Source organism: Bacillus sp. AFS088145 (genome assembly GCF_002564465.1).
In the GTDB taxonomy this organism is placed as follows: domain Bacteria; phylum Bacillota; class Bacilli; order Bacillales; family Bacillaceae_G; genus Gottfriedia.
Map to the genome: position 1 here is coordinate 1 of NZ_NUUX01000009.1, position 57671 is coordinate 57671.

A 57671-nucleotide genomic window follows, 5' to 3' on the forward strand; every position below is an offset into this window, starting at 1 on the left:
CATGAGTGGCTAAATGGCAGCTTTGTTGCATAAGGAAAAGATAGTATAGGGATATAATCGAATTAATAAATAGTTGAAATGATACATTCTAATGAAACTAATAAATTTCGGTAACTATTTTTCCAAATGTATTTGAATAGGTTATCTTTAAATCTAGCATTAGATTTCATATTTTCGGTCTAATTAGTTCTATTAAAAAAGTTATTTTTACATGTACTCGCTTAGAACAAGAGGTGCTATACTTCTTTTTGGGAGGGGAAGAAATGAAAGATATTAAAAGGATCATCATCGCGTTAATCACTTTGTCATTTTTATTTACTACTTCACATGTATTTGCAATGGATACGGCAACTGGTGAAAAAGGAGTCGTAACGAACTTAAATGCTACTCACAAGGACCATATTGTTACACTTACATGGGATTGGAATGCGAGTGATACATACACGATTGAACGTAACGGTGAAATTCTAGATAATGAAGTATGGGGTAGAGGGGAATATAAGGATTCAAATTCAGTACAAGATGATATTACATATACTTATACGATTTGGGCAAATGGGTTTGATGATAAAAAATCTGTAACAATTACGATTGAAAAGGATACAACGGCACCACCAAATGTTATTTTAGACGATTACCCAAACATTGATAATCATTTTATTCGATTTGCATGGCAAAATCCAACATACACACCAGATTTAGAGTCTGTAGACATTTATCTGAATGGAGAATTGTTAACAAACTTGGTTACTGGTCCATTAAATGGTGGTGTTTATACTGCAAATAATTTAGAAGCAAATACTACTTATTTATTAAAAGTATGTCCAAAAGATAAATTAGGAAATGTAGTTCCATATACAGAATGTTCACAAAAAACGTTTAAAACTACGAATGAGAACAGGCCTCCAGGAGAAATTAAATATGGTAAAATCAATTATGTACAAAAAAATCTCATATATGTTATGGCGACAAGAACATATTCTAGCGATAAGTATTTGGACTTCTCTTGGTATAATCCATCAGATGCAGATTTTGTTGGAACTTATCTAACAGTGCCTAATGGGAAAAAGATTTACGTTCCAGGAAGGCCTAGTTACGATAGTTTTTATGAATACAAACCAGACACGGTATTTAAGGAACAAAAGTTTATACTTCAAACTGTAGACTATAATGGAAACATCTCAAAAGGAACAACATTAATTTGGGATAATCCATTACCACCAGGTCCTGTAACGAATGTAAAAGTTAAAGAAACGAATGGGATCGTTACAGTTTCATTTACACCACCAGTTGATCACGATTACAGCTTTACGAAAATTACTTTACCTAATAACAAGGAAATTTATTTAAATAAAGGAACAAACACTTATAGTTATAAAGGGAATCTTGTAGTTGGCCAATCTTATAATTTTTTCTTCTCTACGTCTGATGTTGATAAGTTTGCAATAGCAAGTCATTACTCACCAGATATTCCAATTACGATTACACCGAAATCTACAGTGGTTAAAAAATACTATTATTTGAAATCAGCAGCTACTCTTAGATCACTTTCGGATGGTAAAGGGAAGGTAGTAAAATCAATTCCAAAAGGAACAAAGATATACGTTATTAGCTCGGGGTATGGCCTGAAACATGACTATGTTTATGTAAAGTATCTAAACAAGTATAATGGATATATTCCAAAAACAACCGTGAAGTTTTAGGCAATGTTAAACATAAATGTTGATATTTGCGTAATGAAAAAAGACTGTTAATTGATATTATCCCTTATAGTAGACACGTAAAAAAGCCTATCTGATAAAATGGATAGGCAGTCTACTATAGGGGATTTATTAATTTAATACTGATTATATTAAAATAAAAGGTGGGGGTAATACATATTGAAATTAACACCGAAGATACTTATTCTGTACACTATACCTTTTTTAGTTACAGTGCTCTTGATTCTGTTCGATGTAGTAAAAGCGATTGAATTTACATTTACTGTCATATTTTTCTCAATTTTTTCTTTTGGTTTGCCAATATTATTACTTAGTTTACCGTATTTTTTATATTTTTATTTGGTTCAGAAATCATTTAAGTTCTCTTTCATGTCTACTTTTATGTCTGTTTAATGACATTAATTTGTATAGCAGTTTTTATTTTTGGAATAAATCATTACTACAAATCTTTTGAAAAACACTTTTATTTCTCAGTAGTAACAACACATTCATTAGAGAAAAAGTCATTAATAGCTTACAAACATGATACAAGTTTAGAAGGGAAAATAAATAGAGTTAAAAGAATAAGTGATATGAATGAAGGAGATATGGAACTGACTCAAAAAAGATTGTACATGATTGAAGTTGTTAATAAAGAGAAACCTGCTGGAAAACCCGATTATTACTTTACAAAAAGTTAGTATTACGAACGTAGTTTTGGAAAGTGGATTCGATTATATAAATAAAACTTAATGCTGTTTTGGTAGCTTTTTCTTATTAAAGTAAATGGCAGGATAGTTTAATTTAGAAGCCGAATATACAATATCAATCTAATTTAAGATAAATAAATCTGAAAAGAGGAATTGTTTAGTGAAAATACGATGGTTCGTCTATATTGTAATTGGGATTGTATTTAGTGTGTTTGATTTTTACTTTCATAGTTTTATTTCAAATGTGCTTGTTCAAGGAGAGTTTTTTTGGAAAGTGCTGACTTATGGTGTTTGGTTAGTACCAATTGTACCCATCGCACTAAATGAAGTACGAACTTCCAAATCAAAATTGATGTCCGCTTTAGCGAGTAGCTCAACGTGGCTTGTTTCAATTATTTTTTATTATTTATCCAATGCTTTTCAGCTTGGGATTATCGGAATTTCAACTAGTCCAGAAATGCATATATCTAATTACAGAGACCGATTCTTCTGGGAAAATTGGAAAAGTGTATTTTGGGATGATATTGTAGGGGGAATTGTTGAATGGAGTGACCTTGCAGTAGTAGGTGGTTTCATTGTGGGTATATCGGTTAGCTATATTTATCTTCGTCTTGAGAAACTCATAAAGTTAAAAAAGTTGACAAATGAGAATTTTTAAAATCAAAAGAGGGCTTTCCAAGTTCCTAAAATGAATCTAAAAGATACTTACATGGTAGTTGAACAAGTACGCCTCGTTTTCACGTGAAAATCTAATACAATCTAATTTTACATAAACACCGTTATCGGCAATAAAAAAAGGACTTTCAACAGGAAAGATCCTTTTTTTGCTGCTTCTTCAACTAACGCACCCTAAATGAGAAATTAGGTTTTTTCATTAATAGAAAAAGACTTATAAGTATTTATCACTAATCACTTTCATATGGTGTAACTCATGCCCGGCAATGCCATATGCAATGATACCTATCGAAACTGGGCTGTTCATTACAGTTCCATTACGATCCCACGCTGCATCATCAATGGTTGAAATAAGACTTAACGTGTTGGAGCGTACCGTGTCTAAACCAGCTAGTAGCTGCTCCCAGGATAATTTGTTGAAGTTTGCCGCAGAAACATATTGATTCTGATCCATTGCTGGGAGTGGTGCACTTTCATTTCGTGCAATGGCAAGCATTCGATACGACATCACACGTTCCGAGTCGGTCATATGCCCAATCACTTCTTTTAAAGTCCATTTCCCTGGTGCGTAAGCCTTCCTTGATGACTCCTCTGATACGCTGCTTAAGAGGGTAATGGTCTTAGTTCGTTGCTTACTAAGTATTTCTTTAATATCTCCATCTGGCACAAGACTAACATACCTAGCATGCTCCGGATTTTCAATAGATAATGGTCGTGGACGCACAAGAATCCTCCTCATCGGAATAGTTTATTATGGTTCTAGGCTAATATTCGACTGTCAAGAGGATATTTCCTTTATTTGATATTTAATTTCATTACCGCAAAATAATTGCAAATTAAACAACTTTATTATCTCTGTACAACTGATTTATGCAGTTAACATAATACAGATAATAATGGATTAATTCACTTTTTATTTCACTAAACTGCCATTTGGTGCATTAATATTTTATCATTTTCTAGTCTTACCCCACCTATTTTAAACATGAATTTCGTCAATAATGCCTGGTATAACAACAATTATTGGAGGGAATTCATTAATGTTATTATCTAAAGCATGGATAAGTTACTATAATGATAAGTTAATTGAAGGATACTCAACAACTACTCTAAAAGCATATAAAATCCAAGCAACACTATTAATAAAACACTTGGGTGATATTGAAATTACTCAAATCACTACTGATGCTTTAAAAGAGTATCTTGTAATTGTTGGAGAAAAGTTAAAACCTGCAAGTCTAGCACATCGAGTTCGTTTTATAAAATCTTTATTCCGTTGGGCTCATGAAGAGGGTGAAATTTATAATAACCCTTCCTCAAAGCTAAAAGAACCAAAAGCCGGATTTAGAATTCCTAAATTTTTAACTGTTAAGGAAATTGAACTCCTTAGTGAAGCCTGTAATACGCCAAGAGAACATGCAATAATTGAGTTTATGTATTCATCAGGATGCCGTATCGGCGAAATTGTCTTAATAAATAAAAATGATATAAATTGGTCGAATCACTCAGTAATAGTAAGAGGAAAAGGTGATAAGGAAAGAGAAGTATACTTCAATACTCGAGCTGAAATTTGGTTAGTTAGATACTTGAAAGAACGAAATGATACAGATCCTGCATTGTTTGTAACCGAAAGAGCACCTTGCCGGTTAAGTATTGCTCAAACGCGCCATATAATTAAGGAGGTTTCTTTACAGGCAGATTTTAACAAAAAGATTTCACGCCACCAACTTAGGCACAGTTACGCAACTCATTTAATGGATAACTGAGCTCCGATTAAAGTAATCCAAGTTTTTTAGGTCACGAAAAGAGTGAGACAACTCGAATATATGCGAAACTAAGTGGAAAGCAACGCCAAGATCAATATTGTAAATACTTTTAAAAGAAACTGCAATGCTCCATTTAATAACTTCTTATAAAACTGAGCATGCTGATAAGGAAAAAGGGTGTCTTATGAAATTTATCTTTTATAAAGAACTAAAAGATGTGAAAGTTAATATAAGGGCATATCCTAAACATCTTAATGGGATTTTTAAAAATTTAATGTGATAAAACTCAGTCATATCAAAGGGTGTATCCTATACAAGTAAACCAATACAACCGACACTCTACTCTAATGTCCGCATATAAAAACAGTAACGATGAAAAATTCCGCTACTACATCCTTAAACAAAAATCAGATGTATTCCATTCAATGAAGAGCTTCTTTAAACAAGAGCATGAGAAGGCAGCGAAATAATCGCTGGACAATAGATTAAAATGAATAGAGCAAATGAAAAACAGAAAAGCCCCTTATAGGGTGTTTCTGTTTTTTTTGTCATAAAGATTTAATGTTTAATCAATAGTGAAGACAGGGTTCTTATTCAATTTAGTTATAGTCATTTGGCATCATATTTGTTCAGTGTGAATGTGGATTTTTACTTCTTTTTCTGGCATTGTTAAGAAAATAACTGCGATGATGATACATATACCACCTAGTAATTGGTATACTCCGAAAGATTCCTTAAGCCAAGTAATAGAAATAATAGTTGCTACAAGTGGTTCAATACTAGATAAAATACTAGTCTCTGTTGCTGATAAATATTTTAGACTACCGATGTAGAGAAGAAAAGAAAGTGTACCGATTAAAATAATTAAAATCAGCATAGAGAATGTTGACATCGTAAAGGTTTGTGAAAATTGTTTCCATTCAAAAGAATGATTGTAAATAAATAATACAATACCTCCAATTAGCATACCCCAGCCGATAATTAGAGTCGTCCCCCATTGTTGAATAAGGGAAGTAGGATGAAGTGTATAGAAGGTAAAACCAATAGCTGTTAACAGTCCGAATAAAATAGTTTCCTTAGACATGACAATATTATGGGCTGATCCATTTGTAATAATAAAGTATGTGCCGATCAGCGCAGAGAAAATTGCTAGCACTTGCATAGTAGAAGGAAGTTTTTTATGCTGTATTGCAATATAAATAGTAATGAGAACTGGCCCTAAAAATTGGAATAGAGTAGCGGTCACAGCGTTGCTAATATGCACAGTTTCAATAAAAGCATATTGTGCGCCAAGCATCCCGAGAATAGAGAAAATGATAAGGTGTAATAGATGACGTGGTTGTTGCCAAATACGAAATATATTTTGTTTTTTTGTAAGTAAGAAACATAAAATAAAGACTCCAGCTAGTAAGAGGCGAATTACTAAATAGTCGATAGATGATATTTTCGTACGTTGAAAAAACCACTGAATTAATGGACCTGATAATCCCCATAAAGTAGCTCCTGTAAGAATCATAAATAGTCCAAGACGTCTGTTGTTTTGCATGACATGATGCTCCTTTCAAATATTGATTTTATTTGATTTACATGATAAAAAGAATTATATAAAACCTCTGGTACTATATAAAGTATCAATAATTTGTTTTATGAAGGGGTCAGATTTTATGTTAGAGTTAACACCAAATTTGAATATTGAGTCAAAAATGCCGTTGTATGTACAGTTATATGGGTATATAAAAGAAGAAATAAGAAGTGGAAAAATTCCTTCTATGACGAAGCTTCCAGCAAAAAGAAAGTTAGCAATGTATTTAGAAGTGAGTAAAAATACAGTTGAATCCGCATATGAACAACTTCTGGCAGAAGGGTATATTGAATCAGTTTCACGTAAGGGGTATTTTGTATGTGAAATTGAGCAAATGGTGCTTACAGAGAAAAAAAGAGAATTCGTTAAGGAAGTATTATACGGGGAACAGATATATAAATATGATTTTACACAGACGGGTGTAGATCCAAAGACATTTCCATTCGCTGTCTATCGGAAAATTTCAAATGAAGTATGGCAACAAGAAAATAAGGAACTTCTATTTCTTGGTCATCCTCAAGGTGAATCCAACTTGCGTGAAGAGATTGCGAAATATTTATATGAATCAAGAGGTGTTAGATGTTCAGCAAGTCAAATTGTAATAGGAGCTGGAACCCAATTTTTAATAAGAATCTTGTTTCAATTACTAAAGGGAAAGCATTTTGCAGTTGAAAATCCAGGGTATCATCGAAAGTTGGTGGTTTTTGAGAAGGGAGAAGAAAATGTTCAAATGATCCCACTTGATGAGGATGGGATTTCTATTGCAGCTATAGAATCTAGCAAAGCGAAAGTTATTTTCGTTACCCCGTCTCACCAATTTCCTTGTGGAATGATTATGCCAATTAAAAGAAGAGGACAGCTATTACAATGGGCACAAGAGGAGCATGGACGTTATATTATTGAAGATGATTATGACAGTGAATTTCGTTATTCTGGAAAACCGATTCCAGCATTGCAGGGGCTTGATACAGAGGGAAACGTAATTTACATGGGTACATTTTCAAAAGCTTTACTCCCATCATTACGAATGAGTTATATGGTGTTGCCAAAACAGCTAATTAGTTTGTATCATTCACAATATTTATTCTTCACACAAAGTGTTTCAAGAATTGATCAAGAAATCATTAGAAGATTTTTAAACGAAGGACATTGGGAAAAACATATTCATAAAATGCGAGTTGTATACAGAAAAAAGAGAGATGTACTTGTTTCGGCGATAGAAAGGTACTTTTCTAATAAAGTGGAAGTGATAGGAGAAGACTCTGGCTTACATATTTTATTAAAAGTTCACAATGGAATGTTAGAAGAAGAGTTAATAAAAAGGGCGGCTGAAAATAGTATTAAAGTATATCCAGTTTCAATGTATTATAGCGAAGGGAATAATCCCAAAAATACAGTGTTACTTGGATTTGCTATTTTATCAGAGGCTGAGATTGAAGAGGCTATTCGATTGTTATACAATTCATGGTTCAAAATATTGAAATAAAAAATGGTTAATAGGGAAAACGGACATTAAATGAACATTTATTTAAAACTTCAGAGTTTTTTGTTTTTGTAAAATAATTTATTCTTTTTTGTGCTATAATTTTAGAGTGAGATTGTAATCTATGCATCTTAGAATTTCTAAAAGGAGCAAAATTTTTAAAATGAAATGGTTAATTGTATTTGGACCAGTAATAGAATTAGTATTATATGCGATAGTTTCTAAGTTTTGGGTAAGTGATTTTAAAGAAATAAAACCAATAATTGTTTTGCAAATAGTACTTTACACTTTTCTTATTACACCATTATTACTTTGGGGATATATGTTAAAGCACTAATAAATATAAGTATGCATACTAACGATAATTAGAGAAGTATGCTTTTTTTATCTTTATTTTTCTTGGCCTATTGGAATGTTATAGAACTAATCATATAAACAGAAAAGCCCTTATAGGGTTTTTCTGTTTTTTATCAAGAATCATTCCTTCCAAAATTGTTCCAGTAGAATAACAATCATAGTACCTACAAGTAATCCATTACTTAAAACATATTTGAAGGTAGATGGTATTCCGCTAAATGCACTTTCTGGAAGAAACATAATACCTAAACTAATTAATAATGAAATTCCTACGATCGTTAATCGATGTTGATTTAATTCTTCACGTAAAATTGATTGAAATGAAATTCCGATCATTTGGACAAATGTTGCTAAGAGAGCGGCATTTGCAATAGGACCTGGTAGTAAGGATATAAAGCCTACAAAAGAGGGAATAAAAGAAATTCCAGCTAATATGAGATTTGCTATAAGGAATGGCTTCACTTTTTTTTGACCTGTTAGTTGAATAAATCCTGCTGATGCAGGCAATGGTACAACACCAATTGTAGAGAACAACGACGTGAAAACATGTGATATACCTCCGACCCATATACCCCGATTCAATGTTTGTCTTTCATTTTCTTTCGATAGTGGAGCCACTTGTTTTACAGCCGAAATAGCAGCAATTGTATTTGCAACTAATAAGAATGTAAATAAAGTGACAGATAGCGTAATCCCAATATCTAACTTAGGCATGCCCCAAGCAAATATCTTTGGAAGCTTAACTAAAGGTGTATGAGAAGGAAGATGGGACGATTTTTCAAATATAGCATATAAAAGCCAACCAATTGAAATTCCAAGTAACACAGCGTAACTTTTCATCCATCCTTTTCCTTTAATTGATAAAAAAGTAATAAAGGCAAAAACAAAGAGCGCAATAGTAGCTAATGTATAATTAGGCTGAGTTACAGTTCCTTGTATTCCCATCATGCCTTTTAGTAACACACCACTAAGCTGAAGAGCTAAGGTTAAAAGAAATGTTCCGGTAACTAAAGGGGTAAATAAATGTAGAATTCGATGCACAAGTCCTGTTATCCCAAGAACGAATAGTAATAGACCTGCGATAATTAATCCACCTTCTAAAAGTTGTAGAACATTTTTTGCACTTTGTCCTTGATGCATAGCTACTTGACCTAATATGACAAATATACTTACCCATGAACCTGCTGGGCCATCCGCAATGGGATAGCGATGCCCTAACCATGCTTGTAAAAATGAACTTACTCCCACAACAAAAAAAGTACGCTGCATTAAAGTTGAGATGTCTTCAATTGATAAATGGAATAAGCCACCAATAATGATTGGCAATGCAATTGCATTGGCTAATAGAAACACAAACCACTGTAAGATACTAAAGCTAGTATCAACATATTTATTATTCATACTAAACTCCCTTGCTTAAAAAAGAACCTCATAGAAAAAATCCATCTTTTCTATAGTGGTAGATTAAAAAGGATGGATTTCTTATTTTTATAAGGCGTAAGCTTATTTTAATAGATATACAATTTTATAATTTACCATTTACGATAAGGTAAGAATTTACCATTAAGCGTTAGGATTACACGGTCACCATTTGGATCTTCTTTTTTCTCCACACCTAGTTCGAAATCAATTGCACTCATGATACCTTCACCAACTTTTTCTTGAATTAATTCTTTAATAGTTGGTCCGTACACTAATAGCATCTCATATAAACGATATAAGATTGGGTCAGTAGGCGGCATTTGCATTGCAGCACCTCTATGTGGAATAATCGTTAATGCTTGAACTACTTCTTCATCTAATTCTAATAGTTTAGCCATTTTTTCTGCTTCTGGACGTGTCATTGTAGCTTGACCTAATAATGCTGTTACAACCCAAGACTCAGAGTTCTCACTTATTTTTGAAATTTCCTCCCATGTTAAACCTTTTGCAATTTTTGCTTCCATAATTTTTTGCGTAGCTGCATTTCTATTCATATCGATTAACTTCCTTCCAATTAATTAATACTAATTAATTTTTAACGTCATTTAATGTTTTATAACCATCAACTAATAAATCTAATTTACCTGTGTGAGGATCAATAGCTAAACCATGGACAGGAAGATCTTTAGGTATAAATGGATGATTTCTTACTAAATCAATATTAGCTTGAATTGAATCGTTGACATGATCAAATCCAAATAACCACTTTTCAAGGTCAATTCCAGCATATTCGATCGCTGAGAAAATTTCTGGTGAAGATACTCCACGGTCCAATATTTTTTGAAGTGTTCCTTTTGGATTACTTTGACTCATTCCACATGCATGGTGTCCAATAATATAAATTTCTTCTGCATTTAATTCATATACAGCTGTTACAACACTTCGCATGATACTACCAAAGGCATCTGTAATCGTACCACCTGCATTTTTGATGATTTTTGCATCACCATTGTGTAAATCCAAAGCTTTTGGAAGTAGCTCAATTAAACGAGCATCCATGCAAGAGATAACAACCATACGCTTTTGGGGTATTTTTGTTGCTTCATAAGGTAGGTATCCCTTGTTTTGTACAAATTGTTCATTGTACGCTAAAATTTCTTGTAATAACATGTTTAAAACCACCTTTAAATTTAGATGTCTTTCTTAGTTGTGACCTCTAAGTAATGTGATGTAAGAGGATAAACTAAGTATAGTGAATTGTATTGATAAGCAGAATAAGTTGACGAAACACTATCTGACTATCTACTTTCATGATGAAAGGATTGATTTATATCATTGATCAAACAGATTTTGAGATACTTAAATTATTAGGAGAACACTCAAGAATTCAATGGAAAGAGCTTGGGCAAAAAATACATATGACAGGGCAGGCTGTAGGAAATCGCATTCGAAGACTAGAGGATTTAGGGATTATTGAACAATATACAATCGCGATAAACCGAATCAAATTAGGACAAATCGTCACTGCATTTGTTACTGTGTTCGTAAAAACAGCTAATCATCAAGCTTTTAAGATTTTCTTTCAAGAAGAAGAGGCAGTTTCTGAGGTGCATCGTACAAGTGGTGAAGGATGCTATTTATTAAAAACGCATTTTTCTTCCAATGAAGAATTGGATACATTTCTAGAAAGATTATTAGAGTACGGGAATTATCGTGTGAACCTATCAATAGGAAAGCTAAAATAAAGCTAATTTTTATTTGTAAACTGTCAAAAATTAATGAACTATGCCATAGATCGAAATGAAGTATGAATAGAACCAAGCAAAACCAAAAAAAGCCCGATAAAAGGCTTTTCTGGTTTTGTAATGTAAATAAATGATTGCTAAACTTTACTTGGTTTAACGGTCATAAAATAATCCCACTTGTATACATAATTACTTTTGTATTGACCTCAAAGGGAACTTTTGAATAGTCCTTTTCCCAATTTAACTTCTTCCAAGTATCCGGATGATAAGCCATTATATATCTACCAATCCCTAATGCATCACAATTTGATTCTTGAAGAATGCTAATTACTTCTTTTAGCTCCTTTTCGATATTTTTAGCAATTTTGTTTTCTACTTCCCTTTTCTTGATATTACTAGCCAGATCCGCGCCAGTATACTCAGTTAAATCAATCTTTAATTTTAAATCAATTTTTACTTTAGGTCGATTTCCACTTTTGATTTGTAGGTTTCTTTTTATACGTTTTATTTTAAAAGAAACAATCCCATTTTTTCTCCCCAATGGTTCCGTTAAACTCATCGTATTACTTTTTTGGTCCTTCAGTAATAACAATAATTTTGACTGTTTATTATTTAGTACTTTGCCAGTAAATAGATGGTTTTCTAAAAGTGCCACACCTTTAATCTTAATTGTTTCGTCTTCTGTTTTTTCTAAATAAGGTAGGACTAAATCAATACCTGGATCATCCATTTTTTTGTAAACAGTTTCTTGCGTTTCTTTTGGAATAACAGAAATATTTTCACCGGCTTCAAGCATTTCTGACAGTGATTCACTAATGAAAATATCTTTATATGTTTTCATTTCAATGATGCTAGAAGCCTGTCCTTTTACAATTGCAACTCTTGAAGTTAGCGTGCTTCGAATAAATCGGAAATAATTATCAAAATAAGGATACAAATTATTTTTTGCAAGATCTTCGCCTAAAAGCATAACTAGTAGTTTGTTAGATGAAAAATTACCAGGTATTTGATAATCAATATTGTTACGTATATCTCTTACAGACATTCCCTGCTCACTGACCATATAATTGATATTTTCAGTTTGGTCACCTTTGGAAATGCTAGTTCTGATGCTTACTGTTCCTTTAACCTTACCTTTTGGAAGTTGGTCAAATCCAGCGCCCAGTACTAGTGCAGAATCTTTTAATGAGTGCTGGTCCCAGCATCCTGTTAATAAAAAGATTAATAAAAAAGGAATGTAATGATATTTTTTCATGACAATTTAACTTCCTTACTTTTAATCTTAAATAAAAGGGAGATTAACAATACAAACGACGGAATCGCAAGTATAAAAATAAAACTTGAAAAAGATATAATTTTAAGTAAAGTTTCGTAAAAACCTTTTACAGTAGGTATAAAATTGCCAATTAAAAAGATTACTATACAAATTGTAAGTACGGATGAAGTATGATTTCGATTTTTTCCTAATAAGTTCGAAATACCAACATTAGCTAAGTTTAGATATGACACATAAGAAGAGGCAATTATGATAAACCAGACTGATAGAAATAATAAATCTAGTCGCTCTAATTCTTTGAAAAAGGATAATGTTTTAAACAAATAGATTGTTGGTTCTGGGATTGACTTCATCTCCTTATCACTAAAGAATACAAAACATAAAATCACAGTGAAAAGATTAATGATCGTAATAAACAATATAGAAAAAATGGTACTTTTTATTTTTTTACTATGAGGTTCTTTTACAAATGGGTAGAGCACTAAAAGGCATTCAAAGCCATGTAAGAAATAATAAGATAGATAACTACCTTTTAAAATATGAGAAAAATTAACATGGGCAATTGGTAATAAATATTTAAAATCCACCTGTTGAAATGCTTCTATACTAAAAAAGAAAATGACTAAAAACGCCCAAAAAGATAACTGGAAAAAACGGGCCTGTGTTCGAATGGTTTCTTTCCCTAAGTAAACTCCAATGATCAATAGGAGGAGCAGGATACCCCAAGCTGGTGAGTTTGGAAAAACCCATTTACTAAAAACAAATAGATAAAATTGATTAATTAAATAAGCTGTAAATAAAAAATACAAAATATAACTAATCTTTACTATTCCGCCAATCCACTTACCAAAAAAAAATGTACAAATATCAAATATGGTTAAATTTGGAAATCGTTTAAGTAAAAATGAGTATAGAAATACAGTACTAATTGAAAATAAACAAGAAAATAAGATAGAAATCCATCCATCATGAGCACTTTCCTTATATAAATAACTTGGTAATGTAAATATTCCTACATTCATTTGTACGATAACCAAATAAAAAAATAATTGAAAGGATGAAATGGTCTCGTTTTTCTTAATTTTCATTTTTTCCATCCCTTCATTCCTTTAGATTGAATAGTATCAATAGGCTGTGCATTTGTCGGTCTTGTTTTCATTTTCCAGCTTGGCACTCTAATTAATGCATCTTTTAGATCTTTTACTCGAATCGGTGCAAGGGGTGAAAAGTATGGAGTACCAAACGACTCGAGCTTTACAATATGAATAAAAATAAGCATTAAACCGAATATAATTCCTACAAATCCATAGATTGATGCCAATATAATCATTGGAAAACTTAATAGTCGAAGTGAAAAGCTCATTTCATGTGTAGGAATAACAAATGAAGCAACTGCTGTAATTGCAAGAACTACAATCATTGTATTTGATACTAAATTTGCTTCAACAATTGCAGTGCCAATAACGAGGCCACCTACAATACCAATAGTTTGTGCAATCGGACTAGGTAGTCGAATTGACGCTTCTCTTAATAATTCCAAGAACAACTGCATAATTAAAGCTTCAACAAATGGAGAAAATGGTACGTATTCAATGCTGTTTTGAATGGTAGATACTAGTTCATATGGGAGAATTTCATAGCTAAATGAAACGATTGCTATATAAACTGCAGGTAAAGTAATGCTGAGAAAAAAACAAAATAGTCTAATGAGTCTTAGAAAAGTACCAATTAAAACTCGACCATTATAGTCATCGGGAGTTTGGAAAAACGTAAAAAAAGAAGCTGGCATAATTGAAACCGTTGGACTTCCTTCAACAATTACGCAAATTTTCCCGTCATATAAATTAGAAATAACTCGGTCAGGACGCTCCGTTTCTAGAATTTGTGGAAATGGTGAAAGTGAACTATCCTCAATAAATTCTTCTAACTTACCAGTTGTTAAGTTATTTTCAAGTTGAATAGAGTTAATACGGATTTTAACAATTTCTAGAATATCTTTATTTACGATATTATCTAAATATAAAATTCCAACATTGGTACCAGGATCTCCAATCGGTAAAACTTCTATTTTTAAATCTGTGCTTCTAATTCTACTTCTTAGAAAATTAATATTTTTATTTAGGCTCTCAACAAAACCGTCATGAGAACCTGAAACAACTTTTTCATTTGTAGGCTCACTTGTCGATCTCACTTCGAATAAAACAGTATCTATGATAAAGGCTTCGTTTGAACCATCAACTAACAATATCGTATTTCCATCCGTAAGAGCCTCTTGTATTTCGTTCAAACAATTAGCTGTCGAAATAGTTGAAACAGGTAGATCGGTCATGATATTTCCATGTTTGATATTTAAAAGTACTTTAATAATTTTTTCATTAATAATATCTTTATTTGAAATAGTATCAATAAAAGCAATACATAGTGGTCTATTATTGAAAGTAATCTTTCTTGTTTTAAAATCAAAAACATTAGAAAACTTATCTTTTAATTTTTCTAAATTACTATTCACGTCTTTAGAAATAGTAATTGTTGGTTGTGTTTTCAATAATATTCCACCTCCTGTCGTATATTGTTTGTAAAATAGAAAAACATATTCATTGGTCAGATTAAGAAATTGAATGATTATAAATAAAGAAAAGGGCTATCTCATAGGTCAGATTAACTGACACGTGAGAGCCCTATTTTTGATTGGAATAATAAAGTAGTGTGCACAAGCACAAGTGGAAGGTATTTTAATAGCCCTTTTTATTTTTATTTGTTATGTTCGATCTTTTTATAGATAATTAGCAGATTTTTATCAAATTTTTATTCAGTATAGAGTTATTTCCAGTTCGGGTTTAATTCACTACGAAAGTGAGAGGAAAACTTCATTCTTCTATATCAACAGGTGAATGAATCTGATCTTTGTACAAATCAAAATATAGTTGACCATTAGTTCCACGAACACAATATGAAACATCATCTAATTTCAAGCCTCGCTTGGCTATTTCAGTAACAATCCAATCCTTTGTTAGGTGGTTTTGAGTGATATTTTTATCAATAATTTGACCATCCATAATGATTTCAATAGGGAAATCTGATTGGGAAGGACTAGAAATCCCCAAATCTTCTCTTGTTACAAAACGATATAAGGGTTTCTTTAATAGAGATAAATGTCCGTCAGGTTCAAAAATAGCGTATTCTACTTCATCAATATCAAATATATCTCTTCTTCTTAGTGCTTGATTTAATGAATCCATTGTAACTTTTAATTTTTCTATGTTTTTTTCAAGTATTTTTCCATCTTGTATGACAACAGTAGGCTGTCCATTGAATAATGCTCTAGCTTTTTTATTTTTTAATGAAACTAAAGTAGCAAGGAATAAAAACGTACTGAAGATTATTAATGCAATGATATAGTTACTGAAATGGATGGAAGTATTAAACGCCAAGTTACCTGCAATAGATCCTAGTGTAATTGAAGTAATATAATCATGATAAGTCATTTTTGAAATAGTTTGCTTACCAAGAATATGGGTAATACAAATAAGTAAAACGAATGCTGAAAGTGTTCGTATTATGACATCAAAAGTTTCCATCACTACCCTCGCCTTTAACCTATTTCTTACTATATTTTTACATAAAAAATTTAGATAATACGTAAAAGTAAATTCTTTTGTAAAGTAATTAAACTTAAAAGACCTTTTTTGCCTCTACATAAATTTACCTCAGTTGGTAAAAATGTTATTAACTTAGGAATGGTATTACAACAGACTGATAAGTAGTTTGAAAAGCAATAACCATTTCCATTTCAAGCATGAAACGCTTGGAAGTGTAATAAATCATTCTTATGGAATAATTCGAATTGAAGGGTTTCAAATCCAATTATTATTTCAAGGTTATTTCTACTAAGGAGAGCTTTAAATGGAACACGGATTGTTAGAAGTTTCAAACGTGATTATAGGAGAATTCTTAATATTACTCTTAATTGGTGTGATATCCTGGTTGGCTGCAAATAAATTTAATAAACCCTACACAATATTCCTAGTCATTATTGGTTTAGTAATTGGTATTTTGAATATTGATTTTTTAGATAAAATTGCTGATTTATTTACGAATAGTGAGAATTTTTCATTGATTGTTCTTAGTATTTTTTTGCCTTCACTTCTTGGAGAGGCATCGATGAAGTTTGAATATAAGGAAATAAAAAAATACAAAAATGAAATTATAAGTTTAGCTCTATTAAGCACATTTATAACATTTGTACTTGTAGCTTTTGCCTTGATTTATATTTGTAAGTTACCAGTAGTAGTATCTTTTACGATAGCTTCTCTTATGTGTGCAACTGATCCTATATCGGTAATGGGAATGTTTAAGATATACAATGTAAAGAAAAGTATTGCGGCTAGTTTAGAAGGAGAAAGTCTGTTTAATGATGGAATAGCAGTTGTGTTTTTTAAAATATCTACAGTATTCCTATTAAGTTATATTAACATGGGATTATCAGGTATTGGTGCTGGTATTTTATTATTCTTCAAAGTTGTTCTTATTGGAACAGTTATCGGGTTAATTTTAGGATTTTTAGCTTCATACACGATTAGTTTTGTAGATAATTACCCTCTTGAAACAATGGTTTCTTTTTTACTTTTTTATGGTAGTTATCTAATTTCAGAGCATTTCCATGGAAGTGGCGTAATCGCAGTTGTAATTGGAGGCATTGTATTTGGAAATTATGGAAAGAAAATTGGAATGAGTGCGGTAACCGAAGATTACATCGCAAGTTTTTGGGACATCGTATCGTTTGTCGGAAATACGATTTTATTCCTACTAATTGGTTTAGTAGTTTATCGATTAGATGTATTTTCAAATTGGAAAGTTTCTTTTTTAACGATATTAATTGTATTAATCGCAAGAACAATTGCAGTAACTATTAGTCTGATAAAAATAAATACTTTTACAAATATTGAAAAGTTTCTTATTAACTGGGGTGGGTTAAAAGGTGCATTGTCAATTGCACTGGCACTAACTTTGCCTGCTGAATTTCCATATAGAGAAAACATCTTGCTAATTGTCTATGCAAATGTAGTCTTTTCATTGTTGATTCAAGGATTGAGTATCCCACGAGTAATAATGTATATAAAAAATAAAGAAAAAGTTAGACAATAGGATTTCTTTTATGTGGCAAGTGGAAACGTTCATGTGATTGGTAAAATTTTCAATGTTAGAAACAGATCAAAGTTCTGATGCTATTGATCGATATAAGAGGCTGTCCCAGTTGCGAACAGACTATTGATAAGGTATATCTTGTAAGTATGTCTTAATGCTATCAGTGAACAAGAAATATTTTCAGTGTTCCAACAAAGTATGAAAAGAAAAGTAGGGAAATAAACCGGAATATCCCGATAGAGGGTTATTCTATTTTTTTGTTTTTATAAATGTTCAGTAGAAAGGACCATATCTAACTACTGGTATCCAAGTTGAAGAAGGTATTTTACAATATATAACGAACTCCCAATAATAACCTATATAAAAATTGGGGGTAATTATAGTAAATCAAAATGAAATTTATAGTAGTGAACAAACTAAGAATAGTATTATCGAGCAACTTAGGAACGCCGGTTGCGTTTTTGCAGAAGAAGAAGCTCAGCTTCTCATTTCTGAAGCTGATACTTTGGAAGAACTTTTAACAATGGTAAATCTTCGAGTAACTGGTTCACCATTAGAATACATCCTAGGCTGGGCGGAGTTTTATGGCAATAGGATTGTAGTAGTCCCAGGTGTCTTCGTTCCTCGCCGTCGGACAGAGTTTCTTGCTCAAAAGGCTATTGAATTGTCTGTACCTGGAGTCAAAGTGGTTGATCTTTGTTGTGGATCTGGTGCAGTGGGTGTAGCTATTTCCATGGCTGTGGGATTGGTTTCGTTGTATGCGGTTGATATTGATCCTACTGCAGTTCAGTGTGCCAAGTGCAATGTTTCTAAACTAGGTGGTCTTGTATATGAAGGTGATCTTTATAATCCATTGCCATCTCAATTACTTGGGAATGTTGATATTATAGTGGCGAACGCACCATATGTTCCAACTGAGGCAATAACGTCTCTCCCTCAGGAGGCACGTCTTTATGAGCCAAAAGTCGCACTTGATGGTGGTATGGATGGAAATGATATTCATCGAAAAGTGGCAGAAAAAGCGTCTTTCTGGTTAGCTTCAGGCGGGCATTTATTAATAGAGACAAGTAAAATTCAGGCTCCTCAAACAGTTAAAATCTTTACTCAATGTGGACTAATAGCCGGGTTAGCACACAATAGTGAATTGGACGCCACAGTTGTAATTGGTACGAAACCGCCATTATAGATTAATTAAAAAACAACCAGTGAAGCCCCGTTATGGGTTACTCTGGTTGTTTTTAGTAGCAAAGCTTATTTTTTGTTCGACTTTTTTGCTAAATTCTGTAGTTGACTTTGAGGCTCAGTTGAAAATTCAACGTCTTTTCCGTATCCTTGTGGATTAACACTTGGAGCTTTTTGTCCTCTTCCAGATGATTTTTTACTCATGTGCTTCACCTCCAAGGTTAGTATTTCCGAAGACAGTAGATTTATGAGTAAAAGCAATCTAGTACATGCTATATAGAAAGATTTTTCTCTTTTTCAAAGTTAGAAGATGTACTATGTTGAGATAATACGCGGTCTAAAAATTTTTTTGTAAGTGGAATAAAGAAATTAAGTATTAACCCACCAAAACAAACGGTTAATATCGTCCCAATGCCGATCGGTCCATTTGAAATGAATGCAGCTATTAAGAAAATGAGATAAATGACTGTTTTCGAAATAAAGATACTTGTTCTTGTTAATTCCTGTAGGATTAATGTTAGTCGGTCCACTGGAATTGGTGCAAAGTTTGTGTGTAAATAGGTTGCGGTTCCAAGTCCTGAAATAATTAATCCGATACCATAACAAGCTATTTTGCTGTACCAAAATTCAGGTGTTATGAAATTGTGTAATAAATAAAGCCACATATCAATACCGATACCCGTAATAAAGGCAGTTACTAATCCTAAAAGTTCTGGTCTTTGTCTTTTTAAAAAAGAATTTATACAGATTAGTAGTAAAGCAATAATTATTTCCCAACTTCCGACTGTCAACCCCATATTTTTGGATAACCCTACTAAAAGCGCATCAAAAGGTGAAGTTCCAAGGTTAGATTGTATATTGATTGAAATACCTAAGGTTAATATTAAAATTCCTAATCCGAAAAAAAGATGTTTCGCTTTAATTAATCGCTTTATCATTTAGTTAGTTCTTTTAGCATTAGAATATGAGGGATACCGTCTTCTATAAAGACATCAGAGGAAGTGCGATAACCAAGTTTTTTATAAAAACCTTCTGCATGTGTTTGCCCATGCAATTTAACTGTCGAAGCTCCTTGTTCTTCCGCAATTTCTTCTAAAGCTTTAATAATGTTTTTGCCAAGACCAAATTTTCGGAAAGACTCAAGAATACAGATTCTTTCTAATTTACCTACTCCATCAACAAACCTAATTCTTCCTGTTCCGACTGGTTGTTCATTGTAATGAACTAATATGTGTTGGCAATCTCCGTTTAATTTGTCATATTGATCAAATTCAACTTCTAGAGGTACACCTTGTTCTTTCACAAATATATCTTTCCTTATTGCAAATGCTATTTTTAGCTCTTCATCATTCATTATTTTTTTTGTATTCTTCATTTTTATCAGTCCCTTTTAATTAAATTTTTTTATTTTATTGCAAATGCAACAAAAATAAGTTAAATTCAACATATATCATTTTTATTGCATTTACAACAAAATTAATACTAAGGAGTTAATTATGAAGGAAATTCTTCGTGAAATTGGAATGATCGCAAGGGCTCTAGATTCGATCAGTAATATTGAATTTAAAGAGCATGACCTTACAAAAGGGCAGTATTTATATCTAGTGCGAATAGCTGAAAATCCAGGAATCATTCAAGAAAAATTGGCTGAGATGATAAAAGTAGATCGAACTACAGCAGCGCGTGCTATAAAAAAACTAGAAATGAATGGATTTATAGAAAAGAAAGAGGATAAAGAGAACAAAAAAATAAAAAAACTCTTTGTGACAGAAAAAGGGGAAAATGTTTATCCATTTATAAAAAGAGAAAACGATTATTCTAATATCGTTGCACTAGAGGGATTGTCCCAAATAGAAGTTGAAACCATTTTTAATCTTCTTCAAAAGGTAAGAAAAAATGTAGAAAAAGACTGGGAATTTGTAAAAAAGGGAAACAAGAGAAATTATTGATTAGATAAGAGGAGAGACGGATTAATATGACGATCAATATAACAAAGTGTAGTTCTAAAGATTCACACAAACTTCAACAAATCGGTTATGAAACGTTTAATGAAACATTTAAGGATCAAAATACACTAGAAAATATGAATGCTTATTTAGAAAGAGCGTTTAATTTAAATCAAATAGAAGAAGAATTGTTAAATCAGTCTTCGCATTTCTTTTTCATTTATTTTAATCAAACCGTCGCTGGATATTTAAAGGTCAATACAGCTGATGCCCAGTCTGAAGTAATGGGTGATGAATCACTTGAAATCGAGAGGATTTATATAAAGAAGGAATTTCAAAAACACGGACTTGGTAAAGTTCTGTTAAATAAAGCCATAGAAATTGCGGAGGAACTTAATAAAAAGAAAATCTGGCTAGGCGTATGGGAAAAAAATGAAAATGCGATCGCATTTTATAAAAAAATGGGATTTGTTCACAATGGGTCACACTCATTCTATATGGGGGATGAAGAACAAATAGACTTGATCATGACTAAAACACTCGTGTAATTTTTTTATTTGATACCCGGTATTGCCTTATGTATAATTCCCCACCCCTTTTTTGGTATTTATTTGGTGATTTTTATTAGGAGAATGAAAAGAGCGGTCAATTTGGATAGTTAATAGTAATTTGTAAAGAATAAAATTAACATAATTCGATAATAAAATGGAGTAAGTAACCACTTGAAAACTTTAATCTTTTGTTCAATTATTTTTTTTCCTATTATTATGAATGGATTGGCTAGATTTAATCGAATGTTTAACTCAATCTTTAATTTGATCGCAATCATCTCTTATGTAGTTTTTGGGGGAATTTCAGCAATATCAATTTATGAGATTATAAAACATGATGTTGTTTTTATGACCAATATTCATGCTGTATTCCTTAATATTTATTTTTTAATTGCTGGCTCTTACTTAGGTTTATATGGCTTATATCAATTGATTAATCTGATGGTGAAACAGCTTAATCAAACTAATAAGTAATGAAAAACACCACAACGCATCATTTCTCTATATCATGCATTGTGGTGTCTTTTTATCGTTATTTTTCTATTTGCATTTCTGGTTTTGAATCATACTCTTTTTTCGAAAGTTCACCTGGCCAATATGCAAATCTACCTAATACTGTAGTAATGGCTGGAACTAAAAGTGGACGAACAATGAATGTATCAATTAATACTCCAACACAAGTAACAATACCAAATTGAACTAATACTTGAATAGGTAGTGTTGCTAACACTAGGAATGTACCGGCCAAGATTAATCCAGCAGATGAAATAACAGCCCCGGTTTTTGCGACTCCATTTGATACTGCTTCGCGATGAGTTTGTTTCTTTTTATTTTTCCAAATTTCGGAAACCATGAATATATTGTAATCTTCACCTAATGCTACTAAAAATACAAAGGAATATAATGGAATCGAACCTTGTATCGCGCTAGCCCCAAATCCGTAGTGAAGAATTAGCCAGCCAGCACCTAATGCTGAAAGATATGATAATATGACGGTTAGAATTAAGTAAATCATCGCTGTGAAGGAACGTAAATAAGTTAACAGTAATAATGCAATTAATCCAATCATTACCGGAATGATCACGGATTCATCACGTTCAGTTATATTTTTTGTATCTAAATTCGTTACTGTTTCTCCACCAATCCAGTAATGCTTATCTACTTTTTGTATATCATATTCGTTCAATAGTTTCTTAATTTTCTTTTCTAGTTGAGGTATTCTTTCTAATCCTTTAATAGAATATGGATTATCGACTAAAGAAATTTCATATAATTGTAAGTTTTTATTATTTTTACCTGTAATAGGTTCAGACACATCTTTTACGAATGAAAGTGATTCGAATTCTTTTTTTACAGGGATATTTTTATTTTCTGTATCGATTATAACTTTAACGGGTGCTAATAAACCTGATGAATAATGGTCAGATATTAAATCAAAACCTTCTCTTGAAGGCATATCTTTAGGAAATGATTGAAGTAAATCATATGTGTATTGTACTCGAGGTACAAATAGAGCTAGCCCTCCTAAAAGAATGATCGAGACTAGAATAATTGTCCAAGGTTTATGAGTAACTAGTTTTCCTATTTTTTGATTAAATGTTACTTTGATTTTTGATTTTTTAATTGGTTTTCCTTTTTTCTTAGCTCTTAATGCTTCCATCTCCTCTGTTCTTGGGATAAAAGGAAAAAATGAAACTCTACCAAATATAGAAAGTAGGGCAGGGAGGATTGTGATCGCAGCAATACCCATAATCAGGACTGCCAAACTAAATGGTACTGCGAAACGATGGAAAGCACCATATTGAGCTAATAAGAGTGTACCTAATCCAATAACGACCGTTAAAGCACTCATTGAGATAGCTCCACTAGATTCTCTGATTGCGAGCTGAAGTGCTTTATATTTGTTTTCTTCCAAAAGTAAAAATTCACGATATCTAGATATTAAAAATAAACAATAATCAGTACCTGCACCAAATAATAAAACTGTCATAATCGAAACGGCTTGAGAATCCACCGTTATAATACCTTTATCACCTAAAAAACCTAATAATGGATTGACGATTCCATATGCGAAACCAACGACTATTAACGGGACAATCGCCATAATTGGCGAACGATATAGAAGGATTAAGAAAACTAATACAAGTGATACTGTTGATAATAAAAGTTTAACATCGGCTTGTGAAAATAAACTTACAGCGTCAGTTTGAATACCAACCGGGCCAGAGAAGCGGACTTTTAAACCAGATTCTGTTAATTTGCGTTTTACTGGGTCATCACCAGTATTATTTTTAATTTGTTTTTCTAATAAGTTGATATTTTTTTGTAGTACTTTATCATCTGCTTTTTTGTCAAAAAGAACAGCAGTAATGATTGTAGAACCATCCTCTGAAGAACTTCTTTTAATTGCCTGGATTGGCATTAAATCATATGACGGTGATGTTAATTGATTTTTTAATGGATTATTTCGAAGTTCTTTATAAACAGTTTGAATGATTTTGTAATCGTCCTCATTTAGTCCGTCTTTACGGTTCCAAACAATTAATAAAGGATTTCCAGAATCAGTTGGAAATTCTTTTTTTATTAGCTGATCCGCTTTTTGAGACATGGATTGCTTAGGTAAGTTATCTGCAGTATTGTTTTCTACTTCGTTTACAGATGGAAAAGTAAATGATAATACAACAGTTAATAAGACCCACACCAACAATGTTATCCATCTTGTACGTTTACTACTTACAAATTTGCCCCAAGAATGAAAGGGGTGCTGTTTCATATGGAATTCACCTCTCCTAAAATTTATTAACTTAATTATATATACTAGTCAGTTAATTATTCAAGAACTTTTATTATGTTATAATGAATTGGAATTAAAAGGTTAGGAGAGAAGCAAATTGGAACAAATTAAACGGCCTCTTGGAAGACCACCGCAGGATTCAAAAAAAAAGCCTACAAAAACAACAATCGTTGAAAATGCAATCCAATTGTTCCTTCAAAACGGATATCAATTAGTTTCAATGGATGACGTGGCTAAGAAGTGTGGTGTGACCAAAGCAACGGTTTATTATTATTATCCAACAAAAGCAGATCTCTTTACGGATGCAATGGTTCAAATGATGCTTCGAATAAGTGATCGAATTGCTGTGATTTTATCTACGGATAAATCGTTAAAAGAAAATCTCAACGAAATGGTTAAAGTCCATTTAAGAGCAACTTTTGAAATTGATTTAAAAGCTTTTACGAAAGATGCGAAAGTGTCTTTATCAGATGAGCAATTACAACAGATGAATAGAGCGGAAGAAATGATGTATCATGTGATTGAAAAAGCAATCGCAACGGCAATAGAGAATGGAGAAATACCTAAAGGTAATCCAAAATTCTATACCCAATTGTTCTTTGCAATTTTATCGGTTGGAAATTATAGGGATACAGATCAAAAATCAATTTTCTCTACAATAGATGAAATGGCTGAACAGATTATAGACTTCTTTTGGAATGGAATAATGGGCAATAAATAAAAGAAGATTTACTTTTTGAGTAGATCTTCTTTTTTGCGTGTTAAATAAAACATATTCAAAATTGAGATAATGAAAATACTTTACTCATAAAACGCTTATGAGTAATTGTTTTAGAATAGTAGGTTCGATTTATTTTTACAGTAATCCTTTAATGGCCTAAAAGATAAGCAGGAATTTAACTGAACAAGTTGAATTAAGTACTACAACTGGTAAATAATACAAAAAATCACTTTGTTTACGCATCAATTCAGCTTTATTATTAAAATAATTTTCTACTAGGCTTTCACTTTGATTCCTTAAATAAAGTTTAAAAGCAAGGCTTAGGATGAAACAAATTAAATACCTAAATCTGCCCCGTCTAAAAATTTAAACTTTGAGGTGTCTAAATTGAAAGATATTTTACTAATTTTATTATTACAATTGATTTATGTACCTGTCTTAACATTACGAACAATATTTCTTGTAAAAGGGTTGAGTGTGTCTGCTGCGCTTTTTGGTTTTTTGGAAGCTATTATTTACGTATTTGGATTGTCGCTTGTTTTTTCTGGAGACCAAAGTACATTATCAATGATTGTTTATGCAGTCGGATTTGGAATTGGCATTTTAATTGGAAGTTACGTAGAAAATCGCTTAGCGATCGGATATACGACTTTAGTAGTTAATTTAACGAACAAAAATAAATTACTTATTAACCGACTTCGTGAGGAAGGATTCGGAGTGACCGTGTTCCAAGGAGAAGGAAGGGACAGCGAGCGTTATCATTTGGATATATTGACAAAACGTAATAGAGAACCTGAACTCATGGAACTTATAGAGCAGTATGAACCAAGTGCCTTTATTATTTCATATGAAGCGAGAAGGTTTAAGGGTGGATTTTTATTAAATTCAATGAAGAAAGCAAAACATAAGAAATCAAACGTATTATAGACACTAGATAGTAAGTAAAAAATCAGAGAAACTGGCGTATAGTTTCTCTGATTTTTTTATTTAATGATTTAAAGGGGGAAGTGTCTGCCAATTAAGGATGTATATTTAATTAAACCAAAATAAATGTAACGAAAGATAGAAGAATTGATGTGATGATTATGGCGATTAGAGGGCGTAATGATTTCGTACGTAACTCTTTTAGGTTAATATTTAATCCTAAGCCAGTCATAGACATTGTTAAGATAAATGATGTAAAAACAGCAATGTCTGACATGAAATTTTTAGTTACTTGAACTTCTTTTCCAAGAACGTAACTCCCTACAAAACTCATAATTACAAATCCAATTAAAAACCATGGAAACTCCAATTTTGCTTCTCCATCTAATTTTCCTTTCTTTTTCATCCAAAATAAAAGGATAAAACAAACCGGAATTAATAGAAAAACACGAGCGAGTTTGGCAAGTAATGCATGAGTAAGAGCATCTTGACCTGCAGGAGCAGCTGCTAAAGCAACATGAGCAATCTCGTGAAGACTGATTCCAGCCCAAGCTCCATATTCAGTTGGACTAATCGGTAATAAAGGATAGATTAGAGTATAAATGATGGAAAAAATTGTGCCAACTAATGCAATGATACCGACGGCCATAGCTGTGTCTTCATCTTTTGATTTAATTATTGGAGATACTGCAGCGATTGCAGCGGCGCCACAAATGCCTGTTCCGATACTTAATAATAGAGATAAATTAAGGTCTGCTTTAAGCCATTTTGCTATAAGCAAAAGAACAACAATCGAAAATATAATTGTTCCAGCCCCTTTCAGTAATAATGGCAAACCTTCACTAAATATAACAACGATGTTCAGCTTTAATCCGTACAGTATGATGGCGAATCTTAATAGTTTTTTTGATGAAAATTGAATGCCATCGCGCAATTTTTCGGGATAACCAAAAAATTGTCTATAGCCGAGAGCAAGTAAAATGGCACATGCAAGTGGTCCAACATGATCGAACCATGGTAACTTTGCTAGAAGAAAACCTAAAACAGCTATGATAAATGTAAAAGTAACTCCATATATCATAGAAACATTTATCTGTTTAGCAGGCTTTTTTTGCTGATTTGGTTTAGTAACAATTATTGCTTTTTGTTCCAATGTGTTCATCTCCTCGTGGGGTTCTATAGTAATATCGTATCGAATTATTTATGATAAGGAAAATAAATTATTATTATAGTTATGATAAGTAAATACGATGATAGGGGGATGAAAATGGAATAATTGCTATCAGTTTTTTATTAGTTTATATTAAGGAATCACTATAAAATAAAAAAAGGGTTTAGAAAATTATTCTAAATTTTTGCTTACCCTTTTTTTTATATTGCATTAGTTGTTGTGAATTCCAATATCTTAATGAAGATAATCAAAAGTATTTTTTGCTAACAAGATAAAGGTTACTGTAATAAAAAGGATTCGAACGTAGCCACTGCCTTTTTTAATAGCAAATTTTGAACCACAAATTGCTCCTGCTATTTGTGCAAGTCCCATAGCTAACCCATAGGCATAATGAATTTGTCCCAAGTACATAAACATTAATAATGCAGCAATATTACTACCAAAATTTAAAAACTTTGCGTTGCCTGCAGCTTTTAAGAAATCAAACCCCATCATTAAAAAAGCAAATATTAGGAATGAACCAGTTCCAGGGCCAATAAATCCATCATAGAAACCAATACCAAAAATTAAAAGCATAAACAGAATAATACGAGTAACTGACAGCTTTTTATTGGTAGTAGTATCTCCCCAATCTTTCTTAAAAATAGTATATATTGCAACTGCTGCAAGCATAACGAGCATAAGAGGCTTAAGAACTGTAGGGTCAATTAAATGAACTGTCCAAGCTCCCAAAATGGAACCAATAAATGTGAGTGGGAATAACTTATAAACAGATTTCAAATCAAGCTTTCCAGAACGATAGAACATGATTGTGCTCGTTAAAGAGCCAATTGACCCAGCTAATTTGTTCGTTGCGACGGCAGCAGCTGGAGATAGACCAGTAAATAATAATACTGGCAAAGTAATTAGCCCACCGCCTCCAACCACAGAATCAATAAATGCAGCTAAAAATCCAAATACACTTAAAGTTAATAATAACGACGGATCAATATGGAATATCATCAAATCTACCTTTCTTTTATTTACTAATATGATAGTAGTTAAAATAGGAAACAAAGTAAATTATTAATTTAGTAATATAAGAATTATTTTTATTATTACAAAATAAAAAGTAGTAACATTTTTTCCGTCTAAGGTAACTAAAGTAATTACTGAAATTAATAGATGAGATTTTAATGTCAACTTGTACCACTTTCTAAAATTTCGCATATATTGTTATGTGATAATTTAATGATAAGGTGTGTATGGATTGAATTTCGAACAAAAAATTACAACTACAGAAATAGGACAAGCCAAAGAAAAATACTTTGAAAAAAACGTCAATCGTTTAATGAAAGAGATTGTTACTAAGATCGAAATGAAGATGGCGCTTGAAGAACTAAAGGTAAACCGAATTATCCGATTAGAGGGTCTTGAAAATGATGAAGTTATTAAACAAGTACAAAATGATTTAAGGAAAATATTAGAGGATTCAATTAAAGAAATACAACTAAAAATGAGTGAAATTGAGATTTATTTTAATTCATTAGAAGAAATAAAAGGCAATTCAATAACAAAGGAAATCGATTTTAATAAATAAAAATAGAGTGAGAAACACTAGGTTTCTTCACTCTATTTTTTTGTCTTTGTTTGAGTTAGATTCATCTCGAGAAATTGCTTATTTATTGTTAATGTTGATATTAATCGTAATTTTTCATCGCAATGAGATGATGATTGACTATTTTGTACAGCACTTAATATTTTAGCAATTACATCTGTGCAGCAATCGCATTTCTTGTGTTCGCGGCAGTCAAATTCATGATCTTCGCAGCAGTCACATTCATATGTTTTCTAAAATAGAAAAGGTAACTCTCAAATACAAGAGTTACCTTTAAAAAATTATAGTGAATTAACTTCCTCAGTTGAAATCACTTTCTTATTTGATTGTTTTTTATGCAACCATTGATAAATAATTGGTATTACTAAAAAGCTATTTAAGGTAGAAGTGATCATCCCACCTATTACTACAATTCCTAATGTTTGTGAAATAACAGTATCACCTTGATGTGAAAATGCTAGTGGTAATAGTGTTAAAATTGTCGTAGCTGCTGTAATTAAGATTGGTCTAATCCTTGAAAGACTACCAGAAATAACGGCTTCTTCGGTATTCATACCGTTTTTACGATTACGCTCAATCTTATCAACTAGTACGATACCATTTGTTACTACAATTCCAGTTAACATTAAGACCCCGATTAGTGCTGCTAAGTTCCACTCTCCACCTACTATTACTAAAGAGATAACAACACCACTTAAAGCTAGTGGGATACTTAATAATACTGAAACTGGAGCTCTCCATCCTTTAAATAATGATGAAGTAATGACCATAACTAAAAGTATAGAGAAGGCTACGGCAATTGACATATCAAAAATCATTTCTTTAACTTGTTGAGTAATACCTCCCATAGAGTAACTTACTCCTTTTGGAAGAGCTTGTTTACTAATGACGTAATCAACTTGTTTTGAAACTTTACTAATGTCATTTGAAGTAATTTGACCTGTAACGATTGAGTAAGGCTCTCCATTGCGTTCATTAATCGTTGAAGGAGCATTATCTTTCGTAATAGATGCAATTTGTTCAAGTTTGACGGTTTTATTACTACTTGTTAAGAAAGTTTCATTTTTAAGTGAATTGATTACATCTTCTGGCGATGCATTTAATTGAACTTGAGTATTTCCACTACTAATTTGATCAAGATACATATCAACTGGCAGACTTATATGGTCAACTACAAATGTAGCATCTTTAGATTGTGACATATAACGGTTAATTACTTTCGTTATATCTGCTAATTGAATTCCATTTTGTTCAATTGCTTGTTGGTTAAATGTAATTTTATATTTTGGAAGTCCAGATGTTAAATCTACTTTTCCATCAACACTTAGTCCATCAATTTTAACAAGTTTTGATCTCATTTGATCTGCAATTTTATCTAGTGTAGTTTGATCAGAGCCAGTAAATATGACTTTCAATAAAGAATCATCACCAGCAATACTTTGACTTGAAACAGTATAAGCTACATTTTTAGATAATTGTGGCAGTTGTTTTCCAAGTTCTTTAATGACTTGGTCTGAGTCTTTTTCGTTCTTTAAAGCAACCGAAATGTTAGCTACGTTAGGTTTTTGTAGGAAACCACCGCCTTGGTCAAATACATCATCACTTTGTGGCGTATTGGTTGATCCAAAATTAGATAGATAAGATTTTACTTTTGGATTTTCTTTTAATTGATTTTCTACCTTTTGAACCTCGGAATCTACCTGCATTAATGTACTTCCTTGAGGTAATTCAAGTTTAATTGCCACTTGACCAGTTTTAGCACTTGGTAAGAATGAAACAGGTAAAAACGAACCAAATGCTACTGCGAAAATAAATAGTAAAGCTGAAATGAAAATTGTAAGTTTTTTCTTCTTTAATGATGATAATAAGATCGGTTTCATCATTGGTTCTAAAGAAACAGCACTTGTTTTCTTTGTATTATTTTTCCAACCCATTAACGCAAGTGCTGGAATAACAAGAATTGCTACAAAGAACGATATAATTAGAGAGATAACAACAGACCATGCAAAACCACTATATGAAGCACTAATAGCTCCACCTACAAAGGCAATTGGAATATATACAGCAATTGTCGTAAGAGTAGATGCTAAAATTGCAGGTGTCATTTCATAAACTGCTGAACTCAATGAAAATAGTAAAGATTTATCAGGATTTTGTTCTCTTTTACGGTACATATTATCAAGGATAACGATGGAATCATCAACAATACGACCCATTGCAACAATTAAGCCTGAAACGGTTAAAATATTAAGTGTAATACCCATTGATTTTAGGATTGCAGTTGTTGCTAATAAAGAAATTGGTAATGAAATTGCAATGACTAATGTTGATTTTACATTGCGGAAGAAGAAAAATACGCAAATCATTGAGAAAAGACATCCAAGTAAACCTTCACGAATTAAACCGTTTAATGAATCATTTAATTCTTTTTCACGATCTAATTGAGGTGTTAGTTTTACAGTACCGTCTTTTACTTGTTGTAAGCTTTGAATTCTTTCCTTCACATTTTTTGCTACGTCGGTAATGTTTGCACTTTGAGTTTTAATAACATTTAATTGAACACTTGTTTTTCCATCTGTTCTTGCAATCGTTTTTACATCATTTAGGGCGTGAGTAACAGTTGCAAATGCTGAAAGTGGAATTTGATCACCATCTGAATTTTTGATTTTTACGTCATTTAATTGTTTCTCATTTAAATTCCATCCATCAAATTTAACTGGAATAGACAATTGATTTTGTAAGATCGTTCCTTCAGGTAAGGACGGAACTGATACAGCTAAAGCTTTATTTAAGTCATCTAAAGTAAGTTTATATTTTGCTAGGTCCTTCGTTCTAACAGCTAGTACGTATCCGTCTTTTGCACCACCAAACACTGAAACATCAGATACGCCTGGTACTGTTTTAAGGTGTTGCACAATATCCATTTGAGTTACTGATTTTAAAGTATTATCATCTAATTTATCACTAGTCAAACTGTAAGTTAGAATTGGGAATGAACTAGTTGTAAGTCTAGTAACTAGAGGTTTAGATGTAATTGTCGGAGGAATGTCTGCATTTTCTAAAGCTTTATTTACATCAACTTCGGCTTGTTTCATATCTGTATTCATTGGAAAATACAGACTCATAAAAACTCCGCCATCATAAGAGCTAGTTTCAATATCTTGTAAACCTTCTGTTGTTCTTACAGCACTTTCAAGACTATTAGTAATATTTTGTTTTACTTGATCGGCCTGGTACATAGGTAGACGCATGCTTACAGTAAGAGTTGAATTGTTTATACCTGGTAAATAATCACGTTGCATTTGGTAAGCTGAGATAGCACCCCAAGTTACAATCATAACGACACAAACAATCATTAAAATTGCTCTTTGCATGGTCCCTTCTATAAATTTTTTCATCTTAAACCTCCTAAGATTTTTATTTTAAATTGAAAATTATTTCATAAATCAACTCCATGTCATTGTAAAATTCCAAACTGAAACTTTAATGAATAATCAATTAAAATTAGATTAAAATGAAAAAAATACGAATCAAAAGTTCTATAATGGCATTTATACAAGGAACTTCTAAGACTAGAATCAGTCTTAAAAATAGAATAGAGATACTAAAACTATTAATAGAAATAGGTGAGTTAAATGAAGAAAATCTTAATTATTGAGGATGAAATAAATATAGCTCGAGTTTTAAAATTAGAAATAGAATATGAGGGTTATGAAGTGTTAGTCGAACATAATGGAAAAGCTGGTTTAGAGTCGGCTTTAAGCAATAATGTCGATCTAATTTTATTAGATGTTATGTTACCTGAATTGAGTGGAATCGAAGTTTTAAGAAGGATCAGAAAAACAAATCAATTTGTGCCAGTAATTTTATTAACTGCTAGAGATGCCACACATGATAAAATTATCGGACTTGATTATGGTGCTAATGATTATATTACAAAACCTTTTGAAATCGAAGAAGTCTTAGCAAGAATACGTTCATGTCTACGTTCAAGTAATCTAGTTCATGAATTTAAGAAAAGCGAAGACGAAAATCCCACTTTAACGATTGAGGATTTAGTTGTTAATTTAGAAGCTAGAGAAGTAAAGAGGGATGATCAAGTCATTTCATTAACACCAAAAGAGTATGATTTATTAGTTTATCTATTAACAAATCAAAATAAAATTGTGACTAGAGAAGGCATCATAACTACCGTCTGGGGTTATGAGTACGAAGGGGAAACAAATGTTGTTGATGTGTACATTAGACATTTAAGAAAGAAAATTGAAGAGGACTTTGACGTCCCATTAATTCGAACTATACGAGGTGTGGGGTACACAATGAGGAAGGGTTAAGATGAAAATAACAACTAAAATAAATTTATTAATTACTTCATGGATTTTAATCATTCTAATTTTAATTAACGGGTTAGTTTTTTATTTGTTTATGAAAACAACTGTAAATATGGAAGAGCATGTTGTAAGTCAAAAGGCGCATGAAATTTTAAAAAAACATGAAATCCATAACTCATTGGTGATAAATGAAGAAGCATTATATCCATTTATGTCTAATCATTCCTATATTCGAATTATTGATTTAAACTCAAAAATAGTGACAGAAGTAAGTAATGATAAACTTTTGAATCGTATTAAACCTAAATTCACTAAGAAAGAAGAAACGAAGCTAATCCCTTTTAGTGAGCATCAAAATATAGTCGTACGCGTACCAATTTTACAGAACCAAAAAGTGATTGGAACGCTCGAAATTGGTGAGTTGTTAGTAGGACTTGAAGGTCGAAAAGATTTGTTATTAACAATAATGGCAATCGTTACTGGTGTCTCTGCAATTTTATCAATGATGGCTGGAAGATGGTTAACACGCATCATAATGAACCCAATTACTTCTATGATTACTACGATGGAAGATATTGAAAAAAGTGGGGTTCCAAAAAAGATTTTAATAAAAAATGAAACGAAAGATGAATTGCATAAAATGGCAAGCACGTTTAATCGAATGATCAGTAGGTTACAAGAAAACATCGAAAAGCAGAAACAGTTTGTTTCAGATGCTTCTCATGAGTTAAAAACTCCGATTACTGTCATTAGTAGCTTTGCTAATTTATTAAGAAGACGTGGTTTGAAAAATGAGGAAATGGCGACGGAAGCAATAGAAACGATTTATTCGGAAGCCAACCGTATGCAAGATTTAACAAAAACATTATTAACTTTAGCAGAATCGGAACATTTAAAAAAAATCGAAATGAATCCAGTCGATCTAGTTGCTTTGTGTAATTCAACGCTAGTACAACTGCAAAATGTGTATAAACGAGAAATTACTTTACAAGCACAAAAACAGAAAATATTTATTAAAGGACATGAGCTTAAAATTAAACAAGTTATTATTATCTTTTTGGATAATGCTATAAAATACAGTGCTGAAAAAATAGAAGTAAATATTAGTAGTACTAGTGAAGCTGCTATTCTTCAAATAAAAGATTTTGGAATAGGCATTCGAGAGGAAGAATTAGAAAATATTTTCGAACGATTTTATCGAGTTGATAAAGCGCGTAGCCGTGAAACTAGTGGTGGCACTGGACTTGGTCTTTCAATTGCAAAAAATATAATTAGCTTGCATAATGGGAAAATTAATATTAAAAGTGTTGAAAATGTAGGAACGGAAGTAGAGGTAGTATTTCCACTAGATGAGTTTAAGTGAAAATAATCAGTACATGAGTATTGAAGATTGAGGTTTTAATATGAACGAAATCATCCATTTATTAAATGAATATGGTTATATAATCCTATTTTTATCATTAATGTTGGAATTGATTATAGTTCCTATTCCGAATGAAGCATTAATGAGTTATGTAGGTGTTTTATGTTTTCATGGGAAAATGAATATTGTTTTGTCCATTATTTCTGCTGGCCTTGGAGGAATTGTTGGAGTAACAATCTCCTATTGGTTAGGATATAAACTTGGTACACCGTTTTTTCGCAAATTTGGACACTATATCCATATGGGTCCTGAAAAGATCGAAAAAATGTCAAAATGGTATGAAAAATATGGGAAGGTATTATTGCTTGTATCTTTCTTTATTCCAGGGATTAGACATTTCGCAAGCATCATATCCGGAATCATTAAATTACCGTATCGATCCTTTGCTATCTTTTCCTATATTGGTGTATTTCTTTGGGTTGGAACCTTTATATGGTTAGGTCAAATCATGGGACCAAAATGGGATATCTATCAAGTAGAAATTAAAAAATGGTTAGTATTAGGTAGTATATTATTAGGTATTATAGTACTCACCTTCTTTGTTGTTAAAGCAAATAAGGAAATAATTAAAGAGTCATTACTATTAATTTTTGAATCAAGTTTCAAGAGATTTAAAAGTTTCATGAAATTAAAGTTGATCATCCTAACGTGTTTAATTTTTTTCGTTACGTTCATTATCTTAATGATCGGGTTAATTCAGGACAAAATTAGTAATGAATTTGATAAATTCAATTCCGTATTCAAGACCATTGTTTTTAATTTATTTAATCAAAATTGGCATGGGAGTATGAACTTTATTTATTCATTATCGACATGGAAGGTTTTATTGGCAGTCTCACTTGCTACCATTCTTGTCATATTAATAAACAACAAAAATAAATGGCTAGAATTGCTCTTTTTTATCGCTAGTTTAGCTGGAATTCTTATCCTATCCATTGGGATTCCTTGGATCTTCAACTTTATGTTAGGTAGTAATGTAAGTAAAAACTTTCCAAATGAAAAATCTATGTTGATTTTGACAGTATTAGGTTACTTCATTATTATGTTAGTTCGGCATAACAAAGCTTATTTACTTAATATCGTAATGTTCTTCTGTTTTATTTTTGTTGTTCTACTATTTTCTATAAGCAGCGTCTATTTGCACCACTTATTACCTAGTGACATTGCTGCTGGGTTTGTATTCAGCTCAGTTTGGTTAAGTGGAATCATATTATCACTGGAGTTATTTCGATTTGTCTCGCTGTTAAAAGAGAATATACGTGAGGAAAAATTGTTAAAAAAGCAAGTCGAATGACTGTAATCTTCTTTTATTACGATTTAAGGAGGTAATGGATTATGAGAGGCAAGAATGTGTGGATATTAAGTCTGGTCAGCTTTTTTACAGACATGGGTACTTACATGGTAACACCGTTAATCCCTATTATTCTGTCAGCCTCAGGTCCTTTTATAATCGGTCTTATTGACGGCTTATCCGAAAGTCTGGCTAGTGTATTAAAGTTATATTCTGGTAAGCGTTCAGATCGACTGAAGAACAGAAAAAGCTTGGCGATTCTAGGATATGGGTTATCAGGTATAGGAAGGTTTGTTCTAATTTTTTCAAGTTCATGGATCGGAGTTTTCATTTGGAAGCTAGTTGATCGAACAGGAAAGGGCATTCGTACAGCCCCAAGAGACGCTTTAATATCAGAATCTGGTGGGAAAAATAAGCAAGGTAGAGTTTTCGGTATTCATCAAATGATGGATATGTTAGGAGCTGCTTTAGGAATAGGAACAGCTATTGTTATTTTGCAAGCGGTAGGAAATAAAAATATTAAGGATGTGTTTTTATATTCATTGGTTCCGATAACAATCGGTTGGATTATTTTATTTAGTGTAAAGGAAAGCATAAATAAACCAATTGAGCAACCTTATAAGCCATCAAGAAAGTTAGAGTTTAAATTGGAGCTTTTAGATTCCAATATAAAGAAACTATTATTAATTGTACTATTGTTTACAATTGTAAATTCATCCAATTCTTTTTTGTTATTAAGAGCAGCAAATCTTGGATTCTCGAATCAAAGTGTCTTATTGATGTATTTACTATTTCATTTAACAGCTTCTTCCTTTTCTTATATTTCAGGTGCTTTTTCCGATAAATATGGACGTAGAGGAATACTAACGGCTGGGTATGCTTTATATGGAATCGTTTATATCGGTTTTGCAGAAGCTCACTCAGCCACTGGTTTAGTCATTCTTTTTATTCTATACGGTCTTTATTCCGCTTTAACAAAAGGGGTTGAAAAAGCACTTGTCGTAGAATTAGCGAGACCTGATGAGAGGGGAACGGCACTCGGTTTCTATGCGATGGTTTCTGGAATTGGTTTTTTTCCAGCTTCTTTGCTAACAGGTTGGTTATGGCAACAATTTGGAGCGACGATTTCATTTTATATAAACGGAGTAATAGCATTAATTACTGCTTTTTTGTTAACGAGAACGTTAAAGAAATTTAAGAAGTGACTAAAAAACTAAATAGATTATTGGAAAAAAAACAGAAAAACCAACATGAAGGGTTTTTCTGTTTTTTTATGGAAAATTAATGATGATGAAGGCATTCTAACTCAACCTTTAAAAGAATGATAAGTTTATCAAAAAGTTAAAACTCAAGTGACTAGTTTACATTTCTGTAACTTCAGAAATAGCGCGATAAAGAATATCAATCATTTCATCAAGCTCCGATTCCTTTGACGCTAATGGAGGCATTAAGACAATAACATTTCCAAGTGGACGGGTGAGTAGCCCAAGCTCTTTTGCTCTTTTGGTTACTTTCACACCAATTCTTTCATTCCAATGGAAAGCTTCTTTAGTATCCTTTGATTTTACTAGTTCAATTCCAATCATCAAGCCACTTTGACGTATATCTCCAACATGTTTTAACTCATTAAATTGCATCAGTTTCTCTTGGACATAAGTTGAGATTGTTTCGACATGTTGTAATAATTTCGTTTTATTAAATAAATCTAGATTCGCTAATGCAACAGCGCATCCAAGGGGATTACCTGTATAGCTGTGCCCATGAAAGAAAGTTTTTTGTTCTTCGTATGTACCTAAAAATGCTTCATAAATTTTGTTAGTCGTTAAAGTTGCTGCTACTGGTAAATAGCCACCAGTTAACCCTTTGCCACAAGTTAAAATATCTGGCGTAACTCCTTCTAGTTCACAAGCAAACATTTTACCTGTTCGACCAAATCCTGTTGCAACTTCATCAGCAATTAATAATACATCATACTTTATGCATAATTCCTGAATTGATTTTAAATACCCTTTTGGCATGACAATAATACCACTTGCCCCTTGTACAATTGGTTCAATAATTAATGCTGCAATTGAATTAGCTTTTTCGATGAATAAATTTTCAACCTCTTTTAAATAGGAATTAATTATTTCTTCTTCAGTTCCTACATATTTTGAACGATAAAGATGTGGATAAGAAACCTTTAAACTTGGAAACATTAACTCGTTATATGCTTGATGATACAAGTCGATTGCCCCTACGGACACTGCTCCGATTGTATCTCCGTGATAAGCTTCCTTCATTGTAACAAAAGTATTTTTACCGGATCTTCCTATGTTTCGCCAATATTGATAGGCCATTTTAATCGCAATTTCTACTGAGGTAGCACCTGAGTCTGAATAAAAAACTTTCTCTAATCCGCTTGGAGAGATTTCAACAAGTCTCTCTGCTAAAAGAATTGCAGGTATATTGGCCATTCCAAGAAGTGTTGAATGGGCAACCTTCTCTAATTGTTCATGAATAGCTTCATTTAATTCTTGAATATTATGACCGTGAACATTTAACCAAATAGAGGATACACCATCGTAATATTCATTGCCTAATACATCATATAGTTTTCGATCTTTACCATGTGAAATAATTAGCGGATCTTCGTTTAAATAATCCTTCATTTGAGTAAAAGGGTGCCAAAGATATTGTTTATTTTTTTTAGATAAATCTTGATAGAGTTCATGGTTCATATATGTTCCCCCCTGTTTTATATGTTAACCTTATTTAATAGTTTGGTTGACATATATTTCAATTGCATGTTAATTTAATTTTGTGAGTTTGTCAAATTTTGCTAATTTATCAAACTCATAAACTAATAGGGGGGATACGATGCAAAATAGAACTTTATCACTAACAGTCATATCATTATTTGCCTCACTAACATCGATCGGAGCCTTTATAAAGATTCCTTTACCAGTGATTCCTTTTACGCTTCAAATTCTTTTCGTGTTTTTAGCAGGCTGCCTTTTAGGAAGTAAAAAGGGGATGATGAGTCAACTACTGTATGTTGGAATTGGATTAATCGGAATACCAGTATTTGCTTCGGGTGGCGGACCTGAATATGTTTTAAAACCAACATTTGGCTATTTAATCGGTTTCATTATTGCTGCGTTTGTAATTGGATCAATTGTTGAAAAAACAAAGAACCCAAAACTTAAGAATTTTATTTTTGCTAATGTAATCGGATTAATTATTGTTTATATTTTAGGCATTACATATGTATATATTTCATTAAACACTTGGTTAGATAGTCCCGTTTCATTAAAAGAAGTTCTTATGATGGGACTCGTATATAGTATTGGACAAGATTTATTACTAGCTGTTTTTGGGGGAGTATTAGCGGTGCGCCTACATTCCCATTTTGCAAAAGCTAGAGAAAATGAAAAAAAGGTGGCTGCTTAAGATGGGAAAAGGATATTTTGTTACTGGTATCGATACGAATATTGGAAAAACCTATGTTACTGCCCAAATGGTGGATTGCTTGCAGAAAAAAGGAATTGATGCAATACCCTATAAACCAATACAAAGTGGAGTCGTTAATATTAACAATAGACTCATAGGGGAAGATACAGCCTTTTATAAAGAGAAGCTAGAACTAACAGAAGAGCATGATTACTACAGTACATATACATTGAATACACCAGTCTCACCACATTTAGCTAGTAAACTAGAAGATGTCTATATTGATGAGCAAGTTATTTTAGAAAAATATAAGCAATTAGAAAATAAGCATGATGTTGTTTTTGTTGAAGGAGCGGGCGGAGTTGCGGTTCCGCTAAAAGAAAATTTTGGAACGATTGATTTAATAAAACTATTAAACTTACCAGTAATCCTTGTTACATCATTAAAGCTAGGAACAATTAATCATACTGTATTAACAACTGAATATTTAAAATCACATCAAATTAATCTAATGGGATTATTAATTAATAAAGTACCATCAGTTATGGGTGAAATGGAAAAAGATAATTTAGTTATGCTAGAAAAATTAACAGGTCATAACGTTCTTGGTGTTATACCGGAGCAGATGGATTTCTTTACGGAAGAATCTATTTTAGAATTTCAGCAATTATTAACAAAAAATTAATGAAATGGTGAGTGATCAAATGAATTGGACTAAATTAGCGCAAGAGGTTATTTTAGGTAAAGAAATTTCAGATGAGGAAGCTTTAAGCATATTGTCATGTGAAGATGATGATTTACTTTCACTTTTAAACGGTGCATTTATCATAAGGAAACATTATTATGGAAAAAAAGTTAAACTTAATATGATTATTAATGCTAAAAGTGGTTATTGTCCTGAGGATTGCGGTTATTGTTCCCAGTCTTCAATTTCTAGTGCACCTATTGAGAAATATCCTTTTCTATCTAAAGAAGAAATTCTTGATGGGGCAAAGCGTGCGTTTGAATTAAAAGCAGGTACATATTGCATTGTTGCAAGTGGGCGCGGACCAACGAATCGAGATGTAAATGTAGTAACTGATGCGGTTAAGGAAATTAAAGAATTGTATGGTTTGAAAGTATGTGCGTGTTTAGGTCTTATTAAGGATCATCAAGCAAATGAGCTTAAAGAAGCAGGTGTTGATCGATATAATCATAATTTAAATACATCAGCTGAGCACCATAATTACATAACAACAACCCATACATATCAGGATCGAATTGATACGGTTGAAAAAGTTAAACAATCAGGTATTTCTCCGTGTTCAGGAGCTATTATAGGGATGAAAGAAACGAAACAAGATGTTATTTCAATCGCGAGGTCATTACGACAATTGGATGCAGATTCCATTCCGGTAAACTTTTTACATGCTATTGATGGAACGAAACTAGAAGGTGTGAACGAATTAAATCCGCGTTATTGTTTAAAAGTATTGGCACTATTCCGTTTTATAAATCCAACGAAAGAAATTCGAATTTCTGGAGGACGAGAAGTAAATCTGCGTAGTTTACAACCACTAGGACTGTATGCTGCAAATAGTATTTTTATAGGCGATTATTTGACTACGGAGGGTCAGGAGACAAATAGTGACCATGCAATGCTTGAAGATTTAGGGTTTGAGATTGAGTTGGTTGGAAAACAAGAAGAGATATTTTCATAATAAAATAAAAAACGAAAATCTTAAAAACTTAGATTTTCGTTTTTTTTTTTATGAAGATAATTTGTATAAAAAATTATTCTAGAATAAAAAATGGTGATTTAAACTGATAAATACTGATCAATAATTCGATCAAGATCTAAATCTTCAGTGGATGATAAGACTAGATTAGCGTGGCATAAAATAGTTTTATCTCCAATCGCAACCGAGAACATATTAGCCCCGTTAATCGCATCAACACCTGCAGCAGCGTCTTCAACACCGATACAGTTTTCAGGTTTAGCAAATACAGCTTCAGCAGCTTTTAAAAATACCTCTGGGTTCGGCTTTGAATTAATAACAGTTGAGGCATCAACGATATGATCAAAATAATCAATAATTCCTAAAGCCTTAACTACCATTAATGCATTTTTGGAAGCAGATGCCATTGAAATTTTAATGCCCGCTTGTTTAATTTGTTTTAAGAATGATTCAATTCCAGGCAATAGGTCTTTTTCAGAAATATTACGGATTAATTCAACATAATGAGTATTCTTTTTTGTTGCTAATTCATTTTTTTCAACTTCGGTGAAATCATTTTGACGGTTTCCTAATTTTAGGATTCTTTCTAATGAATCGGTTCGACTTACACCTTTCAGCGTTTCATTAAACTCTCGGTCAAATGGTATTCCTAAGTCTTCACCTAGTTTTTTCCATGCTAAATAATGAAATTCAGCAGTATCTGTAATTACACCATCTAAATCAAAAATAAATGCTTCAATTTGTTTTTTCAAAATGATATCCTCCTATACTTCAATCAATTTAATTTTGCTACTGATTTTCGTTCTACTAGTTTTGTGGGAACAATAATATGCTCCGTATTTTCAGTTTTATTTTTAATATGTTTAAATAGTAAATCTGTAGCTATTTCTCCTAGCTTCATAACGGGAATCTCGATTCCTGTTAAAGGAGGAGAAAAAAGTGGTGAAAAAATTCCATTATTATAGCCTATAATTGATATATCTTTCGGAATAGATATTCCTAACTTGGAGGTTGTATTATAAAGTCCAATAACCTTTAGGTCATCTATTGCAAAAATTGCAGTAGGTAAATCTTTAGATTTCAAAAGTGATTCTGATGTTTCATAGGCTTTTTCCATTGTATATCCACTATCAATAATTCGATCTGAACGAAGTGGTATTCCGTTATCAATTAGACATTTTTTATATCCTTCCAAACGGTCTATTGATACATGATAATCAAGAGATGAATGAAGACAAGCAATGTCGGAATGTCCTTGATCTATCAAATGTTGGATTAATTGATAGCTATCATTAAAGTTATCAGTATCTACCGAATAGACATGTTGATAATTTCCTTCCACTCTCCCAATAACGACTACTGGGATTTCATATTTATCTAATTCTTTAAAAAATTCCTCATTTGCAGGTGAACTTAACATTAAAATTCCTTTTATCATTTTTCCGCGAATTTTTTCGATACACTTATCTAATTCATCTTTGCTATTTTTTGATGTTTGTATAATGACATCAAAATTTTCTACTTCTGATCTCGTTGATATAGAGTGAATAATTTCAGAGAAAAAGGTGTTACCAGCAGTTGTTTTTGTAGAACGAGACATAACCAAAATCGCATCAAAGCCTGCTGATGTAAGAGCACGAGCTAATTTATTTGGTTGGTAATTTAATTCTTCAATTGCCTTCATAACTCGGATACGGCTTTCTTCTGAAATATTATCTTTATTATTTAGTACACGAGATACAGTGGACTTTGAAACGTTAGCGACACGAGCAATATCATAAATTGTAGGGCCCATTTGTATTCTCCCCTTCTAATTTGAACTGATTAATAAAATAAAACCGTTTACATTTTATTGTTTATTATTATTTTTAAAAATATGAGGTGGATATATAAAATAAAAGTATATTTATATATCATTTGCACATATTATTGTAGGAGTGATTAATTGATAAAATCCTTCCTAGTATAACTGATAGTATCGATTTTTTTTAAAATTTGTCAAGACTGTGAAGATAAAAGATAAATATTATAGCAGGATTAACTTGTTAATCTTGTCATAATACTAGGCAATTATATGGAGAATAGAAAAAAGTACCAATAACAAAAAATTAGTAAAAAGATTAGGTTTTTAATAATTATTTTGAAAATAAGTTTTTAGTAAAAAAATATTGTACTTAACTTTTTTAAATTGACAGTAAGCGCTTTCTATAATATATTGATTGTGGGAGCGGTACCAATGTAAAGCTCAAATTTTTTTACATCTCTGTGGGAGCGATACCACAAGGAGGAATCATATGAGTAAAATAAAAGAAAGATTAGCTTTTATTTATGAAAACAAGGACATTGATCAACTTTATAGCGCAATCGTAAAACGAATTGAAGAAGCAAAAATAAAAATCACTAAAAAAAGGAAACTAAACTGGGACGAGTCAGATGTTGTTTTAATAACTTATGGTGATCAGTTTCAAGAAGAAGGAATTCCTACATTAGAAACTTTTAAGAAGATGTTTGATGAACATTTAGCAAATAAATTTGAACTTGTTCATATTTTACCTTTTTATCCTTACACATCAGATGATGGTTTTTCAGTAGTTGATTATAAAAAAGTAAATCCGGATTTAGGTGACTGGTCACATATTGAAAGTTTGTCGAATTCAGCAAGAATCATGTTTGATTATGTTTGTAATCATATCTCAAGTAAGAGTGAATGGTTTCAAAGCTATTTAAATGGTGATCCAAAATATAAAGACTACTTCATTGAAATGGATCCATCAATTGATTTAAGCTCAGTAACTAGACCTAGAGCACTTCCATTGCTATCAAAGTTTAAATTAGCGAATGGTGAGGAAAAATACATTTGGACAACATTTAGTGACGATCAAATTGATTTGAACTTTAGTAATCCACAAGTTTTATTAGATATGGTTGATGTTTTACTGTTTTACCTGGAACAAGGAGCAGAATATGTAAGGCTGGATGCTGTAGGGTATATGTGGAAAGAAGTTGGCACTTCTTGTATCCATCTTGAAAAAACACATGAAATCGTAAAATTATTCCGTGATTTATTAGATGAAGCTGCAAAGGGTACGGTAATGATTACTGAAACAAACGTACCTCATTTAGATAATATTTCTTACTTTGGAAATGGACATGATGAAGCACAAATGGTTTATCAATTTCCACTTCCGCCATTAGTTTTATATTCACTTCATAATGGAAATGGAAGTGTATTAACAAACTGGGCAAAAAATCTTGAAGGCTCTGGAGAGGATACAACTTTCTTTAATTTCTTGGCTTCTCATGATGGAATTGGTTTAAATCCGATTCGTGGAATAATCCCTGAAGAAGAAATACTTTCATTAGTAGAGGATTTAAAAGTAGAAGGTGCACTAGTAAATTATAAGAAAAATTCAGATGGTACTGAAAGTCCATATGAAATTAATGTAACTTACTTAGATGCTTTAAATAAACAATCATCAAGTGATGATCTAAGAGTAAAGAAATTCTTATTAGCACATTCAGTTTTATTAACATTCCAGGGAGTTCCAGCAATTTATATTCAAAGTATGCTTGGCTCTAGAAACGATTATGCAGGTGTAGAAAGAACAGGTATGAATCGTTCGATTAATCGCCAAAAATATTCACTAGTTGAAATTGAAAAAGAATTAAAAGAAGAAGGATCATTAAGAAATAAAGTTTTCACTGAATTAACGAAAATAATTCAAGTGCGTAAGGGTGAAAAATTATTTAATCCAGATGTAATAATGGAAGTACTTGAAGTTAATGAGAAAGTCTTTGCCATTAAACGTATAAATGAAGATGAGAGCATTGTCATTCTTCACAATCTATCAAATGAAGAAGTTAATTGTGATTTAAATGGAAAGTATATGAATATTTTAACTGGAGAAGTTGAAGAATTTAATGAATACATTTCTTTAGATCCATATCAATTCCTTTGGTTAAAACCAGTAAATTAGGAGGAAGAACAATGAAGAAATTTTTAAGTATGTTCTTGGTTTTAATGTTAGCCGTTGGATTAACAGCGTGTGGTGGCGGTAAAAAAGAGAATGGTAAAGTAACGATTGAATTTATGCATTCTTCTGTTGAACAAGAGAGATTAGCAGTAATTACTGATTTAATTTCTAAATTTGAAAAAGCAAACCCAAATATTACAGTAAAGCAAGTTCCAGTTGAGGAAGATTCTTACAATACGAAAGTTGTAACTTTGGCAAGCTCAGGCAAGCTTCCAGCGGTTATTGAAGTTGGACAAGACTATGCAAAAGTTATGGACAAGGACGAATTAATTGATAAAGATGCAGTTAAATCAATTATCTCTAAAGTTGGAGAAGATAAGTATTATGAAGGTGCGTTAAAGCTTTTAAAAACTGAGGACGGCAAAAATTATACTGGTGTTCCAATTAGTGGTTGGGTACAAGGAATTTGGTATAACAAGCAAATGCTTGCTGACAAAGGATTCGCAGAACCTAAAAATTGGGATGATGTTTTAAAGATTGCAAAGGCATTTACGAATAGTGGAAGTAAAAAATACGGTATTGCAATTCCAACTGCTGAAGGTGGTTTTTCTGAGCAAGCCTTCTCACAATTCGCTTTATCAAACAATGCAAATATGTTCGATAGCAAAGGTGATTTAACATTAAATACACCTGAAATGAAAGAAGCTTTAAACTACTATAAAGAATTATCCAAATATACAATGCCGGGTTCTAATGATGTTACAGAAGTAAAAGATGCTTTCATGAATGGATCTGCTCCAATGGCAGTTTATTCAACTTATATTCTTCCATCAGTGTATGAAGAAGGTAAAACAAACAATATTGGATTTGTAATTCCAACTGAAAAAACAAAAGCAGTTTATGGAACAGTATCTGCTTACACGATTTCTTCTGGTTTAGATGATGACCAAAAAGCTGCAGCAGAAAAATTAGTAGAGTTTATGGCAAAACCTGAAAATAATACGAAGTTAGTATTAATGTCTCCAGGTGGATCTCAACCAGTAAATAAAGAAGTAACAGAAAGCAAAGAATATAAAGAAAATAAAGTTGTAAATTCATTTGGTGAGCTTTCAACTGAAATCGCAAGCGCGTTTGATAACATTCAAGTATTTGGTCTTGTTGATAACAAGAACTTCTTAAAAATGGGTGATGTTACAAGTTCAGGTGCGGTTGCTAAGTTAATTAATGAAGTTACTGTAGGTGGAAAAAGCGTAGATTCTGCTATTAAAGAAGCAGGAGAAAAATTAAAGGGTGTATTAAAATAATTACTTTTAATTCAATATACCTAGTAATAGTAATTTGATTTCTTAATTAGTGAAAGTTGTTTATGAAGAACGAACGCTTGAAAAGCAAGCTAAGTTGCTTTTTAAACAACTTTTCTTTTATCACCAATCTAACCAGATAGGGAATAGATTGTTTTTTAGGAGGTAGCATGAAACCGATTGCCAAAAAAAAATCTGATATAAAACTAGCGCTAATACTTCTTTTACCAAGTATGTTCTTACTACTATTATTAGTTGCTTATCCGATGTTATCAAATATTAAAATAAGCTTTTTCGATCAACCGATTAATCCGAGATTAGGAGCTAAGTTTGTTGGTTTATCTCATTATACTGATGTTATAAAAGATATTGAGTTTTATAAATCTTTAGGTATTACCATTTTATATACCGTTTTAACTGTAGTTGGTAGTACAGTACTTGGGCTTGCTGTAGCGCTGTTCTTTAATCGCCCATTTAAGTTTCGTAAAACTGCTCGTTCATTAATTATTTTATCTTATGTGACACCTTCAATATCATTAGTTTTTGCTTGGAAATATATGTTCAATAACTCATATGGGATTATTAATTACTTAGGAACGGATGTTTTTCATCTATTTAAAAGTGCGCCACTATGGTTTGACAATCCAGTTAGTAGTTTTATAGTTGTAGTGGTTTTTGCAATTTGGAAGTATTTCCCTTACGCATTTATATCGTTTTTAGCAATTTTGCAAACGATTGATAAATCATTATACGAAGCTGCTGATATCGATGGGGCTTCACTATGGCAAAAGTTTAAAGTTGTAACTTTACCAGCGATTATGCCGGTATTATTAACGGTTGTAACTTTACGATTTATTTGGATGTTCTACATGTTTACAGATGTTTACTTATTAACAAACAAAGTAAATATTTTAGGTATTTATTTATATGAAACTGCGTTTGCTTTCAATAATCTAGGAAAAGCATCGTCAATTTCAGTAATCTTATTCATCATATTATTCATTGTTATTATCGTATCAAGAAAGAGGGTGAACTTAAATGGCAGCAGTAAGTAGTAAAAGAAACAAAATTATTAAAAAAACTGGTTTCTATGTTGTGTTGATTCTAATACTGGGAATCATGTTATTTCCATTCTTTATTATGCTAATGACGTCATTAAAAAGTTCAAAAGAAGCTATTGCAACAAATCCGACAATATTGCCACATGAATGGACTTTCCAGCATTATATTGACATTTTTAACCCAACAATTTTCCCATATATAAACTACTTCAAAAATAGTTTAATCGTTTCAATAATAGCAGCTTCATTATCTGTAGTACTTGGAATATTAGGAGCTTACGCATTATCGAAACTGAAATTTAAAGGAAGAGTCACAATTAATGCTAGTTTTTACACTGTATATATGTTTTCAGGGATTTTACTAGTAGTTCCTTTATTCAAAATAATTTCTGGCTTTGGCTTATATGATACAAAAATGGCATTGATTATTACGATGATTGTTCAAACTCTACCAACAGCGATTTTTATGTTAAAGAGTTATTTTGATACAATTCCTGAAGATTTGGAAGAAGCGGCTATGATTGATGGTCTTAGTCGATTAAAAATAATCTTCTATATTATTATTCCTTTGTCAATATCGGGAATCATTTCTGTTTTCGTATATGCATTTATGATTGCATGGAATGATTATTTATTTGCATCAATTTTCTTATCAAGTTCAGAAAACTTTACGTTACCAATCGGTTTAAATACTTTATTCAGTACACCAGATTATGTGTGGGGTCGTATGATGGCAGCATCTTTAGTTACTGCTTTACCAGTAGTTATTATGTATGCATTATCTGAGCACTTTATTAAAGGTAACTTAACTGAAGGTGGAGTAAAAGGTTAATTCGAAACAATTTTTTACTGAAAGGATGAAATAAAATGAAAAAATTAGTAGCAGTTGAACCAAGAGTTGCAGCATTAGTCGAGTACGAAGATCGCCTTGTACAACCAAATGAAGTAAAAATTAAAGTCGAATTTGCTTCACCAAAACATGGTACAGAAGTGGTTGATTTTAGAGGACTTAGTCCATTTATTGATGAAGAGTTCAATGAAGAATGGAAAATGTTTATGCCACGTGAAGAAGGAGCTGCTCGTGGAATCGTATTTGGTGAATTTCAATTAGGAAATATGGTTGTAGGTAGCATTTGTGAAATCGGTGATGAAGTGACTGAGTACAAATTAGGAGATCAAGTTTGTACTTATGGTCCAATCATGGAAACCGTAATCGTTAATGCTGTAGATAATTATAAATTACGTAAAATGCCAGAAGGTTCTTCATGGAAGAATGCAGTTTATTATGATCCAGCACAATTTGCAATGAGCGGAGTTAGGGATGCGAATGTTAGAGCGGGTGATTATGTAGTAGTTGTAGGACTAGGTGCAATTGGACAAATTGCTATCCAGTTAGCAAAGAAAGCTGGAGCTAGTATTGTAATTGGTGTAGATCCATTACAACATAGATGCGATATCGCGTTAAAAAATGGAGCGGATTATTGCTTCGATCCAATTAACTGCGATTTAGGATATGAAATTAAAAAAATTACTAATAAATTAGGTGCAGATTCAATCATTGAAACAAGTGGTGTATCAAGTTCACTGCAAGCAGCACTAAGAGGAATTGCATACGGTGGAACAATTTCTTATGTAGCTTTTGCTAAACCTTTCCCAGAAGGATTTAATCTTGGTCGTGAAGCACATTTTAACAATGCTAAAATTGTATTTTCAAGAGGTAGTAGTGAACCAAATCCGGATTATCCACGTTGGTCACGTAAACGAATCGAAAATACTTGTTGGGAATTATTAATGAATGGTTATTTAAATTGTGAAGATTTAATTGAACCAGTTGTTTCATTTGAAGAAGTAGCTGAATCGTATATGGAATTTGTTGATCAAAAGCCCGAGCTAAGCATTAAGATGGGTGTTCAATTTAAAAAATAATAAGAATATCAATCATTAAAATTATGGGAGTGTATTACACTCCCTTCTGTTTAGGAGTGGATTTCGTTGAAAATTGGAACACAAAATCAAGCATTTTTTCCAGAAAATATTAAAGAAAAATTTAAATACTTAAAAGAAATTGGTTTTGAAGGATTTGAAATCGATGGCAAGTTTTTAGTTGATAATTTAGAAGAAGTTAAGGAAGCAATTGCTGAGACTGGCTTACCGGTAACGACAGCTTGTGGTGGTTATTATGGTTGGATTGGTGATTTTATTGAAGAGCGTCGTTTAAAAGGTTTAGCAGATATTGAAGAAATTCTAAAAGCTTTAAAAGAAGTTGGAGGAAAAGGTATCGTTGTACCTGCAGCATGGGGAATGTTTACATTTAGATTGCCACCTATGTCTTCTCCAAGAAGTCTAGAAGGAGATCGTAAAGCAGTTACTGAATCACTAGTTTTTCTAGATAAAGTCGCAGGTGAAACAGGAACGACTATTTACTTAGAACCTTTAAACCGCTATCAGGATCATATGATTAATACTTTAGCTGATGCACGTAAATATATTGAAGATAATCAGTTTAAAAACGTTAAAATCATTGGAGATTTTTATCATATGAATATTGAGGAAGATGGTATTTCTGAGGCACTTCAAGCTAATCGTGATTTAGTTGAACATATTCACATCGCAGACAACCACCGTTTCCAGCCAGGAAGTGGATCTCTTGATTTCAAAAAGCATTTTGACCGACTTAAAGAAGATGGGTACGAAGGCTTTTTAACATTTGAATGTCGTGTAAGAGGAAATAACTTAGAAGATGAATATATTAAAGCATTTCATCATATAAAAGAAGCTTTAAAGGGTGAAGCATTGTGATTAAAAAGAAAGTAGCTATTATTGGCGGGGGCCAAATGGCTGAAAAAGTTCACGTTGCTTACTATAAAACTAGAGAAGATTTAGAAATAGTTGCCGTAGTCGGTGTAAATGAGGAAGCATTAAAGAGCTTTGCAGAGCGTAATGAGATTCCTAACTATTACACGGATGCTGCTGAAATGTATGCGAATGAAAAACCGGAAATTGTAAGTGTTTGCACCCCGAATAAATTTCATTTTGATAATGTAATGCAGGCATTAGAAAATAATTGTCATGTTTTTTGTGAAAAACCTCCTGCAATTTTGGCAGAGGATGCAAGAAAAATGCATGAAACAGCTTTAGAAAAAGGGCTTATCCTTGCTTATGATTTTCATCATCGATTTGCTGATGACGTAACGATTATAAAAGAAAAAATAGATCAAGGTTTATTAGGTCAAATTTATTTTGTAAAAGTAAAAGCTTTAAGACGTAATGGTATTCCTGGATGGGGTAGCTTTACTAATAAAGAAATTCAAGGTGGGGGACCTCTAATCGATTTGGGAATTCATATGCTTGATACTGCACTTTTCGTTATGAATTATCCAAAAGTAAAAAAAGTTACAGCAAAAATGTTTCAGAAGATTGGTACTAAGAAAGATGAAGGTGCATTTGGTAAATGGGACCCATCAAAATTTGAAGTAGAAGATTCTTTATTTTCTTTTATAGAGTTAGAGAATGGATGTTTAATTCAGCTTGAAACATCCTTTGCATTAAATATAAAAGAAAAATCAGAAATGAATGTAGAACTATGCGGAGAAGAAGCTGGTGCAACAATGTTCCCGGCTGAAATCTATACAGATGAAAAAGGTGAGCTTGTATCCCTATTAAAGAGAGAAGAGGCTGACCCTGACCGTCATACTAAAAGTATGGGAGCCTTTGTTAATCGTTGCTTAGGACACAACGTTATGGTAGCAGATGGAGAACAGGGTTATGCTATTCAACGACTTGTTGAAGCGATCTATCAATCAGCTGAAAAAGGTGAGAGTATATCTTTATGAATGAAGTAAATGTAATTAATGAAAAACAATTTGATTTACAGTGTATAAATAAATATGCAACGATCATGGCTCTTGGAAATGGGTATTTAGGTTTACGTGCTAGTCATGAGGAATATTATTCTGAACAAACTCGTGGTATGTATGTGGCAGGTATTTATAATAAATTTATATCTAATGATATTACAGAGCTAGTCAATCTGCCAGATTTAGTTGGCATAAAAATTGAAATAAATAATGATATATTTTCAGTTTTAACAGGAGAAGTACTATCTTATGACCGGACTTTAAATATGCAAAATGGAGAACTGACGAAAGAAGTTATCTGGAAAAACAAAGAAGGTAATCGCTTTTGTTTAAAATTCCAACGCTTTGTTTCAAAAGATAATTTACATTTATTTGCATCTAAAGTTAGTGTAGTCAGTTTAGATTGTAGTGCATCAATTAAAGTTACGACTGGTATCGATGCGCAAATGTCTAACTTTGGAAAGCAACATCTTTTAGAAGAAAATGTACGAGTTATTGATAGAAAAATAATGCATGCTGTATATAGAACAACTGAAAGCGATCACTCAATCGCAATGGCAACTTCATGTAAAGTTTCAAGTGAAAGTGATGTTTCTTTTGTGGCTAAAAACAGACAGCTTTTGACGATCATTAAACATGATTTAGTCGTTAATCAGCCGTTTGAATTAGAAAAAATAAGTGCTGTTTATACTTCAAATGACTTGTCTGTGGATGATCCAGCACTATCAAGTATTCATACTGTTCAAGAAAATCTTGATAATGGATACGATCGTCTATTAGTAAGCTCGTCTATAAAATGGAATGAGTTTTGGAAAAAGAAACGCGTAATCATTTCTTCTAAAGAAGCTATAGATCAAGTAGCATTAGATTTTTCACTTTACCATATTGAAATAATGACACCTGCACATGATGATCGCTTTAGCGTTGGAGCAAAAGGATTAACAGGTGAAGGATACAAAGGTCATGTATTCTGGGATACGGAAATCTTTATTGCACCGTTTCATTTGTTCACTGATCCGGATGTAACAAGAAACTTATTAAGATATCGCTATCTTCATATTAAAGAAGCAAAAGAGAAGGCTACTAAAAATGGCTATTCTGGATCTTTATTCCCATGGGAAAGTGCATTTTCTGGTATGGAAGAAACGCCAGAATATGCAGCTATTAATATACTAACGGGTAAACGCCAAAAAGTAGCTTCAGCTCTTGCTGAACATCACATTGTTGCTGACATTGCATATTCGGTTATTCAATACTATGAAAATACACTTGATGAATCATTTATGGCAAATGAAGGGCTTGAATTACTAAAAGAAACAGCACGATTTTGGATAAGTCGTACGACAGAAGAAAATCAAACACTTTCTATTAAAGATGTAATCGGACCAGATGAATATACTGAACATATTAATAATAATGCTTATACGAACTATATGGCTTATTATAATGTTCAACAAGCTTTGAGTTTTATGGGAAAATATAATAACATCGATGCTGAAATTATTGAGAGTGGTAAGGATTTTCTAAATCGACTTTACTTACCAAGACCAAATGCAGAGAATATTATTCCACAAGATGATACATTTTTATCAAAACCAGAAATTAATTTATCAAAATATAAACAAAAACAAGGTAGTCAGGCAATTCTTTTTGATTATTCACGTCAAGAAGTAAATGAGATGCAAATTTTAAAGCAAGCTGACGTAGTTATGCTATTATACCTTTTCCCTAACTTATTTGAAGAGGATGTTGTTAAAAAGAATTTGCACTATTATGAGGAGCATACAATTCATGATTCTTCACTTAGTAAAGCCATCCATGCAATTGTTGCTGCAAGATGTGGAGAAAAAGAAAATGCTTATCGATTCTTCCAAGAAGCTTGCTTAATCGATCTAGGTCCAAATCCGAAATCATCAGATGAAGGAATACATGCAGCATCTCTAGGTGCGAATTGGTTAGCAACCATATTTGGTTTTGCAAACGTTACGATAGAATCAAATAAGATAAAAATTAATCCTAACCTACCTAAAAACTGGGACAAACTTTCATTCCCGTTCCATTGGCAAGGTACAAATCTTGAGATTTCAATTACGCATGAATCTGTAACGGTAACAAAACAAACTGATACAGAAATTGTAATCGAAATTAATGGAGAATTATTTAACTTAACAGATCAAATTATCGCATCACTTTAAGGAGGAGGACAAATGAAAATAGTAATATTACCTGATTCCTTTAAAGAAAGCTTGGATGCAACGAATGTAGCTAATGCCATTCATAAAGGCTTTCATTCCGTATTCCCTAAAGCAGAGTATCATTTAGTACCATTAGCTGACGGAGGGGAGGGCACTGTTCAAGCTTTAATCGCATCAAATGGTGGAGAAGTAGAAACGATTAATGTAACAGGCCCTCTTAATGAAAGTGTTCAAGCTAAAATTGCATTTTCTAAAGATAATAAAACAGCATTTATAGAAATGGCTGAAGCCTGTGGTTTGCATCTTGTACCAATTGAAAAACGTGATCCTTTACAAACTACTTCCTTTGGTGTCGGCGAATTAATTCTTTATGCTATTGAGCGTGGAGCTTCTGAGCTTATTGTTGGTGTTGGAGGTAGCTCAACAAATGATGGTGGGATTGGTATGGCAACAGCGCTAGGTTACCAATTCTTCGATCAAAATGGTGAGAAAATTGAAAGCAATGGTGAGGCATTGTTAAGAGTAGCTTCAATGTCTGACGAAAATAAGTCACCACTACTAGACAATGTGAAAATCACTATTGCGGCAGATGTTGTTAATCCATTGATTGGAAGAAATGGAGCAACATATATATTTGGACCACAGAAAGGACTTTCTGCAGATCAATTAGCTACAATAGATGAAGCAATGGGAAATTTCTATCAGATTACTGAGCATTATCTAAATAAATCCGTCAAAGAGATTCCTGGTAGTGGAGCTGGTGGGGGCATGGGTGCAGGCCTAATGCTATTCGCAAATGCTTCAATAAAAAAAGGGATTGAACTGGTTCTTGAACAATTAAATGTTAAAGAAGTATGTAAGGATGCTGACATTGTAATTGTAGGAGAAGGTCGAATGGATGGACAAACAATTTATGGTAAAGCACCTGTTGGAGCGGCTGCTTGTGCCCCATCTAATGCGAAAGTAATTGCAATTTGTGGTAGTATCGGTGATGGAATAGAGGAATTGTATAAACACGGAATCGATGCTATTTTCCCTACGATTCCTGCAATCTTACCGCTTGAAAATATTATGAAAAACGCATTTGAAAATATTGAGAGAACTGCAAGAAATATTGCTGTATTGTTAAAATAATTGAAAATAAAAAAGCAGAAAAACATTGTATGGTTTTTCTGCTTTTTTATTGGATTTGCCCTTCTTTTAAAAATGACGAGGGCAGTTCTTTATTAACAAAATAAAATTCAAATTCTAGATAAAACTTCCCCACTAATTGCTCCAACAAGTACAATAACCCATGGTGGTAATTTCATCATTACTAACATACTAAATAAGACAGCTACGATTAGAAAGTCAACAATCGAAAATACAGAGCTTATCCATATTGGATTAATAAAAGCTGAAATTAAGATCCCAACTACTGCTGCGTTTACGCCTAATAAAACTCTCCTTAATTTCGAACTACGACGCATACTAGCCCAAAATGGGAGAGTACCTAAAATAAGTAAGAAAGCTGGTAAAAAGATGGCAATTGTTGCAATTAAACCTCCTCGCCAGCCCATCATTACAGTTCCTAAGTAGGATGCAAACGTAAATAATGGTCCAGGTACAGCCTGCGTGACCCCATATCCAGCCAAAAATGTTTCTTTGTTTAGCCATCCAGTAGGAACAAACTCACGTTCAAGTAGAGGGAGAACAACATGGCCACCACCAAATACCATAGATCCTGATCTGTAAAAACTGTCAAATATAGAAATCCATTTTGACGATGTAAATGAACTAATTAAGGGTAATAAAACTAATAATATAAAAAATATAGCCAAACAAATGATTGAAACTTTTTTTGATATATTCGTAACTAATCCAGTTTTATCACTATTTTCATTATCCTGATATAGAAAATATCCGCAAATTGAAGAAATTAAAATGACAGCAATTTGAGTGAATGTCGTTTGCCATATTAGTGTAGCGATCATTGCAAACAAAGCAAGAGCTTTCCTTTTTAAATCAGGCGTCAAGTTCTTCACCATACCTAAAATAGCCTGTGCAACAATCGGCACTGCAACCAGTTTTAATCCATGGATCCAACCGGAATTTTTTATATCCAAGTCTTGTAGTAATAATGCAAATAAGATAAGTGCAATGACTGATGGTAATGTAAATCCAATAAATGAGACAATGCCACCTAAGACCCCTGCCCGTATTACGCCAATACCAATGCCAACTTGGCTACTTGCTGGACCTGGTAAAAATTGTGACAAAGCGACTAGGTCAGCATAGTTTTGATCGTCAATCCACTTTTTTCTTCTTACATATTCTTCGCGAAAATAACCTAAATGAGCGATCGGTCCACCAAAAGAAGTTAAGCCCAGTTTAGTAGAAACAATAAGTATTTCTAACAAAAGAGATAACTTACTATTTTTATGATTAAGATTCATATTCCCTCCAACAACTGATATTAGGAATAGTATAGTTTGAATCAAAATCTAAACCAATCTCTTTTTATGAGAATTTACAAAAGATTAACAATCAAAGCTATTCTAATATCTGATAAACTATATATAATCTGTTTAAGTCTAGGAGGAATATAGATGGAAAGAATTGATATACAGTCATATGTAGAAAAGTATCCAATCCTAAAAAAACTGATGAACTTAGAGGAATACCTCTGGTTGAACCCAAATTTTGAGACGTTTCAAAAAGTAATGAAAATGTCACCACTTACTCAAGATGATGTAAACGACGCAGATGATCGATTAAAAAGGTTTGCCCCATATATATCAAAGGTTTTTCCCGAAACAAAAGATACAAATGGCATTATTGAGTCTCCTTTAGTACAAATTCCTTCCATGAAACAATCGTTAGAGAAAAATTTCCAACAAACTATATTAGGAGAATTATTTTTAAAATGTGATAGTCATTTACCAATATCAGGGTCAATTAAAGCAAGAGGTGGCATTTATGAAATATTAAAGCATGCCGAAAGCCTAGCTATAAAGCATCAGCTATTAACGATTGAAGATGATTACACAAAAATAGATAGTGATATTTTTAGAGATTTTTTCTCTACCTACTCAATTGCTGTAGGGTCCACTGGTAATTTAGGTATGAGCATTGGAATTATTAGTGCAAAGTTAGGTTTTAAAGTTACCGTACATATGTCAGCAGATGCAAAGCAATGGAAAAAAGATTTGCTTAGAAGTAAAAACGTAAATGTTATTGAGTACGAGGCGGATTATAGTAAGGCAGTAGAAGAAGGACGAATTCAAGCAGAAGCAGATCCTAATTGCTATTTTGTAGACGATGAAAATTCAAAAGATTTATTTTTAGGATATGCTGTAGCAGCTTCACGTTTAAAAAAGCAGTTTGAAGAATTAGACATGACAATTGATGAAAATCATCCATTATTTGTTTATTTACCTTGTGGAGTTGGAGGAGGACCTGGTGGTGTCGCATTTGGTCTGAAACTATTATTTAAAGATAATGTTCATATCTTTTTTGCCGAGCCAACTCATTCCCCTTGTATGTTGATTGGATTAATGACAGGACTTCACGATCAAGTTTCTGTACAAGATTTTGGCATTGATAATAAAACAGATGCAGATGGCCTAGCTGTAGGGAGACCATCTGGCTTTGTAGGAAAAATTATTGATCCTTTTTTAAGCGGTAGCTATACAATAAGTGATGAAAAACTATATACCATGTTAAAAGATTTAGTTGATACTGAGGATCTTTATTTAGAACCGTCTGCACTAGCTGGAATGATCGGTCCGATCAAATTATTTAAAGAGGGCAAAGATTACTTACTAAAAAATAATTTATTGGAAAAAATGGAAAATAGTACCCATGTCATTTGGGCTACAGGTGGTAGTATGGTACCGGAAAAAATGATGAAAGAGTACTATCAAAAAGGGTCTCTTTTTAAATAAAATAGATAGTGTAAAATTTTACTAATATTTTAAAAGTGAAAAAATTCTTTTAATGCAGAATAATTTGACATATATTTGTATATGTAAATAAGTTTTCTATTTAGATTTTTGACGCAAGATATTTTCTTTTTAATTGGTTCTGTTTAAAAATTGATAAATTACTTTAAAAAAGCCATTCCGTCATGAGCGGACTGGCTTCAGTGCATTTTATGTAATACCCTATTGGGTATTGGAATACTCGGTTTTATCTTAATTATCTAAACAGAGCTTCCAATTAAAAAGCACAAAACATATTCTCATTAGGAGCGATAAAATTGAACTTAGAAAAGTATTTTTCACAATTTAGAAAAGAGATTATTGGAAATGAAAAAACATTCTTATCGCCATTTGGTGAAAAGAAAATTATTTATTTAGA

The 57671-nt window shown here is 32.2% G+C and carries 53 protein-coding genes and 1 pseudogene (1 of these 54 running past the window's edge); 34 read left to right on the forward strand and 20 right to left on the reverse strand.

Annotation, left to right across the window (positions count from 1 at the left end; all coding sequences use genetic code 11):
• The first annotated feature begins 263 nt into the window (after nucleotides 1-263).
• The 3 genes from COI44_RS06095 to COI44_RS06105 all read left to right on the forward strand — a co-directional run bounded on the left by COI44_RS06095 (nucleotide 264) and on the right by COI44_RS06105 (nucleotide 3068).
• Nucleotides 264-1703, forward strand: coding sequence for a hypothetical protein (locus COI44_RS06095; protein WP_098427120.1), 1440 nt, complete (start codon nucleotides 264-266; stop codon nucleotides 1701-1703).
• Between the two features lie 410 nt (nucleotides 1704-2113).
• Nucleotides 2114-2401, forward strand: a complete 288-nt coding sequence (locus COI44_RS06100; RefSeq protein WP_098427121.1) for a hypothetical protein — start codon at nucleotides 2114-2116, stop codon at nucleotides 2399-2401.
• Nucleotides 2402-2570: 169 nt separating this feature from the next.
• Nucleotides 2571-3068 carry a hypothetical protein gene (locus tag COI44_RS06105; protein ID WP_098427122.1) on the forward strand — a complete coding sequence of 166 codons (498 nt, stop codon included), beginning with the start codon at nucleotides 2571-2573 and terminating at the stop codon, nucleotides 3066-3068.
• A gap of 231 nt (nucleotides 3069-3299) precedes the next feature.
• Here COI44_RS06105 and COI44_RS06110 read toward each other — a convergent pair whose 3' ends face one another.
• Nucleotides 3300-3809, reverse strand: a complete 510-nt coding sequence (locus COI44_RS06110; protein ID WP_098427123.1) for a DinB family protein — start codon at nucleotides 3807-3809, stop codon at nucleotides 3300-3302.
• Nucleotides 3810-4125: 316 nt separating this feature from the next.
• Here COI44_RS06110 and COI44_RS06115 point away from each other — a divergent pair, with 316 nt between their 5' ends.
• Together COI44_RS06115 and COI44_RS06120 are read left to right on the forward strand one after the other, a co-directional pair.
• Nucleotides 4126-4851 (forward strand): tyrosine-type recombinase/integrase, encoded by a 726-nt coding sequence (locus COI44_RS06115; protein WP_353616005.1) that lies wholly within the window; start codon nucleotides 4126-4128, stop codon nucleotides 4849-4851.
• A gap of 314 nt (nucleotides 4852-5165) precedes the next feature.
• Nucleotides 5166-5321, forward strand: a pseudogene (locus tag COI44_RS06120) (sporulation protein YhbH); the annotation flags it as partial.
• Nucleotides 5322-5470: 149 nt separating this feature from the next.
• On the opposite strand, the gene COI44_RS06125 reads toward COI44_RS06120, so the two are convergent.
• Complete coding sequence (locus tag COI44_RS06125) at nucleotides 5471-6397, reverse strand: DMT family transporter (RefSeq protein ID WP_098427124.1); 927 nt, start codon at nucleotides 6395-6397, stop codon at nucleotides 5471-5473.
• Nucleotides 6398-6515: 118 nt separating this feature from the next.
• Here COI44_RS06125 and pdxR point away from each other — a divergent pair, with 118 nt between their 5' ends.
• Both pdxR and COI44_RS24040 read left to right on the forward strand, forming a co-directional pair.
• Complete coding sequence (pdxR, locus tag COI44_RS06130; RefSeq protein ID WP_098427125.1) at nucleotides 6516-7919, forward strand: MocR-like pyridoxine biosynthesis transcription factor PdxR; 1404 nt, start codon at nucleotides 6516-6518, stop codon at nucleotides 7917-7919.
• Nucleotides 7920-8079: 160 nt separating this feature from the next.
• Nucleotides 8080-8253 (forward strand): hypothetical protein, encoded by a 174-nt coding sequence (locus COI44_RS24040; RefSeq protein ID WP_179887026.1) that lies wholly within the window; start codon nucleotides 8080-8082, stop codon nucleotides 8251-8253.
• 140 nt (nucleotides 8254-8393) lie between these two features.
• Here the strand turns inward: COI44_RS24040 and COI44_RS06135 are convergent, their stop codons facing one another.
• The 3 genes from COI44_RS06135 to COI44_RS06145 form a co-directional block, all read right to left on the reverse strand.
• Complete coding sequence (locus COI44_RS06135; protein ID WP_098427126.1) at nucleotides 8394-9674, reverse strand: purine/pyrimidine permease; 1281 nt, start codon at nucleotides 9672-9674, stop codon at nucleotides 8394-8396.
• A 131-nt stretch (nucleotides 9675-9805) separates the two neighbouring features.
• Nucleotides 9806-10249 carry a cyanase gene (gene cynS, locus COI44_RS06140; protein WP_098427127.1) on the reverse strand — a complete coding sequence of 148 codons (444 nt, stop codon included), beginning with the start codon at nucleotides 10247-10249 and terminating at the stop codon, nucleotides 9806-9808.
• Nucleotides 10250-10283: 34 nt separating this feature from the next.
• A complete protein-coding gene (locus COI44_RS06145; RefSeq protein ID WP_098427128.1) occupies nucleotides 10284-10865 on the reverse strand; it encodes a beta-class carbonic anhydrase in 582 nt (193 codons plus the stop codon).
• Nucleotides 10866-11008: 143 nt separating this feature from the next.
• On the opposite strand from COI44_RS06145, the gene COI44_RS06150 reads away from it, so the two are divergent.
• Nucleotides 11009-11440 carry an Lrp/AsnC family transcriptional regulator gene (locus COI44_RS06150; protein WP_098427285.1) on the forward strand — a complete coding sequence of 144 codons (432 nt, stop codon included), beginning with the start codon at nucleotides 11009-11011 and terminating at the stop codon, nucleotides 11438-11440.
• A 160-nt stretch (nucleotides 11441-11600) separates the two neighbouring features.
• Here the strand turns inward: COI44_RS06150 and COI44_RS06155 are convergent, their stop codons facing one another.
• The 4 genes from COI44_RS06155 to COI44_RS06170 form a co-directional block, all read right to left on the reverse strand.
• Nucleotides 11601-12695, reverse strand: coding sequence for a Ger(x)C family spore germination protein (locus tag COI44_RS06155; protein WP_098427129.1), 1095 nt, complete (start codon nucleotides 12693-12695; stop codon nucleotides 11601-11603).
• Nucleotides 12692-13804 carry a GerAB/ArcD/ProY family transporter gene (locus tag COI44_RS06160; RefSeq protein ID WP_179887027.1) on the reverse strand — a complete coding sequence of 371 codons (1113 nt, stop codon included), beginning with the start codon at nucleotides 13802-13804 and terminating at the stop codon, nucleotides 12692-12694. The genes COI44_RS06155 and COI44_RS06160 overlap by 4 nt, the downstream gene beginning before the upstream one ends.
• Nucleotides 13801-15261: a spore germination protein gene (locus COI44_RS06165; protein WP_179887028.1), complete on the reverse strand. Its 1461-nt coding sequence runs from the start codon at nucleotides 15259-15261 to the stop codon at nucleotides 13801-13803. Before COI44_RS06165 ends, COI44_RS06160 begins: the two co-directional genes overlap by 4 nt.
• Before the next feature lie 322 nt (nucleotides 15262-15583).
• Nucleotides 15584-16294 (reverse strand): DUF421 domain-containing protein, encoded by a 711-nt coding sequence (locus COI44_RS06170; RefSeq protein WP_098427132.1) that lies wholly within the window; start codon nucleotides 16292-16294, stop codon nucleotides 15584-15586.
• Nucleotides 16295-16619: 325 nt separating this feature from the next.
• On the opposite strand from COI44_RS06170, the gene COI44_RS06175 reads away from it, so the two are divergent.
• A complete protein-coding gene (locus COI44_RS06175; protein ID WP_098427133.1) occupies nucleotides 16620-17861 on the forward strand; it encodes a cation:proton antiporter in 1242 nt (413 codons plus the stop codon).
• A gap of 376 nt (nucleotides 17862-18237) precedes the next feature.
• The gene (locus COI44_RS06180; protein WP_483295466.1) at nucleotides 18238-19047 is read left to right on the forward strand and encodes a putative protein N(5)-glutamine methyltransferase; all 810 of its coding nucleotides are present in this window, start codon (nucleotides 18238-18240) and stop codon (nucleotides 19045-19047) included.
• Nucleotides 19048-19112: 65 nt separating this feature from the next.
• Here the strand turns inward: COI44_RS06180 and COI44_RS06185 are convergent, their stop codons facing one another.
• From COI44_RS06185 to COI44_RS06195, 3 genes are all read right to left on the reverse strand, one after another.
• Entirely contained in the window at nucleotides 19113-19247 is a 135-nt protein-coding gene (locus COI44_RS06185; protein WP_098427134.1) for a small, acid-soluble spore protein L, read from the reverse strand.
• 68 nt (nucleotides 19248-19315) lie between these two features.
• Complete coding sequence (locus COI44_RS06190; protein ID WP_098427135.1) at nucleotides 19316-19981, reverse strand: YczE/YyaS/YitT family protein; 666 nt, start codon at nucleotides 19979-19981, stop codon at nucleotides 19316-19318.
• Nucleotides 19978-20418: a GNAT family N-acetyltransferase gene (locus tag COI44_RS06195; RefSeq protein ID WP_098427136.1), complete on the reverse strand. Its 441-nt coding sequence runs from the start codon at nucleotides 20416-20418 to the stop codon at nucleotides 19978-19980. The genes COI44_RS06190 and COI44_RS06195 overlap by 4 nt, the downstream gene beginning before the upstream one ends.
• A gap of 121 nt (nucleotides 20419-20539) precedes the next feature.
• Between COI44_RS06195 and COI44_RS06200 the strand changes: the two genes are divergently transcribed.
• The 3 genes from COI44_RS06200 (at nucleotide 20540) to COI44_RS06210 (ending at nucleotide 22014) form a co-directional block, all read left to right on the forward strand.
• Complete coding sequence (locus tag COI44_RS06200) at nucleotides 20540-20992, forward strand: MarR family winged helix-turn-helix transcriptional regulator (RefSeq protein WP_098427137.1); 453 nt, start codon at nucleotides 20540-20542, stop codon at nucleotides 20990-20992.
• Nucleotides 20993-21018: 26 nt separating this feature from the next.
• Nucleotides 21019-21537, forward strand: coding sequence for a spermidine/spermine N(1)-acetyltransferase (gene paiA / locus COI44_RS06205; RefSeq protein WP_098427138.1), 519 nt, complete (start codon nucleotides 21019-21021; stop codon nucleotides 21535-21537).
• Nucleotides 21538-21711: 174 nt separating this feature from the next.
• On the forward strand, nucleotides 21712-22014 hold the full coding sequence (locus tag COI44_RS06210; protein WP_098427139.1) for a transposase: 303 nt from the start codon (nucleotides 21712-21714) through the stop codon (nucleotides 22012-22014).
• Nucleotides 22015-22072: 58 nt separating this feature from the next.
• On the opposite strand, the gene COI44_RS06215 is transcribed toward COI44_RS06210, so the two are convergent.
• Entirely contained in the window at nucleotides 22073-24313 is a 2241-nt protein-coding gene (locus tag COI44_RS06215; protein ID WP_098427140.1) for an MMPL family transporter, read from the reverse strand.
• A 118-nt stretch (nucleotides 24314-24431) separates the two neighbouring features.
• Here COI44_RS06215 and COI44_RS06220 point away from each other — a divergent pair, with 118 nt between their 5' ends.
• Nucleotides 24432-25055: a TetR/AcrR family transcriptional regulator gene (locus COI44_RS06220; RefSeq protein ID WP_098427141.1), complete on the forward strand. Its 624-nt coding sequence runs from the start codon at nucleotides 24432-24434 to the stop codon at nucleotides 25053-25055.
• A gap of 387 nt (nucleotides 25056-25442) precedes the next feature.
• On the forward strand, nucleotides 25443-25982 hold the full coding sequence (locus tag COI44_RS06225; RefSeq protein ID WP_098427142.1) for a DUF2179 domain-containing protein: 540 nt from the start codon (nucleotides 25443-25445) through the stop codon (nucleotides 25980-25982).
• A gap of 109 nt (nucleotides 25983-26091) precedes the next feature.
• Here the strand turns inward: COI44_RS06225 and COI44_RS06230 are convergent, their stop codons facing one another.
• Both COI44_RS06230 and COI44_RS06235 read right to left on the reverse strand, forming a co-directional pair.
• Nucleotides 26092-27141: a YeiH family protein gene (locus COI44_RS06230; protein ID WP_098427143.1), complete on the reverse strand. Its 1050-nt coding sequence runs from the start codon at nucleotides 27139-27141 to the stop codon at nucleotides 26092-26094.
• Between the two features lie 243 nt (nucleotides 27142-27384).
• A complete protein-coding gene (locus COI44_RS06235) occupies nucleotides 27385-28152 on the reverse strand; it encodes a TSUP family transporter (RefSeq protein ID WP_098427144.1) in 768 nt (255 codons plus the stop codon).
• 247 nt (nucleotides 28153-28399) lie between these two features.
• Here COI44_RS06235 and COI44_RS06240 point away from each other — a divergent pair, with 247 nt between their 5' ends.
• Entirely contained in the window at nucleotides 28400-28729 is a 330-nt protein-coding gene (locus COI44_RS06240; protein WP_098427145.1) for a hypothetical protein, read from the forward strand.
• A gap of 299 nt (nucleotides 28730-29028) precedes the next feature.
• Here COI44_RS06240 and COI44_RS06245 read toward each other — a convergent pair whose 3' ends face one another.
• Complete coding sequence (locus COI44_RS06245) at nucleotides 29029-32145, reverse strand: efflux RND transporter permease subunit (RefSeq protein ID WP_098427146.1); 3117 nt, start codon at nucleotides 32143-32145, stop codon at nucleotides 29029-29031.
• Between the two features lie 237 nt (nucleotides 32146-32382).
• On the opposite strand from COI44_RS06245, the gene COI44_RS06250 reads away from it, so the two are divergent.
• From COI44_RS06250 to COI44_RS06265, 4 genes are read left to right on the forward strand one after another with little or no spacing between them, the layout of a single operon-like run.
• Nucleotides 32383-33081, forward strand: coding sequence for a response regulator transcription factor (locus tag COI44_RS06250; protein WP_098427147.1), 699 nt, complete (start codon nucleotides 32383-32385; stop codon nucleotides 33079-33081).
• Nucleotide 33082: 1 nt separating this feature from the next.
• Entirely contained in the window at nucleotides 33083-34441 is a 1359-nt protein-coding gene (locus COI44_RS06255; protein ID WP_098427148.1) for a sensor histidine kinase, read from the forward strand.
• A 40-nt stretch (nucleotides 34442-34481) separates the two neighbouring features.
• The gene (locus COI44_RS06260; protein ID WP_098427149.1) at nucleotides 34482-35795 is read left to right on the forward strand and encodes a VTT domain-containing protein; all 1314 of its coding nucleotides are present in this window, start codon (nucleotides 34482-34484) and stop codon (nucleotides 35793-35795) included.
• A 41-nt stretch (nucleotides 35796-35836) separates the two neighbouring features.
• Entirely contained in the window at nucleotides 35837-36997 is a 1161-nt protein-coding gene (locus COI44_RS06265) for an MFS transporter (protein ID WP_098427150.1), read from the forward strand.
• Between the two features lie 156 nt (nucleotides 36998-37153).
• Here COI44_RS06265 and bioA read toward each other — a convergent pair whose 3' ends face one another.
• The gene (gene bioA / locus COI44_RS06270; protein ID WP_098427151.1) at nucleotides 37154-38512 is read right to left on the reverse strand and encodes an adenosylmethionine--8-amino-7-oxononanoate transaminase; all 1359 of its coding nucleotides are present in this window, start codon (nucleotides 38510-38512) and stop codon (nucleotides 37154-37156) included.
• A gap of 139 nt (nucleotides 38513-38651) precedes the next feature.
• Between bioA and COI44_RS06275 the strand changes: the two genes are divergently transcribed.
• From COI44_RS06275 to bioB, 3 genes are read left to right on the forward strand one after another with little or no spacing between them, the layout of a single operon-like run.
• Entirely contained in the window at nucleotides 38652-39224 is a 573-nt protein-coding gene (locus tag COI44_RS06275) for a biotin transporter BioY (RefSeq protein WP_098427152.1), read from the forward strand.
• A 1-nt stretch (nucleotide 39225) separates the two neighbouring features.
• Nucleotides 39226-39909: a dethiobiotin synthase gene (gene bioD / locus COI44_RS06280; RefSeq protein ID WP_179887029.1), complete on the forward strand. Its 684-nt coding sequence runs from the start codon at nucleotides 39226-39228 to the stop codon at nucleotides 39907-39909.
• A 19-nt stretch (nucleotides 39910-39928) separates the two neighbouring features.
• A complete protein-coding gene (gene bioB, locus COI44_RS06285) occupies nucleotides 39929-40924 on the forward strand; it encodes a biotin synthase BioB (protein WP_098427154.1) in 996 nt (331 codons plus the stop codon).
• Between the two features lie 98 nt (nucleotides 40925-41022).
• On the opposite strand, the gene pgmB is transcribed toward bioB, so the two are convergent.
• Nucleotides 41023-41694, reverse strand: coding sequence for a beta-phosphoglucomutase (gene pgmB / locus COI44_RS06290; RefSeq protein WP_098427155.1), 672 nt, complete (start codon nucleotides 41692-41694; stop codon nucleotides 41023-41025).
• Between the two features lie 23 nt (nucleotides 41695-41717).
• Nucleotides 41718-42737 carry a LacI family DNA-binding transcriptional regulator gene (locus COI44_RS06295; protein ID WP_098427156.1) on the reverse strand — a complete coding sequence of 340 codons (1020 nt, stop codon included), beginning with the start codon at nucleotides 42735-42737 and terminating at the stop codon, nucleotides 41718-41720.
• A gap of 499 nt (nucleotides 42738-43236) precedes the next feature.
• Between COI44_RS06295 and COI44_RS06300 the strand changes: the two genes are divergently transcribed.
• The 9 genes from COI44_RS06300 (at nucleotide 43237) to COI44_RS06340 (ending at nucleotide 54464) form a co-directional block, all read left to right on the forward strand.
• Nucleotides 43237-44919, forward strand: a complete 1683-nt coding sequence (locus COI44_RS06300) for an alpha-amylase family glycosyl hydrolase (RefSeq protein WP_098427157.1) — start codon at nucleotides 43237-43239, stop codon at nucleotides 44917-44919.
• Between the two features lie 11 nt (nucleotides 44920-44930).
• On the forward strand, nucleotides 44931-46220 hold the full coding sequence (locus COI44_RS06305) for an ABC transporter substrate-binding protein (RefSeq protein WP_098427158.1): 1290 nt from the start codon (nucleotides 44931-44933) through the stop codon (nucleotides 46218-46220).
• 167 nt (nucleotides 46221-46387) lie between these two features.
• The gene (locus COI44_RS06310; protein WP_098427159.1) at nucleotides 46388-47272 is read left to right on the forward strand and encodes a carbohydrate ABC transporter permease; all 885 of its coding nucleotides are present in this window, start codon (nucleotides 46388-46390) and stop codon (nucleotides 47270-47272) included.
• The gene (locus tag COI44_RS06315) at nucleotides 47256-48110 is read left to right on the forward strand and encodes a carbohydrate ABC transporter permease (protein ID WP_098427160.1); all 855 of its coding nucleotides are present in this window, start codon (nucleotides 47256-47258) and stop codon (nucleotides 48108-48110) included. Before COI44_RS06310 ends, COI44_RS06315 begins: the two co-directional genes overlap by 17 nt.
• A gap of 35 nt (nucleotides 48111-48145) precedes the next feature.
• Entirely contained in the window at nucleotides 48146-49204 is a 1059-nt protein-coding gene (locus COI44_RS06320) for a zinc-dependent alcohol dehydrogenase (protein ID WP_097976743.1), read from the forward strand.
• Between the two features lie 66 nt (nucleotides 49205-49270).
• Nucleotides 49271-50077: a sugar phosphate isomerase/epimerase family protein gene (locus COI44_RS06325; RefSeq protein ID WP_097976742.1), complete on the forward strand. Its 807-nt coding sequence runs from the start codon at nucleotides 49271-49273 to the stop codon at nucleotides 50075-50077.
• The gene (locus COI44_RS06330) at nucleotides 50077-51111 is read left to right on the forward strand and encodes a Gfo/Idh/MocA family protein (protein ID WP_098427287.1); all 1035 of its coding nucleotides are present in this window, start codon (nucleotides 50077-50079) and stop codon (nucleotides 51109-51111) included. The genes COI44_RS06325 and COI44_RS06330 overlap by 1 nt, the downstream gene beginning before the upstream one ends.
• Nucleotides 51108-53330 (forward strand): glycoside hydrolase family 65 protein, encoded by a 2223-nt coding sequence (locus COI44_RS06335; RefSeq protein ID WP_098427161.1) that lies wholly within the window; start codon nucleotides 51108-51110, stop codon nucleotides 53328-53330. Before COI44_RS06330 ends, COI44_RS06335 begins: the two co-directional genes overlap by 4 nt.
• 12 nt (nucleotides 53331-53342) lie before the next feature.
• Entirely contained in the window at nucleotides 53343-54464 is a 1122-nt protein-coding gene (locus tag COI44_RS06340) for a glycerate kinase (protein ID WP_098427162.1), read from the forward strand.
• Between the two features lie 107 nt (nucleotides 54465-54571).
• On the opposite strand, the gene COI44_RS06345 is transcribed toward COI44_RS06340, so the two are convergent.
• The gene (locus COI44_RS06345; RefSeq protein ID WP_098427163.1) at nucleotides 54572-55765 is read right to left on the reverse strand and encodes a chromate transporter; all 1194 of its coding nucleotides are present in this window, start codon (nucleotides 55763-55765) and stop codon (nucleotides 54572-54574) included.
• Between the two features lie 153 nt (nucleotides 55766-55918).
• Between COI44_RS06345 and COI44_RS06350 the strand changes: the two genes are divergently transcribed.
• Entirely contained in the window at nucleotides 55919-57256 is a 1338-nt protein-coding gene (locus COI44_RS06350) for a D-serine ammonia-lyase (protein WP_098427164.1), read from the forward strand.
• A gap of 314 nt (nucleotides 57257-57570) precedes the next feature.
• A protein-coding gene (locus COI44_RS06355; RefSeq protein ID WP_098427165.1) for an aminotransferase class V-fold PLP-dependent enzyme crosses the window boundary here: on the forward strand, nucleotides 57571-57671 show its start. Its footprint extends 1375 nt past the window's final position; only the first 101 of its 1476 coding nucleotides appear in the window; its start codon is at nucleotides 57571-57573; its stop codon lies off the right edge, out of view.

Bases quoted from the DNA above. Each gene is read 5' to 3' on its own strand.
- COI44_RS06155 (WP_098427129.1), bottom strand. From the start codon at position 12,695: ATGAAAAAATATCATTACATTCCTTTTTTATTAATCTTTTTATTAACA.
- COI44_RS06235 (WP_098427144.1), bottom strand. From the start codon at position 28,152: ATGATATTCCATATTGATCCGTCGTTATTATTAACTTTAAGTGTATTT.
- pdxR (WP_098427125.1), top strand. From the start codon at position 6,516: ATGTTAGAGTTAACACCAAATTTGAATATTGAGTCAAAAATGCCGTTG.
- COI44_RS06345 (WP_098427163.1), bottom strand. From the start codon at position 55,765: ATGAATCTTAATCATAAAAATAGTAAGTTATCTCTTTTGTTAGAAATA.
- COI44_RS06145 (WP_098427128.1), bottom strand. From the start codon at position 10,865: ATGTTATTACAAGAAATTTTAGCGTACAATGAACAATTTGTACAAAAC.
- COI44_RS06335 (WP_098427161.1), top strand. From the start codon at position 51,108: ATGAATGAAGTAAATGTAATTAATGAAAAACAATTTGATTTACAGTGT.
- COI44_RS06340 (WP_098427162.1), top strand. From the start codon at position 53,343: ATGAAAATAGTAATATTACCTGATTCCTTTAAAGAAAGCTTGGATGCA.
- bioD (WP_179887029.1), top strand. From the start codon at position 39,226: ATGGGAAAAGGATATTTTGTTACTGGTATCGATACGAATATTGGAAAA.
- COI44_RS06255 (WP_098427148.1), top strand. From the start codon at position 33,083: ATGAAAATAACAACTAAAATAAATTTATTAATTACTTCATGGATTTTA.
- COI44_RS06200 (WP_098427137.1), top strand. From the start codon at position 20,540: ATGAAGGAAATTCTTCGTGAAATTGGAATGATCGCAAGGGCTCTAGAT.
- COI44_RS06310 (WP_098427159.1), top strand. From the start codon at position 46,388: ATGAAACCGATTGCCAAAAAAAAATCTGATATAAAACTAGCGCTAATA.
- COI44_RS06175 (WP_098427133.1), top strand. From the start codon at position 16,620: ATGGAACACGGATTGTTAGAAGTTTCAAACGTGATTATAGGAGAATTC.
- COI44_RS06125 (WP_098427124.1), bottom strand. From the start codon at position 6,397: ATGCAAAACAACAGACGTCTTGGACTATTTATGATTCTTACAGGAGCT.
- COI44_RS06195 (WP_098427136.1), bottom strand. From the start codon at position 20,418: ATGAAGAATACAAAAAAAATAATGAATGATGAAGAGCTAAAAATAGCA.
- COI44_RS06160 (WP_179887027.1), bottom strand. From the start codon at position 13,804: ATGAAAATTAAGAAAAACGAGACCATTTCATCCTTTCAATTATTTTTT.
- COI44_RS06315 (WP_098427160.1), top strand. From the start codon at position 47,256: ATGGCAGCAGTAAGTAGTAAAAGAAACAAAATTATTAAAAAAACTGGT.
- COI44_RS06295 (WP_098427156.1), bottom strand. From the start codon at position 42,737: ATGGGCCCTACAATTTATGATATTGCTCGTGTCGCTAACGTTTCAAAG.
- bioB (WP_098427154.1), top strand. From the start codon at position 39,929: ATGAATTGGACTAAATTAGCGCAAGAGGTTATTTTAGGTAAAGAAATT.
- COI44_RS06150 (WP_098427285.1), top strand. From the start codon at position 11,009: ATGAAAGGATTGATTTATATCATTGATCAAACAGATTTTGAGATACTT.
- COI44_RS06185 (WP_098427134.1), bottom strand. From the start codon at position 19,247: ATGAGTAAAAAATCATCTGGAAGAGGACAAAAAGCTCCAAGTGTTAAT.
- COI44_RS06250 (WP_098427147.1), top strand. From the start codon at position 32,383: ATGAAGAAAATCTTAATTATTGAGGATGAAATAAATATAGCTCGAGTT.
- COI44_RS06100 (WP_098427121.1), top strand. From the start codon at position 2,114: ATGACATTAATTTGTATAGCAGTTTTTATTTTTGGAATAAATCATTAC.
- COI44_RS06265 (WP_098427150.1), top strand. From the start codon at position 35,837: ATGAGAGGCAAGAATGTGTGGATATTAAGTCTGGTCAGCTTTTTTACA.
- cynS (WP_098427127.1), bottom strand. From the start codon at position 10,249: ATGAATAGAAATGCAGCTACGCAAAAAATTATGGAAGCAAAAATTGCA.
- COI44_RS06350 (WP_098427164.1), top strand. From the start codon at position 55,919: ATGGAAAGAATTGATATACAGTCATATGTAGAAAAGTATCCAATCCTA.
- COI44_RS06275 (WP_098427152.1), top strand. From the start codon at position 38,652: ATGCAAAATAGAACTTTATCACTAACAGTCATATCATTATTTGCCTCA.
- COI44_RS06190 (WP_098427135.1), bottom strand. From the start codon at position 19,981: ATGATAAAGCGATTAATTAAAGCGAAACATCTTTTTTTCGGATTAGGA.
- paiA (WP_098427138.1), top strand. From the start codon at position 21,019: ATGACGATCAATATAACAAAGTGTAGTTCTAAAGATTCACACAAACTT.
- COI44_RS06300 (WP_098427157.1), top strand. From the start codon at position 43,237: ATGAGTAAAATAAAAGAAAGATTAGCTTTTATTTATGAAAACAAGGAC.
- COI44_RS06170 (WP_098427132.1), bottom strand. From the start codon at position 16,294: ATGGAAACTTTTGATGTCATAATACGAACACTTTCAGCATTCGTTTTA.
- COI44_RS06320 (WP_097976743.1), top strand. From the start codon at position 48,146: ATGAAAAAATTAGTAGCAGTTGAACCAAGAGTTGCAGCATTAGTCGAG.
- COI44_RS06305 (WP_098427158.1), top strand. From the start codon at position 44,931: ATGAAGAAATTTTTAAGTATGTTCTTGGTTTTAATGTTAGCCGTTGGA.
- COI44_RS06115 (WP_353616005.1), top strand. From the start codon at position 4,126: ATGTTATTATCTAAAGCATGGATAAGTTACTATAATGATAAGTTAATT.
- COI44_RS24040 (WP_179887026.1), top strand. From the start codon at position 8,080: ATGAAATGGTTAATTGTATTTGGACCAGTAATAGAATTAGTATTATAT.
- bioA (WP_098427151.1), bottom strand. From the start codon at position 38,512: ATGAACCATGAACTCTATCAAGATTTATCTAAAAAAAATAAACAATAT.
- COI44_RS06135 (WP_098427126.1), bottom strand. From the start codon at position 9,674: ATGAATAATAAATATGTTGATACTAGCTTTAGTATCTTACAGTGGTTT.
- COI44_RS06095 (WP_098427120.1), top strand. From the start codon at position 264: ATGAAAGATATTAAAAGGATCATCATCGCGTTAATCACTTTGTCATTT.
- COI44_RS06260 (WP_098427149.1), top strand. From the start codon at position 34,482: ATGAACGAAATCATCCATTTATTAAATGAATATGGTTATATAATCCTA.
- COI44_RS06245 (WP_098427146.1), bottom strand. From the start codon at position 32,145: ATGAAAAAATTTATAGAAGGGACCATGCAAAGAGCAATTTTAATGATT.
- COI44_RS06230 (WP_098427143.1), bottom strand. From the start codon at position 27,141: ATGAACACATTGGAACAAAAAGCAATAATTGTTACTAAACCAAATCAG.
- COI44_RS06215 (WP_098427140.1), bottom strand. From the start codon at position 24,313: ATGAAACAGCACCCCTTTCATTCTTGGGGCAAATTTGTAAGTAGTAAA.